The sequence below is a fragment of the Azospirillum sp. B21 genome (assembly GCF_008364825.1).
Classification (GTDB): domain Bacteria; phylum Pseudomonadota; class Alphaproteobacteria; order Azospirillales; family Azospirillaceae; genus Azospirillum.
This window is the reverse complement of sequence record NZ_VTTO01000001.1, coordinates 611,269-666,379: the sequence shown is the minus strand read 5'-3', so window position 1 is coordinate 666,379 and position 55,111 is coordinate 611,269. Positions and strand designations below refer to the sequence as shown.

The 55,111-nt window shown below is 66.3% G+C and carries 59 protein-coding genes and 3 tRNA genes (2 of these 62 running past the window's edge); 48 read left to right on the top strand and 14 right to left on the bottom strand.

Annotated elements, in window-relative coordinates:
- The 12 genes from FZ983_RS03205 to FZ983_RS03150 form a co-directional block, all read left to right on the top strand.
- Positions 1-2, top strand: partial view of a hypothetical protein gene (locus FZ983_RS03205; protein ID WP_149222140.1) — a 2-nt sliver only. 499 nt of this gene lie to the left of the window's left edge; a 2-nt sliver of its 501-nt coding sequence is all that appears in the window; the start codon falls outside the window, past its left edge; the stop codon is cut by the window's left edge — 2 of its three bases fall inside, at positions 1-2.
- Positions 3-129: 127 nt separating this feature from the next.
- Positions 130-432, top strand: coding sequence for an urease subunit gamma (locus FZ983_RS03200; RefSeq protein WP_014248459.1), 303 nt, complete (start codon positions 130-132; stop codon positions 430-432).
- 13 nt (positions 433-445) lie between these two features.
- The gene (locus FZ983_RS03195; protein WP_136704390.1) at positions 446-751 is read left to right on the top strand and encodes an urease subunit beta; all 306 of its coding nucleotides are present in this window, start codon (positions 446-448) and stop codon (positions 749-751) included.
- A 25-nt stretch (positions 752-776) separates the two neighbouring features.
- Positions 777-2,486 (top strand): urease subunit alpha, encoded by a 1,710-nt coding sequence (gene ureC, locus FZ983_RS03190; RefSeq protein WP_149222139.1) that lies wholly within the window; start codon positions 777-779, stop codon positions 2,484-2,486.
- 149 nt (positions 2,487-2,635) lie between these two features.
- A complete protein-coding gene (gene murI / locus FZ983_RS03185) occupies positions 2,636-3,478 on the top strand; it encodes a glutamate racemase (RefSeq protein WP_149222138.1) in 843 nt (280 codons plus the stop codon).
- Positions 3,478-3,960, top strand: coding sequence for an urease accessory protein UreE (locus tag FZ983_RS03180; RefSeq protein WP_149222137.1), 483 nt, complete (start codon positions 3,478-3,480; stop codon positions 3,958-3,960). Before murI ends, FZ983_RS03180 begins: the two co-directional genes overlap by 1 nt.
- Positions 3,944-4,663 carry an urease accessory UreF family protein gene (locus FZ983_RS03175; RefSeq protein WP_247883546.1) on the top strand — a complete coding sequence of 240 codons (720 nt, stop codon included), beginning with the start codon at positions 3,944-3,946 and terminating at the stop codon, positions 4,661-4,663. Before FZ983_RS03180 ends, FZ983_RS03175 begins: the two co-directional genes overlap by 17 nt.
- The gene (ureG, locus tag FZ983_RS03170; protein WP_098739331.1) at positions 4,660-5,304 is read left to right on the top strand and encodes an urease accessory protein UreG; all 645 of its coding nucleotides are present in this window, start codon (positions 4,660-4,662) and stop codon (positions 5,302-5,304) included. The genes FZ983_RS03175 and ureG overlap by 4 nt, the downstream gene beginning before the upstream one ends.
- Before the next feature lie 108 nt (positions 5,305-5,412).
- The gene (locus FZ983_RS03165; RefSeq protein WP_149222135.1) at positions 5,413-6,312 is read left to right on the top strand and encodes a PRC-barrel domain-containing protein; all 900 of its coding nucleotides are present in this window, start codon (positions 5,413-5,415) and stop codon (positions 6,310-6,312) included.
- Between the two features lie 61 nt (positions 6,313-6,373).
- Positions 6,374-6,814 (top strand): DUF2892 domain-containing protein, encoded by a 441-nt coding sequence (locus FZ983_RS03160; RefSeq protein ID WP_149222134.1) that lies wholly within the window; start codon positions 6,374-6,376, stop codon positions 6,812-6,814.
- A gap of 321 nt (positions 6,815-7,135) precedes the next feature.
- On the top strand, positions 7,136-7,921 hold the full coding sequence (gene fabI, locus FZ983_RS03155; protein WP_149222133.1) for an enoyl-ACP reductase FabI: 786 nt from the start codon (positions 7,136-7,138) through the stop codon (positions 7,919-7,921).
- A 199-nt stretch (positions 7,922-8,120) separates the two neighbouring features.
- Entirely contained in the window at positions 8,121-8,531 is a 411-nt protein-coding gene (locus tag FZ983_RS03150) for a bacteriohemerythrin (protein ID WP_111066794.1), read from the top strand.
- Positions 8,532-8,549: 18 nt separating this feature from the next.
- Here FZ983_RS03150 and serB read toward each other — a convergent pair whose 3' ends face one another.
- Positions 8,550-9,443 (bottom strand): phosphoserine phosphatase SerB, encoded by an 894-nt coding sequence (serB, locus tag FZ983_RS03145; RefSeq protein WP_149222132.1) that lies wholly within the window; start codon positions 9,441-9,443, stop codon positions 8,550-8,552.
- A gap of 133 nt (positions 9,444-9,576) precedes the next feature.
- On the opposite strand from serB, the gene miaA reads away from it, so the two are divergent.
- The 5 genes from miaA to ilvC all read left to right on the top strand — a co-directional run bounded on the left by miaA (position 9,577) and on the right by ilvC (position 15,646).
- The gene (gene miaA / locus FZ983_RS03140; protein WP_149222131.1) at positions 9,577-10,581 is read left to right on the top strand and encodes a tRNA (adenosine(37)-N6)-dimethylallyltransferase MiaA; all 1,005 of its coding nucleotides are present in this window, start codon (positions 9,577-9,579) and stop codon (positions 10,579-10,581) included.
- Positions 10,582-10,598: 17 nt separating this feature from the next.
- Positions 10,599-11,810 carry a PLP-dependent aminotransferase family protein gene (locus FZ983_RS03135; RefSeq protein ID WP_149222130.1) on the top strand — a complete coding sequence of 404 codons (1,212 nt, stop codon included), beginning with the start codon at positions 10,599-10,601 and terminating at the stop codon, positions 11,808-11,810.
- A gap of 326 nt (positions 11,811-12,136) precedes the next feature.
- Positions 12,137-13,900, top strand: a complete 1,764-nt coding sequence (locus FZ983_RS03130; protein WP_149222129.1) for an acetolactate synthase 3 large subunit — start codon at positions 12,137-12,139, stop codon at positions 13,898-13,900.
- Positions 13,901-13,936: 36 nt separating this feature from the next.
- Positions 13,937-14,443 (top strand): acetolactate synthase small subunit, encoded by a 507-nt coding sequence (gene ilvN / locus FZ983_RS03125; protein WP_149222128.1) that lies wholly within the window; start codon positions 13,937-13,939, stop codon positions 14,441-14,443.
- A gap of 183 nt (positions 14,444-14,626) precedes the next feature.
- The gene (ilvC, locus tag FZ983_RS03120) at positions 14,627-15,646 is read left to right on the top strand and encodes a ketol-acid reductoisomerase (RefSeq protein WP_014248441.1); all 1,020 of its coding nucleotides are present in this window, start codon (positions 14,627-14,629) and stop codon (positions 15,644-15,646) included.
- 94 nt (positions 15,647-15,740) lie between these two features.
- Here the strand turns inward: ilvC and mrdA are convergent, their stop codons facing one another.
- From mrdA to FZ983_RS03095, 5 genes are all read right to left on the bottom strand, one after another.
- Entirely contained in the window at positions 15,741-17,627 is a 1,887-nt protein-coding gene (gene mrdA, locus FZ983_RS03115; protein WP_149222127.1) for a penicillin-binding protein 2, read from the bottom strand.
- 17 nt (positions 17,628-17,644) lie between these two features.
- Complete coding sequence (mreD, locus tag FZ983_RS03110) at positions 17,645-18,157, bottom strand: rod shape-determining protein MreD (protein WP_149222126.1); 513 nt, start codon at positions 18,155-18,157, stop codon at positions 17,645-17,647.
- A 37-nt stretch (positions 18,158-18,194) separates the two neighbouring features.
- Entirely contained in the window at positions 18,195-19,064 is an 870-nt protein-coding gene (gene mreC / locus FZ983_RS03105; RefSeq protein ID WP_149222125.1) for a rod shape-determining protein MreC, read from the bottom strand.
- Between the two features lie 95 nt (positions 19,065-19,159).
- A complete protein-coding gene (locus tag FZ983_RS03100; protein WP_012974729.1) occupies positions 19,160-20,200 on the bottom strand; it encodes a rod shape-determining protein in 1,041 nt (346 codons plus the stop codon).
- A gap of 370 nt (positions 20,201-20,570) precedes the next feature.
- Positions 20,571-21,107, bottom strand: a complete 537-nt coding sequence (locus FZ983_RS03095; RefSeq protein WP_348771039.1) for a TIGR00645 family protein — start codon at positions 21,105-21,107, stop codon at positions 20,571-20,573.
- A gap of 207 nt (positions 21,108-21,314) precedes the next feature.
- Between FZ983_RS03095 and phoU the strand changes: the two genes are divergently transcribed.
- Both phoU and hisE read left to right on the top strand, forming a co-directional pair.
- Positions 21,315-22,022, top strand: a complete 708-nt coding sequence (gene phoU / locus FZ983_RS03090) for a phosphate signaling complex protein PhoU (RefSeq protein ID WP_149222123.1) — start codon at positions 21,315-21,317, stop codon at positions 22,020-22,022.
- A 151-nt stretch (positions 22,023-22,173) separates the two neighbouring features.
- Complete coding sequence (hisE, locus tag FZ983_RS03085) at positions 22,174-22,500, top strand: phosphoribosyl-ATP diphosphatase (protein WP_149222122.1); 327 nt, start codon at positions 22,174-22,176, stop codon at positions 22,498-22,500.
- A gap of 40 nt (positions 22,501-22,540) precedes the next feature.
- Here hisE and FZ983_RS03080 read toward each other — a convergent pair whose 3' ends face one another.
- On the bottom strand, positions 22,541-24,070 hold the full coding sequence (locus tag FZ983_RS03080) for a class I SAM-dependent methyltransferase (RefSeq protein ID WP_149222121.1): 1,530 nt from the start codon (positions 24,068-24,070) through the stop codon (positions 22,541-22,543).
- 227 nt (positions 24,071-24,297) lie between these two features.
- Here FZ983_RS03080 and FZ983_RS03075 point away from each other — a divergent pair.
- Together FZ983_RS03075 and FZ983_RS03070 are read left to right on the top strand one after the other, a co-directional pair.
- Positions 24,298-24,373 (top strand) — tRNA-Lys (locus FZ983_RS03075).
- A 23-nt stretch (positions 24,374-24,396) separates the two neighbouring features.
- A tRNA-Lys gene (locus FZ983_RS03070) sits at positions 24,397-24,472 on the top strand.
- 253 nt (positions 24,473-24,725) lie between these two features.
- On the opposite strand, the gene FZ983_RS03065 is transcribed toward FZ983_RS03070, so the two are convergent.
- The 3 genes from FZ983_RS03065 to FZ983_RS03055 form a co-directional block, all read right to left on the bottom strand.
- On the bottom strand, positions 24,726-25,136 hold the full coding sequence (locus tag FZ983_RS03065; protein ID WP_149222120.1) for a hemerythrin family protein: 411 nt from the start codon (positions 25,134-25,136) through the stop codon (positions 24,726-24,728).
- A gap of 105 nt (positions 25,137-25,241) precedes the next feature.
- A complete protein-coding gene (locus tag FZ983_RS03060; RefSeq protein WP_149222119.1) occupies positions 25,242-27,056 on the bottom strand; it encodes a M3 family oligoendopeptidase in 1,815 nt (604 codons plus the stop codon).
- Between the two features lie 60 nt (positions 27,057-27,116).
- Entirely contained in the window at positions 27,117-28,019 is a 903-nt protein-coding gene (locus FZ983_RS03055; RefSeq protein WP_149222118.1) for a LysR family transcriptional regulator ArgP, read from the bottom strand.
- A gap of 96 nt (positions 28,020-28,115) precedes the next feature.
- Between FZ983_RS03055 and FZ983_RS03050 the strand changes: the two genes are divergently transcribed.
- Positions 28,116-28,769, top strand: a complete 654-nt coding sequence (locus FZ983_RS03050; protein ID WP_149222117.1) for a LysE/ArgO family amino acid transporter — start codon at positions 28,116-28,118, stop codon at positions 28,767-28,769.
- On the opposite strand, the gene FZ983_RS03045 is transcribed toward FZ983_RS03050, so the two are convergent.
- Positions 28,766-29,122 (bottom strand): hypothetical protein, encoded by a 357-nt coding sequence (locus FZ983_RS03045; protein WP_149222116.1) that lies wholly within the window; start codon positions 29,120-29,122, stop codon positions 28,766-28,768. The two genes, FZ983_RS03050 and FZ983_RS03045, sit on opposite strands and share 4 nt — an antisense overlap.
- Before the next feature lie 105 nt (positions 29,123-29,227).
- On the opposite strand from FZ983_RS03045, the gene FZ983_RS03040 reads away from it, so the two are divergent.
- Entirely contained in the window at positions 29,228-29,695 is a 468-nt protein-coding gene (locus FZ983_RS03040) for a DUF3574 domain-containing protein (protein ID WP_149222115.1), read from the top strand.
- Positions 29,696-29,881: 186 nt separating this feature from the next.
- Positions 29,882-31,819 carry a propionyl-CoA synthetase gene (locus tag FZ983_RS03035; RefSeq protein ID WP_149222114.1) on the top strand — a complete coding sequence of 646 codons (1,938 nt, stop codon included), beginning with the start codon at positions 29,882-29,884 and terminating at the stop codon, positions 31,817-31,819.
- A 55-nt stretch (positions 31,820-31,874) separates the two neighbouring features.
- On the opposite strand, the gene FZ983_RS03030 is transcribed toward FZ983_RS03035, so the two are convergent.
- On the bottom strand, positions 31,875-32,528 hold the full coding sequence (locus FZ983_RS03030) for a DsbA family oxidoreductase (protein WP_014248426.1): 654 nt from the start codon (positions 32,526-32,528) through the stop codon (positions 31,875-31,877).
- A gap of 167 nt (positions 32,529-32,695) precedes the next feature.
- Between FZ983_RS03030 and FZ983_RS03025 the strand changes: the two genes are divergently transcribed.
- Positions 32,696-33,154, top strand: a complete 459-nt coding sequence (locus FZ983_RS03025) for a hypothetical protein (protein ID WP_149222113.1) — start codon at positions 32,696-32,698, stop codon at positions 33,152-33,154.
- Positions 33,155-33,176: 22 nt separating this feature from the next.
- Here the strand turns inward: FZ983_RS03025 and FZ983_RS03020 are convergent, their stop codons facing one another.
- A complete protein-coding gene (locus FZ983_RS03020; RefSeq protein ID WP_247883545.1) occupies positions 33,177-33,593 on the bottom strand; it encodes a hypothetical protein in 417 nt (138 codons plus the stop codon).
- A gap of 123 nt (positions 33,594-33,716) precedes the next feature.
- The gene (locus tag FZ983_RS03015; protein WP_247883544.1) at positions 33,717-34,004 is read right to left on the bottom strand and encodes a hypothetical protein; all 288 of its coding nucleotides are present in this window, start codon (positions 34,002-34,004) and stop codon (positions 33,717-33,719) included.
- 166 nt (positions 34,005-34,170) lie between these two features.
- Here FZ983_RS03015 and FZ983_RS03010 point away from each other — a divergent pair, with 166 nt between their 5' ends.
- From FZ983_RS03010 to FZ983_RS02900, 23 genes are all read left to right on the top strand, one after another.
- Complete coding sequence (locus tag FZ983_RS03010; RefSeq protein WP_149222112.1) at positions 34,171-34,398, top strand: hypothetical protein; 228 nt, start codon at positions 34,171-34,173, stop codon at positions 34,396-34,398.
- Between the two features lie 199 nt (positions 34,399-34,597).
- A tRNA-Asp gene (locus FZ983_RS03005) sits at positions 34,598-34,674 on the top strand.
- Between the two features lie 314 nt (positions 34,675-34,988).
- Complete coding sequence (locus FZ983_RS03000; protein ID WP_014248419.1) at positions 34,989-35,357, top strand: NADH-quinone oxidoreductase subunit A; 369 nt, start codon at positions 34,989-34,991, stop codon at positions 35,355-35,357.
- On the top strand, positions 35,348-35,893 hold the full coding sequence (locus tag FZ983_RS02995; RefSeq protein WP_174470176.1) for an NADH-quinone oxidoreductase subunit B: 546 nt from the start codon (positions 35,348-35,350) through the stop codon (positions 35,891-35,893). The genes FZ983_RS03000 and FZ983_RS02995 overlap by 10 nt, the downstream gene beginning before the upstream one ends.
- Before the next feature lie 94 nt (positions 35,894-35,987).
- Positions 35,988-36,617, top strand: coding sequence for an NADH-quinone oxidoreductase subunit C (locus FZ983_RS02990; RefSeq protein WP_149222111.1), 630 nt, complete (start codon positions 35,988-35,990; stop codon positions 36,615-36,617).
- A complete protein-coding gene (locus FZ983_RS02985; RefSeq protein ID WP_149222110.1) occupies positions 36,614-37,864 on the top strand; it encodes an NADH-quinone oxidoreductase subunit D in 1,251 nt (416 codons plus the stop codon). Before FZ983_RS02990 ends, FZ983_RS02985 begins: the two co-directional genes overlap by 4 nt.
- Entirely contained in the window at positions 37,861-38,508 is a 648-nt protein-coding gene (gene nuoE / locus FZ983_RS02980; RefSeq protein WP_149222109.1) for an NADH-quinone oxidoreductase subunit NuoE, read from the top strand. Before FZ983_RS02985 ends, nuoE begins: the two co-directional genes overlap by 4 nt.
- 16 nt (positions 38,509-38,524) lie before the next feature.
- Complete coding sequence (gene nuoF / locus FZ983_RS02975) at positions 38,525-39,814, top strand: NADH-quinone oxidoreductase subunit NuoF (protein WP_149222108.1); 1,290 nt, start codon at positions 38,525-38,527, stop codon at positions 39,812-39,814.
- Between the two features lie 15 nt (positions 39,815-39,829).
- Complete coding sequence (gene nuoG / locus FZ983_RS02970; protein ID WP_149222107.1) at positions 39,830-41,893, top strand: NADH-quinone oxidoreductase subunit NuoG; 2,064 nt, start codon at positions 39,830-39,832, stop codon at positions 41,891-41,893.
- On the top strand, positions 41,886-42,896 hold the full coding sequence (gene nuoH / locus FZ983_RS02965) for an NADH-quinone oxidoreductase subunit NuoH (protein WP_149222106.1): 1,011 nt from the start codon (positions 41,886-41,888) through the stop codon (positions 42,894-42,896). The genes nuoG and nuoH overlap by 8 nt, the downstream gene beginning before the upstream one ends.
- A gap of 115 nt (positions 42,897-43,011) precedes the next feature.
- Positions 43,012-43,500: an NADH-quinone oxidoreductase subunit NuoI gene (gene nuoI, locus FZ983_RS02960; protein WP_014248411.1), complete on the top strand. Its 489-nt coding sequence runs from the start codon at positions 43,012-43,014 to the stop codon at positions 43,498-43,500.
- A gap of 18 nt (positions 43,501-43,518) precedes the next feature.
- Positions 43,519-44,133 (top strand): NADH-quinone oxidoreductase subunit J, encoded by a 615-nt coding sequence (locus tag FZ983_RS02955; RefSeq protein ID WP_149222105.1) that lies wholly within the window; start codon positions 43,519-43,521, stop codon positions 44,131-44,133.
- Positions 44,134-44,135: 2 nt separating this feature from the next.
- Positions 44,136-44,444, top strand: coding sequence for an NADH-quinone oxidoreductase subunit NuoK (gene nuoK / locus FZ983_RS02950; RefSeq protein ID WP_014248409.1), 309 nt, complete (start codon positions 44,136-44,138; stop codon positions 44,442-44,444).
- 9 nt (positions 44,445-44,453) lie between these two features.
- On the top strand, positions 44,454-46,568 hold the full coding sequence (gene nuoL / locus FZ983_RS02945; protein WP_149222104.1) for an NADH-quinone oxidoreductase subunit L: 2,115 nt from the start codon (positions 44,454-44,456) through the stop codon (positions 46,566-46,568).
- A 25-nt stretch (positions 46,569-46,593) separates the two neighbouring features.
- The gene (locus FZ983_RS02940; RefSeq protein WP_149222103.1) at positions 46,594-48,120 is read left to right on the top strand and encodes an NADH-quinone oxidoreductase subunit M; all 1,527 of its coding nucleotides are present in this window, start codon (positions 46,594-46,596) and stop codon (positions 48,118-48,120) included.
- 13 nt (positions 48,121-48,133) lie between these two features.
- Complete coding sequence (gene nuoN / locus FZ983_RS02935) at positions 48,134-49,582, top strand: NADH-quinone oxidoreductase subunit NuoN (RefSeq protein ID WP_149222102.1); 1,449 nt, start codon at positions 48,134-48,136, stop codon at positions 49,580-49,582.
- 10 nt (positions 49,583-49,592) lie between these two features.
- Entirely contained in the window at positions 49,593-50,387 is a 795-nt protein-coding gene (locus tag FZ983_RS02930; protein WP_149222101.1) for a biotin--[acetyl-CoA-carboxylase] ligase, read from the top strand.
- A gap of 32 nt (positions 50,388-50,419) precedes the next feature.
- Positions 50,420-51,193 carry a type III pantothenate kinase gene (locus FZ983_RS02925; protein ID WP_149222100.1) on the top strand — a complete coding sequence of 258 codons (774 nt, stop codon included), beginning with the start codon at positions 50,420-50,422 and terminating at the stop codon, positions 51,191-51,193.
- Positions 51,190-52,905 (top strand): ribonuclease J, encoded by a 1,716-nt coding sequence (locus tag FZ983_RS02920; RefSeq protein ID WP_149222099.1) that lies wholly within the window; start codon positions 51,190-51,192, stop codon positions 52,903-52,905. The genes FZ983_RS02925 and FZ983_RS02920 overlap by 4 nt, the downstream gene beginning before the upstream one ends.
- A 72-nt stretch (positions 52,906-52,977) precedes the next feature.
- A complete protein-coding gene (gene mce, locus FZ983_RS02915; RefSeq protein ID WP_014248402.1) occupies positions 52,978-53,382 on the top strand; it encodes a methylmalonyl-CoA epimerase in 405 nt (134 codons plus the stop codon).
- A 56-nt stretch (positions 53,383-53,438) separates the two neighbouring features.
- Positions 53,439-53,693 carry a DUF1467 family protein gene (locus FZ983_RS02910; RefSeq protein ID WP_149222098.1) on the top strand — a complete coding sequence of 85 codons (255 nt, stop codon included), beginning with the start codon at positions 53,439-53,441 and terminating at the stop codon, positions 53,691-53,693.
- A gap of 22 nt (positions 53,694-53,715) precedes the next feature.
- Entirely contained in the window at positions 53,716-54,291 is a 576-nt protein-coding gene (locus FZ983_RS02905) for a DNA-3-methyladenine glycosylase I (RefSeq protein ID WP_149222097.1), read from the top strand.
- 479 nt (positions 54,292-54,770) lie between these two features.
- Positions 54,771-55,111, top strand: the 5' portion of a protein-coding gene (locus tag FZ983_RS02900; protein ID WP_149222096.1) for a hypothetical protein. 562 nt of this gene lie beyond the right edge of the window; only the first 341 of its 903 coding nucleotides appear in the window; it begins with the start codon at positions 54,771-54,773; its stop codon lies off the right edge, out of view.

The window sequence follows — 55,111 nt, the reverse complement described above, 5'->3', positions numbered from 1 at the left end:
GATACCCAGCACTTTCAACCCCCTACGTCATACGACGCACTTGGCGCACCGCATCATCGTGGCATAATCGCTCCCAACCGGCCGGCAATGATCCGGTGACGAACAGGGTGGCGAAAGGGCAATCCCCCGATGAACCTGACAGGGCGCGAGAAGGACAAGCTGCTCGTCGCGATGGCGGCGATGGTGGCGCGGCGGCGGCTGGAGCGCGGCGTCAAGCTGAACCATCCGGAGGCGGTCGCCCTCATCACCGATTACGTGGTGGAGGGCGCGCGCGACGGCCGGACGGTGGCAGAGCTGATGCGCGACGGCGCCACCGTGCTGACCCGCGATCAGGTGATGGAGGGCATCCCCGAGATGATCCACGACATCCAGGTCGAGGCGACCTTCCCCGACGGCACCAAGCTCGTCACCGTCCACCAGCCGATCCGTTGAGGGGGACTGCCCGATGAAACCCGGTGAAATCTTCCCGGCGGCCGGCGAGATCGTGCTGAACGATGGCCGTGCCACCGTCGAGCTCGACGTCGCCAATGCCGGCGACCGGCCGATCCAGGTCGGCTCGCACTTCCATTTCTACGAGACCAACAGTGCGCTGACCTTCGACCGCGAGAAGGCGCGCGGCTTCCGGCTCGACATTCCCGCCGGGACGGCGGTGCGCTTCGAACCCGGCCAGACCCGCCGCGTGACGCTGGTCGCCTATGGCGGCGACCGGGTGGTGATCGGCTTCAACCGCAAGGTCAACGGCGCCCTCTGACGGGCCGACAGGGAAGGGCGAGAACATGGCGCACCGCATCGACCGGGCCGAATACGCGGCCCTCTACGGCCCGACCACCGGCGACCGCGTCCGGCTGGCCGACACCGACCTGATCGTGGAGGTCGAACGCGACCACACCGTCTATGGCGAGGAGGTGAAGTTCGGCGGCGGCAAGGTGATCCGCGACGGCATGGGCCAGAGCCAGCGCTCGCGCCACCAGGGGGCGGTCGACACCGTCATCACCAACGCGCTGATCATCGACCACTGGGGCATCGTCAAGGCCGACATCGGCATCACCGGCGGGCGCATCGCCGCTATCGGCAAGGCCGGCAACCCCGACGTCCAGCCGGGCGTCGACATCATCGTCGGCCCGGGCACCGAGGTGATCGCGGGCGAGGGCAAGATCGTCACCGCCGGCGGCATCGACGCCCACATCCACTTCATCTGTCCGCAGCAGGTGGACGAGGCGCTGAACAGCGGCGTCACCACCATGCTGGGCGGCGGCACCGGCCCGGCCGCCGGAACCGCGGCCACCACCTGCACGCCGGGACCCTGGCACATGGAGCGGATGCTCCAGGCCGCCGAAGGGCTGCCGATCAACCTGGGCTTCTTCGGCAAAGGCAACACCAGCCGCCCCGACGCGCTGCTGGAGCAGATCGCCGCCGGCGCCTGCGGCCTGAAGCTGCACGAGGATTGGGGCACCACGCCCGACGCCATCGACACCTGCCTGACCGTCGCCGACCAGCTCGACGTGCAGGTGGCGATCCACACCGACACGCTGAACGAATCCGGCTTCGTCGAGGACACCATCGCGGCGTTCAAGGGCCGCACCATCCACACCTTCCACACCGAAGGGGCGGGCGGCGGCCATGCGCCGGACATCATCCGGGTGGCCAGCCTCGGCAACGTGCTGCCCAGTTCCACCAACCCGACGCGGCCCTTCACCATCAACACGGTGGACGAGCATCTCGACATGCTGATGGTGTGCCACCACCTCAGCGCCCGCATCCCGGAAGACGTCGCCTTCGCCGAAAGCCGCATCCGGCGCGAAACCATTGCGGCGGAGGACATCCTGCACGACCTGGGCGTCTTCTCCATGATCTCGTCGGACAGCCAGGCGATGGGCCGGCTGGGCGAGGTGATCATCCGCACTTGGCAGACCGCCCATAAGATGAAGCTGCAGCGCGGGCGGCTGCCGCAGGAGACCGGCGACAACGACAATTTCCGGGTCAAGCGCTACATCGCCAAGTACACCATCAACCCGGCGCTGTCGCACGGCATCGGCCATGTCGTCGGCTCGGTCGAGGTCGGCAAGCTGGCCGATCTGGTGGTGTGGTCGCCGGCCTTCTTCGGGGTGAAGCCGGACATGGTCATCAAGTGCGGCACCATCGCCGCGGCACTGATGGGCGACCCCAACGCCTCGATCCCGACGCCGCAGCCGGTGCATTACCGCCCGATGTTCGGCGCCTTCGGCCGGGCGATGCAGGCCAGCAGCGTGACCTTCGTCAGCGCCAAGGCGATGGAACTGGAGGTCGGCCGTCAGCTCGGCCTGCACCGCGAACTCATCGCCGTCCAGGGCACGCGCACCGTCGGCAAGAAGCACATGATCCACAACGACGCGACCCCGCACATCGAGGTGGACCCGGAAACCTACGAGGTGCGGGCGGATGGGCAACTGCTGACCTGCGAACCGGCCGAGGTCCTGCCGATGGCGCAGCGGTATTTCCTGTTCTGAGGCGCTTTTTTCAATCCCCTCTCCCCCCCCGGGGAGAGGGTTAGGGTGAGGGGGAACCGCTTCGAGGATTTCTTCGGCTTTGCCGAACCCCCTCATCCCGACCTTCTCCCCAGGGGGGAGAAGGGGCTTTTTGGTAGGGCTCTGATACGTTGATCGGTGTATTCGACTCAGGACATGGCGGATTGACGGTGCTGCGCGCCCTGGTGGACGCCGCACCCGACCGGCCCTTCGTCTATCTCGGCGACCATGCCGCCGCTCCCTACGGCCCGCGCAGCGAGGACGACATCTACCGGCTGACCATCGCCGGGATGGACCGCCTGTTCGCCCAGGGCTGCCGGCTGGTCGTCATCGCCTGCAACACCGCCGCGGCCGTTGCGCTGCGCCGGCTGCAGCAGGAATGGCTGCCGTCGGCCCATCCCGGCCGCAACGTGCTGGGCGTGCTGGTGCCGATGGTGGAGGCGATCACCCGGGTGCCCTGGATGATCGACACCGTTCCGCCGGACCATCTGGCCGAACCGCGCACCGTCGGCATCTTCGCCACCGCGGCGACCGTCAATTCCGGCTCCTTCCCGCGCGAGATCGGCAAGCGCGCCCCTTCCATCCGCGTCGTCCAGCAGGCCTGTCCCGATCTCGTGCCGCTGATCGAGCGCGGTGCTTCGGACGACGAGATCGCGCCGGCGGTTGCCGGCTATGTGCGCGTGCTGCTGGACAAGATGGGCAGCCAGCCGCTGGACACGGTGGTGCTGGGCTGCACCCATTACCCGCTGGTCCGCCACCTGTTCGCCCGTGCGCTGCCGCCGGGGGTGGAGGTGCTGTGCCAACCGACGCTGACCGCCCGCTCGCTGGAACAGTATCTCGACCGCCACCCCGAATACCGGCCCGATCAGGCCGAACGGGGCCTGCGCTTCTTCACCACCGGGGACGCGGCGCTGGTCAGCGAACTGGCCGGCCGCTTCTTCGGCCACCCGACTCCATTCGAACGGCTTAGCTGATGACCGATCCCACCCGCCGCGCCACCCGAGTCCATGCCCGCGGCCATTGGCCGGCCGAGCAGGCGGCCGGCACCGTGACGCTCGCCTTCGACGACCGCTTCCGCCGCCGCATGGCGATGACCGACGATGCCGGCGGCGCCTTCCTGCTCGACCTGCCGCGGGCGGTGGCGCTGGACGACGGCGACGGGCTCGAGTTGATCGACGGCAGCTTCCTGCGCGTGGTCGCCGCCGCGGAGGACCTGATGGAGGTTCGCGTGCCCGGCCCGGTGGAGGCCTTCGCGCGGGTGGCCTGGCATCTCGGCAACCGTCACCTGCCGGTACAGATCGTCGGCGACACCATCCGCCTGCGCCGCGACCATGTGATCGAGGATATGCTGCGCGGGCTGGGGGCCGAGGTGCGTGACGTGACCGCGCCCTTCATGCCGGAAGGCGGCGCCTATGGCGGGCATTCGCATGGCGGCGGGCATGGGCATTCGCACTGACGTGGGAGATAGCGTCTCCACCCACGCCCTCACGCGCCTGCTGGCGTGGCTGTCGCCCAGCTTTCCGGTCGGCGGCTTCTCCTACAGCCATGGCATCGAGGCGGCGGTGGAGCAGGGGCTGGTGCGGGATCGCGCGACGCTGATCGTCTGGCTCGACGGCATCCTGCGCCATGGCGCCGGGCGAACCGACGGCATGCTGTTCGCCGCCGCCCACCGCGCGGTGCGGGCCGGCGACGAGGCCGCTTTCGCCTGGGCGGTGGAGCGCGCTGACATCCTCCGCGCTTCCTCCGAAACCGCGCTCGAATCGCGGGCCCAGGGGCAGGCCTTCCTGCTGGCGATCCGCGCCGCATGGCCGCTCGACGAGTTGCCGCGCTGGGATGCGGTGATCGCCGCCACCGGCAGGCCGGTCGCCTATGCGGTGGCGGTGGCGCTGGTGTCGGCGCTGATCGGCGTGGCGGAGGGGCCGGCGCTGACCGCCTATCTGCATGCCTTCGCCGCCAACCTCGTTTCGGCCGGCGTGCGTCTGGTGCCGCTGGGCCAGACCGACGGGCAGCGGGCGCTGGCCACACTCGACCCCATCACCCACCGGGCGGCGGAGGCGGCGCTAGCGGCCCCGCTGGACGATCTCGGCGGCCGGGCGATGGCCGTCGATTGGACCTCGATGATCCACGAAACCCAATATACGAGGCTGTTCCGCTCATGAGCGCTCTCCCCGCTATCGAAAAGAGCCACGCCGGTCCGCTTCGCGTCGGCATCGGCGGCCCCGTCGGCTCCGGCAAGACCGCGCTGACCGACGCGCTGTGCAAGCGCATGCGTGAGGATTGGGAAGTCGCGGCGATCACCAACGACATCTACACCAAGGAGGATGCGGAGTTCCTCACCCGCTCCGGCGCGCTGAAGCCGGAGCGGATCATGGGGGTGGAGACCGGCGGCTGCCCGCACACGGCGATCCGCGAGGATGCCTCGATCAACCTCGCCGCCGTCGACCAGATGAACGCGAAGTTCCCCAACCTCGACCTGATCTTTATCGAATCGGGTGGCGACAACCTCGCGGCCACCTTCTCGCCGGAACTGGCGGACATCACCATCTACGTCATCGACGTGTCGGCCGGGGACAAAATCCCGCGCAAGGGCGGGCCGGGTATCACCCGGTCGGATCTGCTGGTGATCAACAAGACCGACCTCGCCCCGATGGTCGGCGCCAGCCTGGAGGTGATGGACCGCGACGCCCGTAAGATGCGCGGCGACCGGCCCTTCGTCTTCGCCAACGTCAAGGCCGGCGAGGGCGTGGACGCCATCCAGTCCTTCATCGTCCAGCGCGGGGGGCTGCCCCTGCCGGGTTGAGAGTCTTACACCCGAAGACACAACCGCAGGAAGACCGGCGCACGGGAACCTCCGGCTTGACCATGCTGTTCATGCAGCATGAGACGATTCAAGCCGGAGGATGCCCTGATGACGCGCCCGACCCCTGCAACGGCCTTGGGCACTGCGCTGCTGCTGGCCGCGCTGGGACCCATCGCAGCGCCCGCGCTTGCCGCCGACGATTGCGCGGCCGGGCTCGACCGGCTGGGACAGCAGGCGGCGGCCCTGGAGGCTGCGGCACCCAACAATCCGGCGCCCGCCACGCCGCAGGAGATCGCGCAGCTGCGAGCCCTGCAGCAGGCGGCCCAGGGTGCGGCCCAGAAGGGCAATGCGCCGGCCTGTCAGGCGATCCTGGGCGAGGCCACGGCGCTTCAGGAATCCATCGCCCATCCCCGCGCGATTGCCGCCGACGACCTTGAGGACGCCAAGCTGCGCAGCCCGGACGGCAAGGATATGGGCGAGATCTCCGAACTGGTGATCGATCCGGCGACCGGGCGCATCGCCTATGCGGTGGTCGAACTGGGCGGCTTCCTCGGCATCGGCGACAGCGACTTTCCCGTTCCGTGGGCATTGTTCGCGCCGTCCGGCGACGGCTATGTCCTGAACGTGCCGAAGGACAAGCTGACCAACGCCCCGCGCTTCGACGACAGGAACCGCCCGAACATGAACGACCGCCAATGGGCGATGGCGGTGCACACCTATTACGGCGTCGCTCCCTATTGGATGCAGCAGTCGGCGACGCTGGCCGCCATCGCCGGCTCGACGGGCGGCGGCGACGCGGTGGCGGCGCCCCTGCGCCAGGAGGTCCAGCGCCTGTCCCAGGAGGTGTCGCGGCTGAACCAGGAACTGCAGCAGGCGCGGGCGTCCGGCTCCAGCGCCGCGACGGCCGGCGGCAGCGGGCAGGGTGGCGCCTCCCAGGGAACTCCGCAGGCATCTCCGCAGGCACCGTCTGGGAACGACACCCCCCAGCCGCCGGTTTCCCAACAGTGACACGATAACGATCCGATCGCGGGAGCACCCGGCTTCGGGTCCCGCATCCAGGAGGACCGACATGGAACTCTCTTCCATCACCGATACGGCCCAGCGCAGCCTGCGCGGCTTCAACGACCGCATCCATGGTCCAGGCGGCGGCTATACCATCAATGTCGGCCACAGCGAACGGCTGGCCTCGTTGGCCGGAGGCGTGGCGCTGGCGGTGCTGGGCCTGCGCCGGCCGAACTGGACCGGCGCCGCGATGGCGCTGGCTGGCGGCGTCCTGGTGGCGCGCGGCCTGACCGGCTTCTGTCCCGGCAAGTCGATGCTGGCCGATTGGGCACAACGCGACCGCGCGGCCATTCCGTCGCAGGATGTGGAACGCGGGATCGATCCCTATTCCCGCCATCCCGGCGACATCTATCAGGAAGCCTGCGAGGAGGAGATCGTCGACGAGGCGTCTCAGGAATCCTTCCCGGCCAGCGATCCACCCTCCTTCACGCCCGGTGTTGCCCGGTAAGAGGGCAGCTGGATAAGCAGCTGTCGCTGCATAACAAAAATTTCATCAAGAAACGGCTTTCCAGACCGGCGCTGGAAGGCCGTCTTGATATGGATCAATGAAAGGGATTGCGGGCAGGGCTTCTGCCTTTACTGAACATACCGGCGTCAATGCTGCGCGATGATTGGGGGGCGGGTGCGGATTGCATCCATTGCACGTTGCGGGCCTCTCGTTATTGGTTTATGGTGCACCGCACAAGGAACGCCGCGTGTCCTGGCTCGGTATGAAGCCGCCGGGGTTGCGGTCGCTCCTCCCGTCACACCGACCGCAGGACCGTCCGCCATGACCACGATCATTCCCGCCGCCGCCACGCTCGAAGGCAAGAAGGGGCTCGTCCTTGGCATCGCCAACGACCAATCCATCGCCTGGGGCTGCGCCCGCGCCTTCCGCGCGCTGGGTGCCGACCTTGCGGTCAGCTACCTGAACGACAAGGCCAAGAAGTTCGTCGAACCGCTGGCCCAGCAGCTTGAGGCCGAGATCTTCGAACCGGTTGACGTCACCGGCGAAGGCGAGCTGAAGGCCATGTTCGACAAGATCGGCGAGAAGTGGGGCAAGCTGGACTTCGCACTGCACAGCATCGCCTTTGCGCCGAAGGAGGATCTGCACGGCCGCGTCGTCGACTGCTCGCGCGAGGGCTTCCAGCAGGCGATGGACGTCTCCTGCCACTCCTTCATCCGCATGGCCAGGTATGCGGAGCCGTTGATGAAGGACGGTGGGTCGCTGTTCACCATGTCCTATTTCGGCGCCAACCGCGTCATCGACAATTACGGCGTGATGGGTCCGGTCAAGGCCGCGCTGGAGGCCAGCGTGCGCTATCTGGCGTCGGAACTCGGCCCCAAGGGCATCCGTGTCCATGCCATCTCCCCGGGCCCGATCAAGACCCGCGCCGCTTCCGGCATCGCCCATTTCGACGAGCTGATGAACAAGGCTGCCGAGCGGGCTCCCGAGGGCCGGCTGGTGACCATCGAGGAGGTCGGCTACACCACCGCCTTCCTCGCCACCGACGGCGCCAAGGGCATCACCGGTGACACCACCTATGTCGACTGCGGCTATTCCATCATCGGCTGAGGCTGGCATCGGCTGAAGTCGGCGCATTTCCGGTTGAAGAACGGGGCGGGTGCGGCGACGCATCCGCCCCGCTCCGTTTGGAACGCCTCTCCAAGGTGCGTCAAATTGCCGTGTGACGTCCCGACTGTTTGGGTGCGGTGGTAGCACCAGCCATAATCCGCCCTAACGGGGTGCCGGTAAGGGGGGAGGCCGCAAGGTCATGGGCGCCATCACATGGCGACGGCAGTTGAGCGTCGGCCAGCCGGCCATCGACGACGATCACAAGCATCTGATCGAGTATCTGAACGAACTCGACGCAGCGCTGGCCGCCCCGCGGTTCCAGCCGGTTCGCGTTGCCAAGATTCTGGTCAAGCTGCTGGAATACACCAAGGAGCATTTCGCCCGCGAAGAACGGATCATGCAGATCGTGCGCTATCCGCAATTCGAGGAGCACGTCGCCATGCACCGCGCCGCGGTCAAGATGGTCAGCGAGCTGTCGAACCGCTTCTCTATCGAGCCCACCCACGAGAACGCCGAGAAGCTGTACAAATTCACCGCCGACTGGCTTGTCCGCCACATCATCCTGATGGACACGCAGCTGACGCCCTATGTGCGCGGCGTCTGGGCGTGATCGGATAGCGGCGGGCGCCTACCCCACGAACTCGGTGGCGCGATAGCCCTGGGCGTAGAGCAGGGCGGTCAGGTCGCCGTGGTCGACGCGGGCGCGGGCCTCGGCAGCAACCACCGCCTTGGCATGGAAGGCGACGCCGAGGCCGGCGGCCAACAGCATCGGCAGGTCGTTGGCGCCGTCGCCGACGGCCATGGTCTCCGCCATCGGCACGCGGTGCTCGCCGGCATAGGCCATCAGCGCCTGCAGCTTGCTGTCCTTGTCCAGGATCGGCTCGATCACCGCGCCGGTCATCACGCCGTCGACCACTTCCAGATCGTTGCCGCGGTCATCGTCGAAGCCGATCCAGCTGCGCACCCGGCCGGTGAAACAGCGGAAGCCGCCCGACACCAGCACGCAGACGGCGCCGTTGGCGCGCATGGTGCCGACCAGCTGGGCCGCCCCCGGCATCAGGGTGGCGCGCTGCCACACCTCGTCGATCACCGTCTCCTTCAGACCCTTCAACAGAGCGACGCGTTCGCGCACCGCGTCCTTGAAGTCGATCTCGCCGTTCATGGCGCGGGCGGTGATGGCGGCGATGTGGTCCTTCAGCCCGACATAGTCGCCGAGCTCGTCCAACATCTCCTGCTCGATGATTGTCGATTCCATGTCGGCGACCAGCAGCCGCTTGCGCCGGGTCGCCGCCGGCTGGGCAACGATGTCCAGCGTCGCGCCATTCAGCGCATGGCGGATTGCCGCCTCCGCCTGTTCCGGCGCCAGATTGCCGAAAGGCAGGTCGCAGGCGGTGCCGGGGGCCAGCCAATCCGGCGCCCCGGCATCGGCGCCCAACCCGACCAGTGCCGCCTTGGCGGTCTGGACGACGGACTCGTCGAGCGTGGCGGTGCGCGGGGCGATCAGCGTGGCGACGGCGTTCATCGGCGGGTATCCCGAGGAAAAGAGGGCCTTTGCGCGCTGCCTACCACAGGCGGGGAGCCGGGTCCAACGAAGCTTCGGCGTCGGCATGCGGTTGGGTGTTGCAAAGTGAGCGCCGGAACGCCATGGAAGGGCGATGAGCGACCTTACCACCCACCTCACCGACGTCATCGTCATCGGCGGGCCGACTGCGTCGGGCAAGTCGGGGCTGGCGCTCGCCGTTGCCGAGGCGTTCGGCGGTACGGTCATCAATGCCGACAGCATGCAGCTCTACGCCGATCTGGATGTGCTGACCGCCCGCCCGCCGGCCGAGGATCTGGCGCGGGCGCCCCACCGCCTCTACGGCGTCCTCCCGGCGGCGGAGCGCGGATCGGCGGCGCGTTGGCGTGACCTGGCGCTGGCGGAGATCGACGGCGCCAAGGCCGAGGGGCGGCTGCCCGTGGTGGTCGGTGGCACCGGTCTCTATCTGCGTGCGCTGATGCAGGGCTTGAGCGAGGTCCCCCCCATCCCCGACAAGGTGCGCGCCGCTGCCCATGCCCGGCTGGCGTCCATCGGCGGCGAGGCCTTCCGCTCCGAGCTGGTCGCCCGCGACCCGGCGTCGGCCAAGCTGAACGCAGGGGACACCACCCGCCTGACCCGTGCCTGGGAGGTGCTGGAGGCGACCGGGCATCCGCTGTCCCATTGGCAGAACCAAACCGCCCAGGGTGCGCCGGAGGATCTGCGCTTCACCGTCATCGTGCTCGATCCGCCGCGCGCCGACCTTTACGCCCAGTGCGACAGGCGTTTCGACCTGATGATGGGACAAGGTGCGCTGGAGGAGGTGCGGCGGCTGGATGCTCTGGCGCGCGAGCAGGGCCTTGCCCCCGACCTGCCGGTGCTGAAGGCGCTCGGCGTGCCGGAACTGCGTCGCCACCTGCATGGCGAAATCCCGTTGGCCGAAGCGGTCGCGCTGGCCCAGCAATCCACCCGCCGCTATGCCAAACGGCAGGTGACGTGGTTCCGGCATCAGATTGTTGGCAAAGCGGCCGAAATGCTGGTAAGTCATACAGGACAGCATAGCTGCCATACCATCGATTCGCCTTGTTCGCTTGCGGTACGAAATGCAATGCTCGACCGCCTGAGAACGATACTAAATTACTGATCCGAAGGAGAAGCACCGTGTCGGTTGATTGGGGTCATGTGTTCGCGGGCCGCGTGGGCGGCATGACGGCGTCCGAAATCCGGGAACTGCTGAAGCTGATCGATCGTCCGGAGATCATCTCCTTCGCCGGTGGCATTCCCGACCCGGACCTGTTCCCCAGCTCCGCCATTGCCCGATCCTACGAGAAGATCTTCCAGTCCAACGCCGGTGCCGGGGCTGCGCTGCAGTATTCCATCACCGAAGGCTACACGCCGCTGCGGGAATGGATCTGCGATTACATGGGTGGCAAGGGCGTCAACATCGGCCTGGACGGCGTGCTGGTCACGAACGGCTCGCAGCAGGTGCTGGAGTTCGTCGGCAAGCTGCTGATCGGCCCCGGCGACAAGATCGTCGTCACCCGCCCGACCTATCTCGGCGCGTTGCAGGCCTTCTCGCCCTACGAGCCGACCTACCTCTCCATCCCGATGGACGAGGAAGGGCCGGAGATGACCGCGCTGACCGAGGCGCTGGCCCAGAAGCCGAAGTTCTTCTACCTCGTCCCCGATTTCCAGAACCCCAACGGCACCACGGTGACGCTGGCCCGCCGCCACGCCATCCTGGACGCCTGCGATGCGGCCGGCGTGCCGGTGATCGAGGATACCGCCTATTGCGAACTGCGCTATGACGGCGAACATCTGCCGCTGATGGCGGCGCTGGATTGCGAGCGCAACGGCGGCAAGCTGACCAATGTCATCTTCGGCGGCACCTTCTCCAAGACGATGGTGCCGGCGATGCGCGTCGGCTGGGTCAATGCCGCGCCGGAGGTGGTGAATCGGCTGGTGCTGATGAAGCAGGCGGCCGACCTGCACGCCAGCACGATCAACCAGATCGTCATGCACGACGTCGTCTCGCAGATCTTCGACAGCCACATCAAGCTGCTGCGCACCCAATACAAGGAGCGTCGCGACGCCATGCTGGCGGCCCTGGACGAATTCGCACCGCCGGGCGTCACCTGGACCAAGCCGGAAGGTGGTCTGTTCGTCTGGATCGAGGCGCCGGAGGGCGTCGACGGCACCGATCTGCTGGCCCGCGCCATCAAGGAGGCCAATGTCGCCTTCGTCCCCGGATCGGCCTTCCACGCCGACCGGTCGGGCAAGAACACGCTGCGCCTCGCCTTCTCCGTCACCAAGCCGGCCCAGATCCGCGAGGGCATCCGCCGGCTGTGCGAACTGCTGAAGACGGCCGCCTGACCGCCCATCCTTCCCAGTCGTCGCCTGTTCGAAACGGCGGCCGCGCTTCGGTGCGGCCGCCGTTTCCGTTTCGGGCAAGCTGGGACCGGGCAAGACCGCCACCTCCTATGGGCGCGCAACAATTGGAAAAACTGCGGCAAAAAAACTTTGCAAACATTCGCGAATAGGGTTGACCTATGACGGATGATTTGACTAATTTGCCGGTCCCAGCACCCGCCATCAGGGCTAAGTCGTTGTTCTGAACGGCTATGCCCATCCGGCGGGGTTGGTGTTCCCAAGGAACCGGGTGCCCTAGAGGAGGCGCCCACATGAGAAGGTCGTGAGCGATGTCCGAACAGAAGCTGACCGGCGCCCAGATCGTCATCAAGGCCCTGAAGGATCAGGGCGTTGACATCATCTTCGGCTATCCCGGCGGCGCCGTACTTCCCATCTACGACGCGCTGTTCCAGCAGAACGACCTGAAACATGTCCTCGTACGCCATGAACAGGCCGCGGTTCACGCGGCGGAGGGCTATGCGCGCTCGACCGGCAAGGTCGGCTGCGTGCTGGTGACCTCCGGCCCCGGGGCCACCAACGCGGTGACCGGCCTGCTGGACGCCCTGTGCGACAGCATTCCGCTCGTCTGTCTGTCGGGGCAGGTGCCGACCCACCTGATCGGCAACGACGCCTTCCAGGAAGCCGACACCACCGGCATCACCCGTCCCTGCACCAAGCACAATTACTTGGTGAAGGACGTCGACAACCTGGCCCGCACCCTGCACGAGGCCTTCTATGTCGCGCGCAGCGGCCGTCCCGGCCCGGTGCTGGTCGACATTCCGAAGGACGTGCAGTTCGCCGACGGCACCTACGTCCCGCCGGCGGAGGTCAAGCACAAGACCTACCGTCCGCAGGTGAAGGCGGAGATCGCCCGCATCGAAGAGGCGATCGAGTTGATCGCCAACGCCAAGCGGCCCGTCTTCTACACCGGCGGCGGCGTGATCAACGCCGGCCCCTTCGCGGCCAAGCTGCTGACCCAGTTCGTCAAGACCACCGGTTTTCCGATCACCTCCACCCTGATGGGCCTCGGCGCTTTCCCGGCGTCGGACAATCAGTGGTTGGGCATGCTCGGCATGCACGGCACGTACGAGGCGAACCTCGCCATGTACGAATGCGACGTCATGATCAACATCGGCGCCCGCTTCGACGACCGCGTGACCGGCAAGCTGTCGGCCTTCTCGCCGGGCTCCAAGAAGATCCACGTCGACATCGATCCCAGCTCGATCAACAAGAACGTCGCGGTCGACATCCCGATCGTCGGCGATTGCGGCGCCGTGCTGGAAGACATGCTGCGCATCTGGAAGGCGCGCGCCAAGAGCGCCGACAAGCCGGCGCTGAAGGAGTGGTGGGGCAAGATCGAGGGCTGGCGCGCCCGCAACTGTCTGAACTACAACCGCACCGAATCGGTCATCAAGCCGCAATACGCGCTGGAGCGCCTGCGCGAGGCCCTGCGTGGCAAGGACCACTACATCACGACGGAAGTCGGCCAGCACCAGATGTGGGCCGCCCAGTTCCTGCCCTTCGACCAGCCGAACCGCTGGCTGACCTCGGGCGGGCTCGGCACCATGGGCTACGGCCTGCCGGCTGCCATCGGCGCGCAGCTCGCCCACCCCGACGCCATCGTGGTGGACGTGTCGGGCGAGGCCAGCTTCCTGATGAACATGCAGGAGATCGGCACCGCCGTGCAGTACCGCGCGCCGGTCAAGATCTTCATCCTGAACAACCAGTATATGGGCATGGTGCGCCAGTGGCAGGAACTGCTGCATGGCTCGCGCTATTCCCAGAGCTATTCGGAAGCCCTGCCGGACTTCGTGAAGCTGGCGGAATCCTGGGGCTGCGTCGGCCTGCGCGCCACCACGGTGGCCGAGGTCGATCAGGTGATCGAAAAGATGCTGGCCGTCACCGACCGCCCCTGCATCATCGACATCGCCGTCGATCCGAAGGAAAACTGCTTCCCCATGATTCCGGGCGGCAAGGCCCACAACGAAATCCTGTTCGGTCCGGACGACAGCCCGTCCGACGCCACGCCGGAAGACGGCATGGTGCTGGTCTGATCGGCTGACGACGAACGAACGGGGGGAATGGGTCTCATGGAAAACGCGATCGAAAAGCACACCATCGCCGTGCTGGTGGACAACGAGCCGGGCGTTCTCGCCCGCGTCATCGGGCTGTTCTCGGGCCGCGGCTACAACATCGAAAGCCTGACGGTGGCGGAGGTGAACAACGCCGACCACCTGTCGCGCATCACGCTGGTCACCTCCGGCACCCGGATGATCATCGAGCAGATCAAGGCGCAGCTCGGCCGGCTGGTTCCGGTCCACCGCGTCCATGACCTGACCGACGAAGGGCCGTCGGTGGAACGCGAACTGGCGCTGATCAAGGTGGCCGGCACCGGCGACCGCCGGATTGAGGCGCTTCGCCTTGCCGACATCTTCCAGGCCAAGGTGGTCGACGCGACGCTGAGCAGCTTCGTCTTCGAGCTGACCGGCACCACCGAGCAGGTCGACGACTTCGTCGGCCTGATGGGCCAGCTCGGCCTTGTGGAAGCCAGCCGCACCGGCGTGGTCGCCATGTCAAAGGGACCGGCGGCGTTCTGAGGCGCCGTCACCCGCAGAAAATATTCTGCGAAAGATTGGGGCGGCAAAAACGCAAGGAAGCTTTGCATTTTGCCGCTCCATCGAGCGATTGTTTCCCTTGACGGGCGGCTTTGCTCAATGGAGTAATCCGCCGCAGGAAACGCACTCTGTCTTCGTTCGTTGCGAATTCAAGGAACCATCTCCATGCGCGTCTATTACGATCGTGATGCCGACGTCAACCTGATCAAGGGCAAGAAGGTCGTCATCGTCGGCTACGGCAGCCAGGGCCATGCCCACGCCCACAACCTGCGTGACAGCGGCGTGAAGGATGTGCGGATCGCGCTCCGCCCGGGTTCGGCCACCATCAAGAAGGCCGAGACCGCCGGCTTCACCGTGATGACCCCGGCCGAGGCCGCCGCCTGGGCCGACGTCGTGATGGTTCTGACCCCGGACGAACTGCAGGCCGACCTGTACCGTGACGATCTGGCCCCGAACATGAAGCAGGGCGCCGCCCTGGCCTTCGCGCACGGCCTGAACGTCCACTTCAACCTGATCGAGCCGCGCGCCGACCTCGACGTGTTCATGATCGCGCCGAAGGGCCCCGGCCACACCGTGCGCAGCGAATATCAGCGTGGCGGCGGCGTGCCGTCGCTGGTCGCCGTTCACCAGAACGCCTCGGGCAACGCGCTGGACATCGCCCTGTCCTACGCCTCGGCCAATGGCGGCGGCCGCGCCGGCATCATCGAGACCACCTTCAAGGAAGAGTGCGAGACCGACCTGTTCGGCGAGCAGGCCGTGCTCTGCGGCGGCCTGACCGAGCTGATCCGGGCCGGCTACGAGACGCTGGTCGAGGCGGGCTACGCCCCCGAGATGGCCTACTTCGAGTGCCTGCACGAAGTGAAGCTGATCGTCGACCTGATGTACGAGGGCGGCATGGCCAACATGCGCTACTCGATCTCCAACACGGCCGAGTACGGCGACTACCGCACCGGCCCGCGCATCATCACGCCCGAGACCAAGGCCGAGATGAAGCGCGTTCTGACCGACATCCAGGAAGGCCGCTTCGTCCGCGACTGGATGCTGGAGTGCAAGGCCGGCCAGCCGTCCTTCAAGGCGATCCGCCGCCGCAACGCCGAGCACGAGATCGAGAAGGTCGGCGAGAAGCTGCGCGCCATGATGCCGTGGATCGCCGAGCGCCGTCTGGTCGACAAGTCGAAGAACTGATCGGGCGAAAGCCAAGTCGGTTTGCCGGAAAGCGCGTCCCTTCGGGGGCGCGCTTTTCTTATGCTCCCTCTCCCGGGGCGGGAGAGGGCAACCTTTACCCCCGCGGATCCTTGAAACTCGTCGGCGGGGTTTCGGCGACGGCGGCGCGGCCGGGGTCGCGCTTCTGGGTTTCCAGCAGGATGTCGCGGGCGATCGGCGCCGCCGCGGTGGAACCGCCGCCGCCATGCTCGACGAAGACGGCGCAGGCATAGCGCGGCGCCTGGACGGGCGCGAAGGCGACGAACAGGGCGTGGTCGCGTTCGCGCCAGGGCAGATCCTCGTTCTTCTTCACGCCGGTGGTGCGCTCCGCCATGGTGATGCGGCGGACCTGGGCGGAGCCGGTCTTGCCGGCCATCTCGTACCCGACCTCGGTGATGCGCGACTTGAAGGCGGTGCCGTTCGGCGCGTTGGTCACCTCGTTCATGCCGCGCAGCACGATGTCGAGATTCTCCTTCTTCACGCCGATGCTGGGCCAGGCGGTTTGTTCGCCGCTGACGGTCTTGATCTGCTTGGTCAAATGCGGCTTGACCGCATAGCCGCCATTCGCCAGCCGGCAGGTCATCACCGCCAGTTGCAGCGGCGTCGCCAGCACATAACCCTGGCCGATGGAGGCGACCAGAGTCTCGCCCATGTCCCAGCCCTTGCCCAGGGTCGCCTTCTTCCAGGCGATGGACGGCATCAGCCCGGCGCGCTCGTGCGGCAGGTCGATGCCGGTGCGGGCGCCCAGCCCGAAGCGGTTGGACATCTCGGAGATCCGGTCGATGCCGATGCGGCGCGACACGTCGTAGAAGAACACGTCGCAGGAATGGCGCAGCGCCCCGACGAAATCGACCGTACCGTGGCCGCCGCGCTTCCAGCAGTGAAAACGATGGTCGCCCAGTTCCATATGGCCGGGGCAGAAGACGGTGTGCCGGCTGCTGACGATTCCCGATTCGAGAGCCGCCAGAGCCGCCATCATCTTGAAGGTGGAGCCCGGCGGATACTGGCCGACCACCGCCTTGTTGTTCAGCGGCGTCGCCTGGTTGGACAGCAGCTCCTCCCACAACTCGGCGCTGATGCCCATGGTGAACTGGTTGGGATCATAGCTGGGATGGGAGCTGAGCGCATAGATTCCGCCGGTATGCACGTCCATCACCACCGCCGACGCGCTGACCTCCTTCGACAGGCGTTCCTGCACGAAGCGCTGTAGCGCCATGTCGATGGTCAGCTGAATCTCGCGGCCCGACTGCCCTTCGTCGCGCGACAGCTCGCGGATGACGCGGCCGACCGCGTTGACCTCCAGCTGGCTGGTGCCGGCGGTGCCCCGCAGAACCTTCTCGTGATGCTTCTCGATGCCGGCCTTGCCGATGCGGAAGCCGGGGAGCGACAGCACCGGATCGCTGTTGCCGCTCAACTCCGCTTCCGACACCGCGCCGACATAGCCCAGGATATGGGCGGTCGCCTCCGCCTGCGGATAATGGCGCAGTTCGCCTACCTCGATCGCCACGCCGGGCAGGTCGGGGGTGTTGGTCTCCAGCGTCGCCACCTGCTCCCAGGTCAGGTTCTCGCGCACAGTAACGGGGACGAAGCGGCGTTTGCGGTGCAGTTCGCGCATCACACGGCGGCGGTCGCCGTCGGTCAGCGGCACGATGCGGGAAATCTTGTCGAGCGTCTCCTGGATGTTGTGGGTGCGCTCAGACACCACGACGACCCGGTAGTTCTGCTGGTTCACCGCCAGCGGCACGCCGAACCGGTCAACGATGTTGCCGCGCGACGGGGCGATCAGCCGCAGGCTGATGCGGTTCTCCTCCGCCAGCATGGTGTAGCGCGCGGATTCGACCACCTGCAGGTAATAGAGCCGACCGACCAGCGCGGACAGGCCGGCCAGCTTGATGCCGCCCAGCACCAGGGCGCGGCGCGCCAGCAGGCGGGAACGGTCGGTGTCGCGATCGATCGAACTCATGAAACCGCCGGGACCCTTTACCCGTTCAAGAACGCGCGGTGGACGCGGATCAGCAGCCAGCCCACCGCAGGAAACACCGCCACCGTCAGCAGGCCCTGGAACAGCGCCGGCAGGATCGACAGCGCGGCCGCATCCAGTGCCGTGAAGGCCAGCCATTGCAGAACCACGGCCCCGGCCATCACCAGGGTGAAGCCGAACCACAGCAACGCGAAGGTGCTGGCCAGGAAAACCCGGCGCTGGTTCAGCACCGCCCACTGCGCCACGACCAGCAGGAGGGCATTGACGCCCAGCGGCCCGCCGATCAGGAAATCCTGCAGCAGCCCGATCAGAAAGGCCACCCCCGGACGCATCAGGTCAGGCCTGTGGATCGTCCAGTAATAGACCGAAACCAGCGTCAGGTTCGGCGCCACCGGGGCGTAGCCCGGCACCGGCACCGGAATCATGCCGACCAGTACCATCATGACGGTAACGGCGAAGGGCGCCAGATTGCGCCCGGCCTTATCGACCCGTTGCCAGAAAGTTGCCGTCATACCGGCGGCCTTCCCGCCGGGGCGCTGTCGGACCGGCTCACTTCCACTCCGGCGACGGGTCCAGGTCGGTGCCGGGCAACCCGAAATCCACCAGGCGCAAATGTTCGATCCGCGACAGGTCGGCGCTGGGCAACACACGCACGCCGCGCTCGCTGACCGCGGTCACCACGCCGACCGGCAGGCCGGACGGGAACAGGCCGCCGTCACCCGAGGTCACCACCTGCTCGCCCACCTGGATCGGCGATTCCGGCGGCAGATAGAGAAGCTTGGCCTGGTCGGAATTGTCCCCGGCCAGGATGGCGCGCTGGCGCGTGTTGGCCAGGACCACCGGGACACGGGCGTTGATGTCGGTCAGCAGCAGGATGCGGGACGACCATTCGCCGACTTCGATCACCCGGCCGACCAGACCGGCGCCGGCCAGCGCAGCCTGTCCCTTGCGCACCCCGTCGCGCTTGCCGGCGGTCACCACCAGCGTGCGGACGAAGGAACTGCCGGGGGTCGCGATGACGCGGGCGGCGATGTAGGTGAGAGAGGGGTCCGGACGGACGCGCAGCAGGCTGCGCAGGCTGCTGTTTTCCGCCTCCAGCCGCAAAGCCGCCTGCTTCCACTGCAGAAGCCTGGCGTTCTCGGCCTTCAGGCGCTGGTTCTCGTCGAAGGCGTTCTCAAGCTCGACCACCGACTCGACCACGCGCGCCGCGGTCGCTGCGGGGCGGGAGATGGCGTCGAGGATCGGGGCGAAGGCGTCGGTCACGCGGGCGCGGGCGCTGTCCACCGACACGGATTCGATCTTGCCGACCATCATCAACGCGATGGAGGCAAGGACAAGCAGGAGGAAGGAGAAACGCTGCGCGAGGGCCCGCAAAGGCGCGGCAAGGCGGATGACGGAGCCGGATGAGCGTGACTTCACAGGAAATTCCCGTCCAGATACGCGGTCCGTCTCCGGCCCTTACCGCCCGGGAGTTGGGCAGTGGACCGGAGGCCTTCCAATCAGGGATACACCAATCAGTAAGCGCTGACCAAGACGTTTCGCAGCGTCTTCATCTCCTCCAGCGCGCGGCCGGTGCCGAGCGCCACGCAGGAGAGGGGATCGTCGGCGATCGACACCGGCAGGCCGGTGGCGTGGCGCAGGACGAAGTCCAGGTTGCCCAGCAGGGCGCCGCCGCCGGTCAGCACGATGCCCTTGTCGACGATGTCGGCGGCCAGTTCCGGAGCGGTGTGTTCCAGCGCCACCTTCACCGCCTCGACGATGGCCGAAACGGGTTCGGCCAGCGACTCGGCGATCTGCCGTTCGGAGATGATCAGTTCCTTGGGCACGCCGTTCATCAGGTCGCGGCCCTTGATCTCGAGGATGCGGCCCTCGCCGTCCTCGGGCGGGCAGGCGGAGCCGATTTCCTTCTTGATCCGCTCGGCCGAGCCTTCGCCGACCAGCAGATTGTGGCTGCGGCGGATGTAGCCGATGATGGCCTCGTCCATCTTGTCGCCGCCGACGCGGACCGACCGCGAATAGACGATGCCGCCCAGCGACAGCACGGCCACCTCGGTGGTGCCGCCGCCGATGTCGACGACCATCGAGCCCGTCGGTTCCGTCACCGGAAGCCCGGCGCCGATCGCGGCGGCCATCGGCTCCTCGATCAGGAAGACGCGGCGGGCGCCTGCGGCCTCCGCCGATTCCTGGATCGCCCGGCGCTCCACCGCGGTCGAGCCCGACGGCACGCAGATAATGACCTGCGGGCTGGCGAAGCTGCGGCGGTTGTGAACCTTGCGGATGAAATGCTTGATCATTTCCTCCGCGACTTCGAAGTCGGCGATGACGCCGTCGCGAAGCGGCCGGATGGCCTGGATGTTGCCGGGGGTTCGGCCGAGCATCATCTTCGCCTCGTCACCGACGGCGAGGACCTGCTTCTTGCCGCGCACATTGGCGATGGCGACGACGGACGGTTCGTTCAGGACGATGCCGCGGCCCTTGACATAGACCAGGGTGTTGGCCGTCCCCAGATCGATCGCCATGTCGGCGGACAGAACGCCCAGCAGTTTGGAGAGCATGGAGCTGACGAACTCTATCAAAGCGGTTGAGACGGCCGAGCCGGCGGCGACTGGCATAGCATGCCCGCCGACGGTTCCATAGTCGAATGCGTCCGCACGCTCAAGCGGAGAGTGCGCCCGGCAGGCCTGACCCGTGTCGCGAAAGCAGGTTCCGGTTGGCCGGTGCCCGCCGCCTCTTGCGGTGTCTGGTGAAGGCAAAACTGGCGGATCAGGGTTAATTTTCCGTCAACGGCCGAACTCTTGAGGTCGGCCCTTGCGGTAAATGCCGTCCCGATCCGCCGATAGCCATTCGGCCGGTGTGGCGGTTCAGTGTCTAGTCCGAACCATGTTGTGCCGCAATGGGCAATTGCCCGCCTGTCCGGCGGGGTGGTCAGTGATGCCCGGCCTCGGGCTTGGCCGTCGGCTTTGCCGAATGGGCGTGGTGTCCCTCCAGCCGGTCCATGCAGGCCAGCAGAACGCCCGACACCACGAAGGTCATGTGGATGATCACCAGCCACATCAGTTCCTCCTGCGAGGTCTGGGACAAATTCATGAAGGCCTTCAGCAGATGAATGCCGGAAATGGCGACGATGGAGGCGATCAGCTTCAGCTTCAGCCCGCCGAAATCGACCTTGCCCATCCAATCCGGACGATCTTCGTGATTGGCCACGTCGATCTTCGAGACGAAGTTCTCATAGCCGGCGAAGATCACCATCAGCAGAAGATTTCCGGCGAAGGACAGGTCGATCAGCGTCAGCACGGCCAGCAGCACGTCCTTCTCGCTCATGTCCAGCACATGCGGAATGATGTGCAGGATTTCCTGGGTGAACTTCACCAGCAGGGCTGCCAGCGAGACCACGAGCCCGAGATAGAAGGGGGCGAGCAGCCAGCGGCTGGCGAAGATGATCTGTTCAAAGCGGCGTTCGATCATGGCGGGTTCGGCACGTCGTTGATTAGGGAAGTCGTGGAGACGGCAGAGGTGTCGCAATGCTGCGCCGCAAAATCAACCGGGCATTTCATTCGTCGTGCCGAGGGGGCGGAACCTCCGTTCGTCATAGACATTGTCATCGTACCGTAACGTCGAGGCGCTATGGTCGCGGCTTTGGATGAGACCGCCGGGAAGGGTTTGCCGACCATGAAGACCTCCGCTCCGCACATCGTGTCCGCGTTCGAGGACGCGCTGAAGCGGATGAAATCCGCCATCGTGCAGATGGCCGGCGCTGCGGAGACGCAGATCGACCAGGCATTGACCTGCCTGGCCCAGCGCAACCCCGATCTGGCGCGGGAAATCGTCGAGTCGGATGCGCGACTCGACTCGTTCGAGCATGACATCGAAGCGCACTGCATGCGCCTGCTGGCGCTGCGCCAGCCGGTGGCCGACGACCTGCGTGAGGTCGTGGCGGCGCTGAAGATCGCCGGCAACCTGGAGCGCATTGGCGACCATGCCGCCAACACCGCCAAGCGCGCGGTCGCCATCTTCAGCCTTGCGGAATCGGCCTCGCTGTCGGGCCTGCCGCAGCTCGGCCGGCTGGTGCGCGAGCGGCTCAGCGCCGTGGTCGACGCCTATGTCGACAGCGACAGCGAGGCGGCACTGCGCATCTGGCGCACCGACGATGAGGTGGACGCGCTCTACACCAGCCTCGTTGCGGAGGTGGAACGGTCCGCCCTGGCGGCACCGGACCAGTTCATGGCGCATATGCATCTGATGATGATCGCGAAGAACCTGGAGCGCATCGGCGACCACGCCACCAACATCGCCGAGGTCGTGCATTTCGTCAGCACCGGCCAGACCCTGCTGGACGAGCGTCCGAAGGCCGACCATTCCTATGATCCGGTGAGTTGAGGCCCCCGATCCGAGACAAGGGGGCGTCACCGCAAGGCATAAGGCGATCGTTCGGCCTGGAACCGGGCCGATGGGGGATAGCATTTCCGTTGCGGAGCGATCACGTTAACGGGATGCCGTTCCCACCCGCAGACGAGACAAACCCTCCCTGATGACCGACGACCTGATCCGCCTCTATGCCGCCATCCTCGACCGCCAGCAAATGGACCCGGCGCAGTCCAAGACCGCCCGTCTGATCGCCGCCGGTCCGAAGAAGATCGCCAAGAAGGTGGGCGAGGAAGCGGTCGAGGTTGCGCTGGATGCCATGAACGAGGATCGCCAGGGGGTCATCAACGAAAGTGCCGACCTGCTTTACAACCTGTCGGTCCTCTGGGCGACGCTGAACATCCACCCGGACGACGTGTTTGCCGAAATCCGCCGGCGCGAAGCGCTTTACGGCATCGCCGAGAAACTGCCGAAGGTGGTCGCCGAGCGTTGAGCGGGGCTGTCGGAGACACCGACGTCGACACCTCCTGTCCTCAAGCCGCTCCCACCCCCTCCAGCAACGGCAGCCGCCGCTGCACGAAAGCCGCATGCCGGCGCGTCAGTTCAGCCCGGCTGGCCTCATCCCCCTCGCACGGCTCGCCGTCGCGGCCAAGCGTGATTCCGTCGGCGGACAGATGGCGCCAGGCGAAGGCTGCGGGGTCCTCACCCAGCCGGGCGGCCAGCAGGAACAGCGCCTCGATCCGCGATACCGGCACCCCGGCGCCCAGCAGCGGGGAGGCGAGCTGCCCCGGCGTATCGCCAAAGCGGTGGCGCTCCAGAACCACGGCGTTGAAGCGCTCGCTCGAAGCTTTACGTTCCGCAAATCCGTCTTCGGGCATGACCGGCGCGGCCAGCGACAGGCTGGTCAGCAGGACCAGCGCGCGCAGCACGGCTTCCTCCCCTTGCGTCGCCAAAGCCGGCCGGGCGAGTAGCGCGTCGAGGCTCCGCGGCCCCTCGGCCAGCGCCTCCCCCAGCGGCTGGTAGAGCGCTTGCGGGAAGGGCAGGCGGCCGACGGGGGTGGAGGCGACTTCCGGCAAATCGTCGGCGGCCACCAACAGCGCGAACCGGGTCTCACCCAACAGCGTGCGCCGCTCGGCCGGTCCCAGCCGCTCGCCGCCCTTCACGAACAGGTCGCGGCGGAAGCTGCGGTTGGTCATCACGTCGCGCAGGGTCTCGGCCTGGGCCGGATCGCGCGCCTCATCCGCCAGCGCCTGCTGCGCGGGGGACAGGCTGAGGTCGTGCAACTGCTCCATCGGCACGGCGGCGCCGGCGAACTCCAGCTTGGCGGCCACTAACTCACGCGCCACGTCGGCGTGGTAGAAGGCCGTCCAGTCGCCGTTCAGATATTCGTGGGCGATGTAGTTCGGCGACTTGTGGCGCAGCTGTTCGATCCGCTCTACCACGCCGTCGGTGGCGCCGAACCAGCCGCCGCCCCGGGCGGCCATCCGCGAGGCGAACTCGACCGCCCGCGCGATGCGGTCGGGCAGGGGGCCATCGCCGTCGGCGCAGCGCTCCACCAGCAGGCGGCGCAACGGCATATGGGCTAACGTGCCGGGGAGGGCGTTGTAGCTGACGAACACAACGCCACCCGGTGCCAGTCGGCGGCGCAGCGTGTCGAGCAGGATCGCCCGGTTCTCGGCGCTTACCCAGGACCAGACGCCGTGCAGGGCGACCACGTCCAGCATCGGCCCCTCGCGCCGGGCATAGTCGGCGAAGCTCTCCTCCAGGAAGTCGGCATTGTCGAGCCCGGCATCGTCGGCCAGCCGACGGACGCCGGCGATGTGGGAGGGGTTGAAGTCCATCGCCTCGAACCGCGCCGCCGGGTGGGCACCGGCCAGCAGCGCGCTGGTCAGCCCATGGCCGCATCCCGGTTCCGCCATGGTGAAGCTGCCACGGCGCAGCACCTCGGGCGGACGCCAGCCGCGCAGCGTCAGGGCGAAGCTGAGCAGGGCCGGCGACCAGTCGCGATAGACGGCGCGGATATAGTCGATGCCGCCGACATAGCCTTCCGTCCAGCCGCCCATCTCCGATCTCCCGTTTCGATGCCCATTGTCGACAGCGCCGGTGTAGCTGCCGGGGGTGGAACTCGGCCACCGAAAAGCGCGCGCCAAAAAATTCACATGGGGTGCGATTTTGCTATCGACAGGCCAAAAGCCCTTCGCTATAAACCGCGCCACACCGGCCGGGACAACGGCTTGGCCGGGGCGATGAACAGTCGGCTGTTTCAGCCAAGTTCGCCGCAGCAAGAGATGGGCGCATAGCTCAGTTGGTAGAGCAGCTGACTCTTAATCAGCGGGTCCAAGGTTCGAGTCCTTGTGCGCCCACCATCTCTTGAACATTTCCTACGGATGGGCGCATAGCTCAGTTGGTAGAGCAGCTGACTCTTAATCAGCGGGTCCAAGGTTCGAGTCCTTGTGCGCCCACCATCCATAAGGGGCTGGAACCGAGCAGGTTCCGGCCCCTTTCCAGTTTCTGGGGTTTTGTTTGGGAGTGGTGTTGCGTCTCGTGTGATGCCCCCTCCCTAACCCTCCCCCACCTTCGGTGGGAGAGGGAACTCCGCCGCTTTCGCGGTTACTTTACGCCGACAAGCATCCTGCCCCCCTCTCCCGTGATCGGACCGGCCTTTGGCCGGCCGAGGGCGGGGGAGGGATGGGAAGGGGGCAACCCGGCCCCGAACCCTTACCCCTCCGCCTGAGCCAGGAAATCCGCGGTCACCCGGTCCATCGTCGCCAGATGGGTGTGGAACCAGTCGGGGAAATGCTCGGTGACGTACAGGCGGGCGCGGTCCTCCTTGCCCTCCGCCAACTCCGCTTCCATCGTTCCGACCACGTTCAGGACGCGGGCGTGCTCATCCTTGTGGCAATGCAGGGCGAAGAAGCCGTGCTGCGTCATCAGCGCGTTCTCGCGGGCGAAATGCTCGCGCAGATGCTTGGCGAAGGCGGCGAAGGGAGCCCGGAGTTCACCGGCCGGGGCATCGCAGGCGGCCTGCAGCAGGGCGACGGAATCGACATGGTCGCGGTCCATGACCGCATAGCCGAGCAAGGGGACATCGCTGGTGGCGGCGGCGGCGTGCAGGGTGGTCGCAAGCATGATGTTCGCTTCCAAAAAAGATGGCCTTCGGAGACGACGCTCCGAAGGCCACCATACCCGCACTGCCGCCATGGTCTCTTGACGGCGGTCAAGACACCCGAATCGTCAGCCCTTTGCCTCCCCGGCCTCCAACTCGTCGATGAAGCCGCGGATGACGCCGAGGCCCTTCTGCCAGAAGGCCGGGTCGGAGGCATCCAGCCCGAAGGGAGCCAGCAGTTCCTTGTGGCGCAACGTACCGCCGGCCGACAGCATCGCCAGATACTTCTCGGCGAAACCCTTCTCCGCATCCTGGTAGACCGCATAGAGCGAGTTCACCAGACAGTCGCCGAAGGCATAGGCGTAGACGTAGAAGGGCGAATGGATGAAGTGGGGGATGTAGGACCAGTAGTGCCGGTATCCCTCGTCGAAGCGCAACGCCGGGCCGAGGCTTTCGGTCTGCACCGCCATCCAGATCTCGCCGATGCGGTCGGACGTCAACTCGCCCTCGCGCCGTTCGGTGTGGACGCGGCGTTCGAAATCGAAGAAGGCGATCTGGCGCACCACCGTGTTCAGCATGTCCTCGACCTTGCCGGCCAGCATGATGCGGCGGCGCTTGGGGTCGGTCTCCGCCGCCAGCAGGGCGCGGAAGGTCAGCATCTCGCCGAACACCGACGCCGTTTCCGCCAGGGTCAGCGGGGTGTCGGACAGGAAATGCCCCTGCTTGCCGGCCAGGATCTGGTGGACGCCATGGCCCAGCTCATGGGCCAGCGTCATCACGTCGCGGGTCTTGCCCTGGTAGTTGACAAGCAGATAGGGGTGGACGCTGGGCACGGTCGGGTGGGCGAAGGCGCCCGGCGCCTTGCCGGGACGGACCGGGGCGTCGATCCAGGGATTGTCGAAGAAGCGCTTGCCCAAACCGGCGAGGTCAGGAGAGAAGCGGCCATAGGCGCCGAGCACGATGTCGCGCGCCTCTTCCCACGGGATGCTGCGGTCGGCATCCTCCGGCAGGGGGGCGTTGCGGTCCCAATAGTCCAGATGGTCCTGGCCGAACCACTTGGCCTTCATCGCGTAATAGCGGTGGGACAGGTCCGGATAGGCGCCCTTGACGGCGGAGACCAGCGCGTCGACCACCTCGTCCTCGACCCTGTTGGACAGGTTGCGGGCGGAGGTCGGCGTCGGATAATTGCGCCAGTCGTCCTCGATCTCCTTGTCCTTAGCCAGCGTGTTGGTGACCAGCGCGAACAGCCGCGCATTCTCGCCCAGCACCTTGCCGACCACTTCGCCGGCCTCGCGGCGGATGGCGGGGTTGCGGTCGGACAGACGGTTCAGCGCCTCCGCACAGGTCAGTTCCTTGCCGCCCATGGGGAAGCGCAGGCTGGCGATGGTTTCGTCAAACAGGCGGTTCCAGGCGGCGCGGCCGACGACATGCTTTTCGTGCAGCAGCCGCTCGATCTCGTCGGACAGCTGGTGGTCGCGGTAAAGGCGGACATCGCGCAGCCACGGCTCGTAATGGCGAAGCGACGACGATGCCTTCTGCTTGGCCGCCAGATCGGCCTCGTCCAGCCGGTTGATCTCCAGGGTGAAGAAGATCAGGTGGGCGGAGATGTCGTTCACCCGCTCCTGCGCCGACTGGTAGAACTTGGCGATGGTCGGGTCGATCATGTTGCCGTTGTAGACCAGCCCGGCATAGGACATGACGCGCGATAGCGTCTCGTCGATGCCCTCATAGCTGCGGATCGCGGCGGCCAGTTCGTCGCCCTTCAGCGTGGCCAGCTTGCCGGCGTAGCGTTCGCGGAAGGCCTTGCACTCCCGCTCCATCCGGTCGAGGTCGGCCTTCAGTTCCGGCGAGTCCATGCCGGGATAGAGGTCGCTCAGGTCCCAGGTGGGAAGCGCACCCAGTTCGGGGGTGTCGTTTGCGGCCGTGGCGGCGCTGCTGGTCATCGAATCCCTCCAGAGATTGGTTGGATCCATATAAGCGCGCACGCGCCGCGGGCAAAGTCCTCATGCGGGGCCATGCAACACCCGCCGGCCGGCGCGCAGCACGGCACCCGACAGCTCGGCCAGCGCCGTTCCGGCGATGCGGCTCTGCTGCCAATGGAGCGGCACATCCAGCGGCCGGCCCGGCACCAGCTCCACCAGCCGGCCGGCGGCGAGATGGTCGGCCACCAGCGGGTCGGGATTCATCCCCCATCCCAGCCCGGCCAGCGCCCCGTCGACGAAGGCGTGGGTGGAGGGAAGCCAATGGGTGGGCGGAGTCGGGACCTGCGCCGGTTCCAGGTCGCCAAGCACTGTCCGCAGCCATTGCGCCTGCAGCCGGTCCTTGCGGTTGAAGGTCAGGCAGGGCGCGCGGGACAGCGAATCGGCCGTCACGCCGTCCGGGAAGTGGCGGCGCATGCAGTCGGGGCTTGCAGTTGCGCGGTAGCGCAGCGCGCCCAGCGGATGGCTGTTGCAGCCGGGGACCGGTGCCGCGCTGGCGGTGACGGCGGCCAGCACCTCGCCCTTGCGCAGCCATTCGGCGCTGTGGTCCTGGTCGTCCAGCACCAGATCGAACAGGCAATCGGGCAGTTCGGCCATCGCCGCGACGAACCAGGTGGCGAGGCTGTCGGCGTTCACCGCGATGCGCAGGGTGGTCGGCCCCTCCGCCGGGATCAGGCCGGGCAGGGCGCCGCGCAGTTCGCTTTCCAGCAGGGCAACCTGCTCCACATGCTGGCACAGGCGCTGGCCGGCGGCCGTCCCGGTGCAGGGCTGGCCGCGCACCACCAGGACGCTGCCCAGCCTTTCCTCCAGCAGCTTGACCCGCTGCGACACCGCCGAGGGCGTGACGTGCAACTGCTGGGCGGCGCGTTCGAAGCTGCCGGTGCGGATCACGGCGGCCAGTGCCGCCAGCAGCGGATAGTCCAACATGGATTAGCTCCGCTTAATCGGGGCAAGGAGTGTTAAGTAGGGCAAAGGGCGGTCCGATGGTAGCGGATTGGCATCCACCGACTCCGGAACCGCGCCATGACCGACCCCTTTGCCGCCTCCCTGTTTTCCTCCGCTCTGCTCACCGCCTTCCTGCCGGGCCTGTTCCTGGGATTCAGCCTGATCGTCGCCATCGGGGCGCAGAATGCCTTCGTGCTGCGTCAGGGACTGCGCAACGAGCATGTGCTGGCGATCTGCGCCACCTGCGCCCTGTCCGACGCGGTGCTGATCCTGATCGGCGTCAGCGGGTTCGCCACGGCCGGCGCGCGCTGGCCGTGGCTGGAGCCGCTGATGCGTTATGCCGGCGCGGCGTTCCTGCTGGTCTATGGGCTGCGCAGCGCCCGATCCGCCCTGCGCAGCGGAACCGGGCTGACCCCGGCGGAGCGGGAGCCGGCGGGGCTGCTGCCGGCGCTGCTGACCTGTCTGGCGCTGACCTGGCTGAACCCGCATGTCTATCTAGACACGGTGGTGCTGGTCGGCTCCGTTTCCGCCCGCTTCGCCGAGGCGCGGGAGGCCTTCGCGCTGGGGGCGATGACGGCGTCCTTCCTGTTCTTCTTCGGGCTCGGCTATGGCGCCCGCCTGCTGCGCCCGCTGTTCGCCCGGCCGGCGTCCTGGCGGGTGATGGACGGCGTCATCGCCCTGGTGATGTGGGCGATTGCGGCCGGATTGCTGATGGGGGAGGCCGGAGCCTAAGCGTGCTCCCCCTCCTGCGCCCGCCGGATCGCCGCCTCGACGCATTGCAGGTGCAGCTTCTTGCGGGCGAGCTGGCGGGCGCGGCGTTCCTCCAGGTCGGTGGTCGCCATCGCTTCGATGCTGCAGCCGCGCCAGCCGTTGGCGTCCAGCGCGCGGGCGACCTCGGCATAGCCGAAATAGCCCTTCTCCGGCTGTTCCCAGGGTGCGCGGAAGTCGGCGCGGCGCAGGACGAAGCGGTTGGACTGGCTGCCGCCGCCGAGATTGGTGAGACGGGCCACGATCAGGCGCTCGCCGTTGCCGTGGACGACGGTCAGGATCGGGCGAATCCCGGTGATGGGTGGATCGGTGGCCATGATCCATGCATAACGGTCCGGGGGCGTCCTGACCAGAGCATCGCTGATCCGCACGCCACCCGCCTGACTTTACGCGCCGTCTGGCGCCCGAACGGAGAATCGCCGATGCGTCCCGTCCCGACTCTGCCGTCCGTTCTTCTTCCGCTCCTGTTGCTGAGCGCGCCGGCCGCGGCACAGCTGGCGCCCCCCTCCGCTCAACCCGCCTTCGCTCCGGCCGCGCCGCTGCTGGCGTGCGAGGCCTATTCCGCCGCCCCGATGATCGAGGCGCATCTGTTCTTCGGCCGCAACATCGGGGCGGACGTGGGCGTCAGCGACCGCGACTGGGCCGATTTCCTGGATGGAGAGGTTACGCCGCGCTTTCCCAACGGCCTGACCGTCATCGACGCCTCCGGCCATTGGCGGGACAGCGAGACCGGCCGGCTGATCCGGGAGCCGAGCAAGGTGTTGACCCTGCTGGCCGAAGGTGGACCGGCGACGCTGTCGCTCATCCGCGAAATCGTCGAATCGTACAAGGAGCGATTCCACCAGCAGTCGGTCGGACTCGCCATAAGGCCGGTTTGCGTTTCCTTTTGAATTCCAAGTTTCGGAACGGCGTTTCACGAACGGGGAATGCGACAGCTCGCCGCACCCCCGACCTTCTGACATTTGCCAGCACTTATGCTTTTGTCGCAGATTGTGGAGGCGGCGGAACTGATCGTTTCGCGGCCGAGAGGAAATGCGCACCGAATAGTACCAAAATAGAACGAGGGACGCCCTGCCATGAGCCCGACCGCCAGCACCACGACTGCAGAGCTTTTCGACCAGATGCATGCCCGTTCCCTGTCGGACCCCACCGGGTTCTGGGGCGAGGCGGCGAAGGACATTTCCTGGTTCAAGCCGTGGGACAAGGTGCTGGACGACAGCAACGCGCCCTTCTACCGCTGGTTCACCGGTGGGGAGCTGAACACCTGCTACAACGCGGTCGATCGCCATGTGGAGGCGGGTCGCGGCGCGCAGGCGGCGATCATCTATGACAGCCCGGTCACCCAGACCGTCCAGACCATCACCTATGCCGAGCTGCAGGATCAGGTCGCCCGCTTCGCCGGCGCGCTGCGCGCCCAGGGCGTGGAGAAGGGCGACCGCGTCCTCCTCTACATGCCGATGATCCCGCAGTCGGTCGTCGCCATGCTGGCCTGCGCCCGTCTGGGCGCCGTGCATTCGGTGGTGTTCGGCGGCTTCGCCCCGCACGAACTGGCGACCCGCATCGACGACGCCAAGCCGAAGGCAATCGTCTCGGCCTCCTGCGGCATCGAGCCGAACCGCATCGTCAAGTACAAGCCGATGCTGGACTCCGCCATCGAACAGTCGGCCCACAAGCCCAGCAGCGTCATCGTCTATCAGCGCCCGCAGGAGACCGCGGCCCTCGTCGCCGGCCGCGACGTCGACTGGATGGAGGCCGTGGCGAAGGCCGAGCCGGCGGAATGCGTGCCCGTCAAGGCCACCGACCCGCTCTATATTCTCTACACCTCCGGCACGACCGGGCAGCCCAAGGGCGTGGTGCGCGACAATGGCGGCCATGCGGTGGCGCTGCGCTGGACCATGACCAACATCTACAACGTCAAGCCCGGCGAGGTTTATTGGGCGGCGTCGGATGTGGGCTGGGTCGTCGGCCACTCCTACATAGTCTATGCGCCGCTGCTGACCGGCTGCACCACCGTTGTGTTCGAAGGCAAGCCGGTCGGCACCCCCGATCCGGGCACCTTCTGGCGCGTGATCGAGCAGCACAAGGTTGGCACGCTGTTCACCGCGCCCACCGCCTTCCGCGCCATCAAGCGCGAGGATCCGGACGCCAATTACCTGAAGAAGTACGACCTGTCGCACTTCCGCGCCCTGTTCCTGGCCGGCGAGCGGTCGGACCCCGACACGCTGCACTGGGCCGAGGACAATCTGAACGTTCCGGTCATCGACCACTGGTGGCAGACCGAGACCGGCTGGGCGATTTCGGGCAATCCGCTGGGCGTCCACCTGTTCCCGATCAAGTACGGCTCCGCCACCCGCCCGATGCCGGGCTGGGACGTGCGGGTGCTGAACGCCGAGCTGAAGGAGGTTCCGCGCGGCGATATCGGCGCCATCTGCGTCAAGCTGCCGCTGCCTCCGGGCACGCTGCCGACGCTGTGGAACGCCGACGAGCGCTTCAAGAAGTCCTACCTCGCTGATTACCCGGGCTATTATCAGACCGGCGACGCCGGCTTCATCGACGATGACGGCTATGTCTACGTCATGGCCCGCACCGACGACATCATCAACGTCGCCGGCCACCGCCTGTCCACCGGCGCCATGGAGGAGGTGCTGTCGAGCCACAAGGACGTCGCCGAATGCGCGGTGATCGGTGTGGCCGACGACCTGAAGGGCCAAGTGCCGTTGGGCTTCGTCTGCCTGAAGGCAGGCGTCACCCGTCCGCACGAGGAGATCGTCAAGGAGGTCGTTCAGCTGGTGCGCGAGCAGATCGGCCCGGTCGCCGACTTCAAGCGCGCCCTGGTGGTCGACCGCCTGCCGAAGACGCGGTCCGGCAAGATCCTGCGCGGCACCATGCAGAAGATCGCCGACAGCCAGGACTACAAGATGCCGGCGACCATCGACGATCCGGGCATTCTGCCGGAGATCGCCGATGCGCTGAAGACGCTGGGCTATGCCAAGACCAGCAGCACGCCGGCCTGATCGGGCGGACAGGGAAAAGGGCGGCTCTCGGGCCGCCCTTTCTCATTAGGCTGTGTCAGCCGGACACGACCGACAAATTCTCCGGCTCTTCGCTGCCGAGGTCTAGCAGCGGCAGAAAACTTGCCGGCTCCTGCGCGCCGGACAGAGCGTAGCGGCGGTTGAAGATGTAGCAGGGCACCGCCTGCAGTCCCATCTGGCGGGCCAGCGCGTCGGCGGCATGCACGGAAGCCGATTCGGCGTCGGTGGACAACTGGCGCCGCGTCTCGGCGAAATCCATGCCCAACCCGGCGGCGACGCTGGCCAGCGCGTCCCGGTCGCCGATGTCCACGCCCTCGACGAAATAGGCGGCGAACAGCGCATCGGCCATCGCGTTGCCCAGCCCGTGGCGCCCGGCGATTCGGACCAGCCGGTGCGCGTCGAAGCTGTTGGGCGTGCGCTGAATGCGGTCGAGCGCCAGCGGCAGCCCGTCCCGTGCCGCCGTGTCCTCGACCACCCGGTGAATCTGCCGGGCGCGCTCCCCGCCGCCGAACTTCGCGGCCAGATAATCGTCGCGCGACATCCCGCCCCGCGGCATATCCGGGTTCAGCTGGAACGGCTGCCAGCGGAGTTCCGGGCGCAGGCCGGGCCGCTGCATCAGCGCCCGGTCGAGCCGGCGCTTGCCGATGTAGCACCAGGGGCAGATCAGGTCGGCGAAGGTTTCGATCAGCATCCCGCCACTATCCGCGCCTCCCGGTTCCGCGGCAACCGCTTCTTCCATTCCTTCCGGAATGTGCAAAGGGCTCTGCAACCGTTTGTTAACCGAGTTGGACCGACAGTCCTCCGTGGTTCTCGCGGTCCCAAAGCGGCTGGCGGACATATCCCGGTGGACGATTCCCGATGAGCAATTCCTACGTCGACGGCAAGGTCCGCGAAGCGATCCTGGCGGCCAAGGGCAGCCGGATGAACGCGCAGAAGATTCTGATGGCCTGGGCCGTCGAGGACCCCGACCTGCTGCGAGGGATCGCCCAGCCCTTCCTGAAGGCCATCGCCGCGGCCGCCATCGAGCGTGCCGGCCGTCCGCCCAGCCGGAGCGCAGCCGCGCGTCCGGCGGCGGGCGGCGGGGCAGGGGGAGGGCGGCCGTCCGCTTCCGGCCTCAGCCGCGATGCGCTTGAAAACCTGTTGAACCAGTTGGGCCGCGATTCGGGAGATCCGGTTCCCCAGCGCGGCGCCCCCGCCGGCAAGGCTGCGGCGGCTGCCAAGGGGGCTGTCGTTCACGATGCACCGGCCGGCGGACCGACGCACGAGAAGGCGATGATGGCGATCGCCAAGGCCTTCGTCGCCAAGAAGGTGCGCTGAACGGCGCGGAAAAACCGAACGTTCAGGTCCCGTTGTTCGCCGTATAGGGCGTGGCGTCGTCGAACCAGCTCTTCCTGCGCGGCACCGTCCGGATCTCAGGCGGCGGGCTGGCGAGCGCCGTGTTGCCGTTGCGGTAGGGATCGGGAATGTGGTGGCACTCGACATCGGCCAGCGTGCGGTAGCAATAGACCCGCGAGCGGTCGATCTCCACCTTGTCCGGGCAATAGTCGCCGCTCTGCTCGAAGCTGATGATCGAACAGTCGCGGCCGGTCGCGGCCGACACCAGATGATCGCCGATGGTCTTCTTGGTGGCGTTCAGCGTCACCACATCAGCGCCGGCCGCCGCCAGCCCGAGCGGGGAGGTGCAGCCGGCCAACGCCATCACCGGCCCTGCCACGGCAATGGCCAGCCAACCCCGCACCGACACAGTCCGTCCCATGCCCATCGTCATCCGGCCCCTGCTGCCATGCGCGCACCGCTTATGGTCCGCCGTATTCCGCAATTGCGCGCGACCGCGGTTAACAAGCGGTGAATTCACTCATGCGGCTCGTCCTTGCGGCTCTCAGCGCGCCAGCGCACAGATGCGCGACCGGCACTGCACGACGACGAAGGCATCCTTGTCCTCGCTGCAGCCGATCTTGAAGGTCGTCGATCCCTCGCGTCCGACGGTATAGCGCAGCACCTCGACCTTGGCCGGGGTGCAGTTGCCCATGGACTTGGCGATCTCCTTGGCCTCCGCCTGCGCGGCGGAGACATTGGAGGCGGCCGGCGCCGGTTCCGCCGCCATGACGAGGCCGGCGGTCAGCAGAAGGGCGACGAGACTGCGGCAGGATGAAGCATGGAACGGCATGGCCGCACTATCGCATGGCGAGCGACCGAATCGGAAGAGGTGCCACCGAAATGTCGCAGCGTGCGATTCCCACCGCTCCGCCGCGGCGAAACTGCTATCCTGCAATGGCAACCGAAACAAGGCCGGCCGATGGCCGGCCGCAGAAATCCACGGGCTGGGGAAACGCATGACTTCGAACGATCGGCGGCTCGGCGACCGCATCCTCGCCGCTCTCGAACTGGCGCTGGAACAAAAGCACCTGGACGTCGCCGAACATCTCGCCCGGGCCCTGGAAGAAACACTGACCCGTTTCGGCGGACCCGATGCCGTCGACCACCGGGAACTGTCGGCCGGCATGATCCAGGCCTTCGACCGCCTGGAGGCTCTGCGCCGGGAAGCGCATCAACTGCCTTGAACAGGGTGGGGCGACGGCCAGGACCCGAGCGACCGGCCCGACATTAATTTTTTGCAATTTGGTGATTGACAGGCGGCCTCCCGGGCGACTACAAACCGCCCACCGAACGACGGGGGGCCTCAACGGTCCCGGTGAAAACAGCAGTCAGTTCAAAGCTTTGGCTTTGCAATTGGATGGTGTTCGAACCAAGTCGCTCAGCGCGGGTGTAGCTCAGTTGGTTAGAGCGCCGGCCTGTCACGCCGGAGGCCGCGGGTTCAAGTCCCGTCACTCGCGCCACTTTCCTTTTGAAAAATCTCTGACGTTCGCCAGTATGGCCCAAGGACTCGCAGATCGCGGGTCCTTTTTCGCATGCGAATAGTCTTTCCTTTGCCCGTTTTTAAAAACGTGGTATTACCAGGATCTACCGCAGGGACCGGCTTGTCCTTCCGCGTAGTGAAAAGCGATTCAAAGCGCTTTCCTTGCCCACGGTCTCGGCATATATTCCGGCCCGTCTGATGGGCTAATCCAAGGCATGGCTGCCACGGCTTTGCGCTTCCGCCGATTTCCGGCTGGAACGGCGCCCGTGGTCGTGGGCTTATGGGAGGAACGCGGTGTCGACTCCGCTGATCATTGAGTATCTTCCGATCCTGGTGTTTCTGCTGATCGGCATCGCGCTGGCCGCGGTGATGGTTGGTGCATCCTACGTCATCAGCCCGAAGAACCCGGACGCCGAGAAGGTCTCCCCCTACGAATGCGGCTTCGAGCCGTTCGAGGACGCGCGCACCAAGTTCGACGTGCGGTTCTACCTGGTCTCGATCCTGTTCATCATCTTCGACCTGGAAGTCGCCTTCCTGTTCCCGTGGGCGATCGCCCTCGGCGATATCGGGCTGTTCGGCTTCTGGTCGATGATGCTGTTCCTGGGCATCCTGACCATCGGCTTCATTTATGAGTGGAAGAAAGGAGCTCTGGAATGGGAGTAGAGGTCGCCAAGCCGCTGGCGCCGATTCCGCCCGGACCGGAACAGGACGCCTACATCCGCGCGGTCTCCGACGAGATCCAGGACAAGGGCTTCGTGCTGGCGAAGTACGAGGACCTGCTGGCCTGGGCCCGGACCGGCTCGCTGTGGCCGATGACCTTCGGTCTGGCCTGCTGCGCGGTGGAGATGATCCACGCCTATATGAGCCGGTATGACCTGGACCGCTTCGGCGTGATCCCGCGTCCCAGCCCGCGCCAGTCCGACTGCATGATCGTCGCCGGCACCCTGACCAATAAGATGGCCCCCGCGCTCCGCAAGGTCTACGACCAGATGCCGGAGCCGCGCTGGGTGATCTCCATGGGGTCCTGCGCCAACGGCGGCGGTTATTATCACTATTCCTACGCCGTGGTTCGTGGCTGCGACCGGATCGTTCCGGTCGACATCTATGTGCCCGGCTGCCCGCCGACGGCGGAGGCGCTGATCTACGGCATCCTCCAGCTCCAGAAGAAGATCAAGCGCGGCAACCGCATCGCCCGCTGACCACGGCGTACCGTTCCCGCCCGCAGCCATGCCGCTGCCGGGCGGGACGAACGACAAGCGCGCTGAAGACAAGTAGGAAGGCAGGGTCCCACCCATGTCCGAACAGGCGTTGAAGGAACTCGGGGACGTCATCGCGGCCAAACTCGGCGGCGACGTCCTGAAGGTCGAGGTGAGGCTCGGCGAGCTGATGGTGACGGTCAAGCGGCCGGCCATCCTGACGGTGCTGACCGCGCTGCGCGACGATCCGGCCATCCGGTTCGAGCAGCTGACCGACATCACCGCGGTCGATTACCCGGATCGCGTCGAGCGGTTCGAGGTGGTCTATCAGCTGCTCAGCTACACCCACAACCGGCGCATGCGCGTGAAGCTGGCCACCGACGAGGACACGCCCGTTCCGTCGGCCGTTTCCGTCTTCAGCGCGGCCAACTGGTTCGAGCGCGAGGTGTGGGACCTGTTCGGCATCTTCTTCGAAAATCACCCGGACCTGCGCCGCATCCTCACCGACTACGGGTTCGAGGGGCACCCCTTCCGCAAGGACTTCCCGCTGACCGGCTATGTCGAGGCCCGGTACGACGAGGACCAGAAGCGCGTGATCTACGAGCCGGTCCGTCTGACCCAGGATTTCCGCGCCTTCGACTTCCTCAGCCCGTGGGAAGGCATGACCAACGTCATGCTGCCCGGCGATGAGAAGGCGGCCCTCCAGGACGGGAGCAAGAAGCCGTGAGCATGACCGTTTCGACCGAATCGGCGACCGGCGTCGTCACGACTGGTCCGATCAGCGCGTCGGGTCCCGAGACCAAGACGCAGATCAAGCCCTATACGATGAATTTCGGGCCGCAGCACCCGGCCGCCCACGGCGTGCTCCGTCTGGTGATGGAGCTGAACGGCGAGGTGGTGGAGCGTTGCGATCCGCACATCGGCCTGCTGCACCGCGGCACCGAAAAGCTGATCGAGTACAAGACCTACGTCCAGGCCGTGCCGTATTTCGACCGCCTGGACTATGTCAGCCCGATGTGCATGGAGCACGCCTATGTGCTCGGTATCGAGAACCTGCTGCAGATCAAGGCGCCGCTGCGCGCCCAGTACATCCGCGTGCTGTTCTCTGAGATCACGCGCATCCTGAACCACATCCTGTCGATCACGACGGGCGCGCTGGACGTCGGTGCCATCACGCCGGCTCTGTGGGGCTTCGAGGAACGCGAAATCCTCATGGAGTTCTACGAGCGCGTGTCGGGTGCCCGCCTGCACGCCAACTATTTCCGGCCCGGCGGCGTCGCCTGGGACCTGCCGGACGGGCTGCTGGACGACATCTGGGCCTTCACCGAGCGTTATCCGAAGTTCATGGATGACCTCGAAAGCCTGCTGACCGAGAACCGCATCTTCAAGCAGCGCACGGTCGACATCGGCATCGTCACCAAGGAGGAGGCGCTCGACTGGGCCTTCACCGGCCCGATGCTGCGCGGCTCCGGCGTCGCCTGGGACCTGCGCAAGTCGCAGCCCTACGAAGTCTACGACCGCATGGAGTTCGACGTCCCGGTCGGCCTGACCGGCGATTGCTGGGCGCGCTATCTCGTGCGCATGGAAGAAATGCGGCAGTCGCTGCGCATCATCCGCCAGTGCTGCAAGGAGATGCCGGCCGGCCCTTACAAGATCGAGGACCGGAAGGTGTCCCCGCCGCCGCGCGGCGAGATGAAGCGCTCGATGGAAGCGCTGATCCACCATTTCAAGCTCTTCACCGAGGGCTTCCACGTCCCCGCCGGCGAGACCTACACCGCCATCGAAGCGCCCAAGGGCGAATTCGGCGTGTATCTGGTCTCCGACGGCACCAACAAGCCCTACCGCTGCAAGATCCGCGCGCCGGGCTTCGCCCATCTTCAGGGCCTGGACTTCATGTCGAAGGGTCACATGCTGGCCGACGCCGTCGCCAACATCGCCTCGATGGACATCGTTTTCGGAGAAATCGATCGATGAGCGCGCCCGCTTCCGATCACGGCCACGCCGAGCCGACCAGCTTCACCTTCACTCCGGAAAATCTGGAGCTGGCGAAGCGCATCATCGCCAAGTACCCGCAGGGCAAGCAGGCCAGCGCCTGCATGCCTCTGCTGGACGTGGCCCAGCGCCAGAACGGCGGCTGGCTGCCGCGCGTCGCCATGGACGCCGTGGCCGACCTGCTCGGCATGCCGCGCATCCGCGTGTACGAGGTCGCGACCTTCTACACGATGTACAACAAGAACCCGGTCGGCAGGCACCACATCCAGGTCTGCACCACCACGCCCTGCTGGCTGCGCGGGTCGGACGACATCGTCCACACCTGCAAGAAGAAGCTCGGCATCGAGGTGGGCGAGACCACGGCCGACGGCCAGTTCACGCTGGGCGAGGTCGAGTGCTCGGGCGCCTGCGTCAACGCGCCGGTTGTGCAGATCGGTGACGATTACTACGAAGACGTAGCCCCGGAGCACATGGAGCGCATCCTCGACGCGCTGGCGCGCGGCGAGACGCCGAAGCCCGGTTCGCAGATCGGCCGTCAGTCCTCGGAGCCGGTCGGCGGCCCGACGACGCTGAAGGCCTTTACCGCCGCGCAAGCGGACGCCACCACCGCGCAAGCGGACGATTGAGGGGGAGGGGACAGCGATGCTTCGCGATGAGGACCGCATCTTCACCAACCTCTACGGCTACCAGGACTTCGGTCTCGAGGCGGCCCGCAAGCGCGGTGATTGGGACAACACGGCGTCCTTCCTGGCCAATGGCCGGGATTGGATCATCGAGCAGGTGAAGGAATCGGGGCTGCGCGGCCGCGGCGGCGCCGGCTTCTCGACCGGCATGAAGTGGTCCTTCATGCCGAAGAACGTGACCGACAAGCCCGTCTACCTCGTCATTAACGCCGACGAGGGCGAGCCCGGCACCTGCAAGGACCGCGACATCCTGCGCCATGATCCGCACAAGCTGATCGAAGGCTGCCTGATCGCCGGTTTCGCCATCGGCGCCAGGGCCTGCTACATCTACATCCGCGGCGAGTTCTACAACGAGGGCTCCAACGTCCAGCGCGCCATCGACGAGGCGTATGCGGCGGGGCTGATCGGCAAGAACGCCTGCGGCACCGGCTACACTTACGACGTCTACATCCACCGGGGTGCGGGCGCGTATATTTGTGGCGAGGAAACCGCGCTCATCGAGTCGATCGAGGGCAAGAAGGGTCAGCCGCGCAACAAGCCGCCGTTCCCCGCCCAGGCCGGTCTCTATTCCTGCCCGACCACGGTGAACAACGTCGAATCCATCGCGGTTGTTCCCACCATCCTGCGTCGCGGCGCCTCCTGGTTCGCCGGCCTCGGCCGTCCGAAGAACTCGGGCACCAAGCTCTTCTGCATCTCTGGGCACGTCAACAACCCGTGCAACGTGGAAGAGGAGATGGGCATCCCGCTGAAGGAGCTGATCGAAAAGCATGCCGGCGGTGTGCGCGGCGGCTGGGACAACCTGCTGGGCATCATCCCCGGCGGCTCGTCGGTTCCGGTCCTGCCGAAGTCGATCTGCGACACCGTCCTGATGGATTTCGACAGCCTGCGCGAAGTGCAGTCCGGCCTCGGCACCGCCGCGGTGATCGTGATGGACAAGTCCACCGACATCGTGAAGGCCATCGCCCGTCTGTCGCAGTTCTACGCGCATGAGTCCTGCGGCCAGTGCACGCCGTGCCGCGAGGGCACCGGCTGGATGAGCCGCGTCATGCAGCGCATGGTCACCGGCAACGCGCGCATGGAAGAGATCGACATGCTGCTGCAGGTCACCAAGCAGGTCGAAGGCCACACCATCTGCGCGCTCGGCGACGCCGCCGCCTGGCCGATCCAGGGCCTGTTCCGCCACTTCCGCCCGGAAGTCGAGCGGCGCATCCAGACCTACCGCAACAGCGCCCCGCTGGCGGCCGAGTAAGGAGTTCCCGTTCCCATGCCGAAACTGACCATCGACGGGATCGAGATCGAGGTCGAACCGGGCACCTCGATCCTCCAGGCTTGCGAGCAGCTGGGGATCGAGATTCCGCGCTTCTGCTACCACGAGCGCCTCAGCGTGCCGGCCAACTGCCGCATGTGCCTGGTGGAGATGGAGCGCGCGCCCAAGCCGGTCGCGTCCTGCGCCATGCCCTGCGGCGACGGAATGGTCGTCCGCACAAACAGCGAAACCGTCCTGAAGGCCCGCAAGGGCGTCATGGAATTCCTGCTGATCAACCACCCGCTGGATTGCCCGATCTGCGATCAGGGCGGCGAGTGCGATCTGCAGGACCAGGCCATGGCCTATGGCTTCGACCGCGGCCGCTACGGCGAGAACAAGCGGGCGGTCAACGACAAGTATATGGGTCCGGTCATCAAGACCATCATGACCCGTTGCATCCACTGCACCCGCTGCATCCGCTTCATCAACGAAGTGGCCGGTGTTCCCGATGTCGGCGCCGTCTATCGCGGCGAGCATATGGAGATCACCACCTTCGTCGAGAAGGCGATCGGGTCCGAGCTGTCAGGTAACCTCGCCGACGTCTGCCCGGTCGGTGCGCTGACCCACAAGCCCTACGCCTTCACGGCGCGCCCGTGGGAACTGCGCAAGACCGAGACCATCGACGTCCTGGACGCCGTCGGCTCGAACATCCGCGTCGACGCCCGTGGGCCTGAGGTGATGCGTGTCCTGCCGCGCGTCAACGACGACATCAACGAGGAGTGGCTGAACGACAAGAGCCGCTACTCCTATGACGGTCTGAAGCGCCAGCGCCTGGACCGCCCCTATATCCGCCAGAACGGCAAGCTGGTTCCGGCCAGCTGGGCCGAGGCCTTCACCGCCATCGCGGCGCGCCTGAAGGGCCTGCCCGGCAACCGCATCGCCGCCATTTCCGGCGATCTGGCCGATGTCGAGGCCCAGTTCGCGTTGAAGGAGCTGCTGTCCCGCCTTGGTTCGGCCAACCTCGACTGCCGCCAGGACGGCGCGCGGTTCGATACTTCGGTGCGCGCCGGCTACCTCTTCAACTCAGGCATCGCCGGCATCGAGAAGGCCGACGTGATCCTGCTGGTCGGCACCAACCCGCGCTGGGAAGGCACGCTGGTCAACGCCCGCATCCGCAAGCGCTATCTGGCCGGCGGCGTCACCATCGCCTCCATCGGCGAGCAGCGTGACCTGACCTATCCCTACAGCGTGATCGGCACCGGTCCGGAGACGTTGCAGCAGCTGGTCGACGGCAGCCATCCGTTCGCCGAGACCCTGCGCGCCGCCAAGAACCCGATGATCATCGTCGGCATGGGCGCCTTCCAGCGCGCCGACGGTCTCGCGGTGCAGGCTGCCGCCCGTCTGGTCGGCGAGGCCTACGGCATGTTCCGCGACGACTGGAACGGCTTCAACGTGCTGCACACCGCCGCGGCGCGGGTCGGCGGCATCGAGGCCGGCTTCCTGCCGGGCGAGGGCGGCCGCGACGTCCACGGCATCCTCGACGGTGCGTCGAAGGGCGAGATCGACGTCGTCTACCTGCTGGGCGCCGACGAGATCGATACGGCGAAGCTGGGCAATGCCTTCGTCGTCTATCAGGGCCACCATGGCGATGCCGGCGCCCACCGCGCCGACGTCATCCTGCCGGGTGCCGCCTACACCGAGAAGAACGCGGTCTACGTCAACACCGAAGGCCGTCCGCAGCTCGCCCGCCTCGCGGTCTTCCCGCCCGGCGAAGCGCGCGAGGACTGGAAGATCGTCCGCGCCCTGTCGGAAGTGCTGGGCACCACGCTGCCCTTCGACACCCATGGCCAGCTGCGCCAGCGGCTGATGGCGGCTAACCCGATCTTCGGTGCGATCGGCGAGATGACGCCTGCCGCCTGGGCGCCCTTCGGCGCACAGGGGCCGCTCGACGCCGCTCCCTTCGTGACGCCGATCACCAACTTCTACATGACCGACCCGATCAGCCGGGCATCGGTGACGATGGCCAACTGCACGGAAGCGCTGGTGGGCCCTGCTCAGGAGAGGACTGGCACCCATGGCTGAGTTCTGGAGCGGCTTCCTCCTGCCGCTGATCATTATGGTCCTGCAAATCCTGGCGATCGTCGTGCCGCTGCTGGTCGCCGTGGCCTTCATGACCTACGCCGAGCGCAAGATCATGGGCTCGATGCAACTGCGCCAGGGTCCGGCCATCGTCGGTCCCTTCGGCCTGATGCAGCCCTTCGCCGACGGCCTGAAGCTGTTCGCGAAGGAGCAGATCCTGCCGGAAGGCGCCAACCGCATCGTCTTCTACATCGCGCCGATGCTGACCTTCTTCCTGGCGCTGATCGCCTGGGCGGTCATCCCGTTCGACTACGGGGTGGTGCTGTCCAACATCAACGTCGGCGTGCTGTACCTCTTCGCGATCTCGTCGCTCGGCGTGTACGGCATCGTAATGGCCGGCTGGGCGTCGAACTCGCGCTATGCCTTCCTGGGCGCGCTCCGCTCCGCGGCGCAGATGGTGTCGTATGAGGTCTCGATGGGCCTCATCATCATCACCGTGCTGCTCTGCGTCGGGTCGCTGAACCTGACCGACATCGTGCGCGCCCAGGAAACGGTGTGGTTCGCCATCCCGCTGCTGCCGATGTTCGTGATGTTCTTCATCTCGGCGCTCGCGGAAACCAACCGCGCCCCCTTCGACTTGCCGGAAGGTGAGTCGGAGCTGGTCGCCGGCTTCATGGTGGAATACAGCTCCGCCCCCTTCGCGCTCTTCTTCCTTGGCGAATACGCCAACATGATCCTGATGAGCGCGATGACGAGCATCCTGTTCCTCGGTGGCTGGCTGCCCCCGCTGCCCATCGCGCCCTTCACCTGGGTGCCCGGCATCGTGTGGTTCGCGCTGAAGATCGCGCTGTGCCTGTTCACCTTTGTCTGGGTTCGCGCCACCGTGCCGCGCTACCGCTATGACCAGCTGATGCGGCTGGGTTGGAAGGTTTTCCTGCCCTTCTCGCTGTTCTGGGTCGTGCTGACCGCCGGTGTCCTGGTGACCTTCGGCTGGCTGCCCAAGTAAGCGGGCCCCGAATCAAGCCAGCCTGCACCGAACCCATCACTGATGTGTCGATTTGAGTGCCGGCGAGCCGTCCAGAAAACGGGCGACCGCCGGCGAGGAAGGAGACGAAGAGGCCATGGCGTTCCTCGACCGCGCGGCGCGCAGCCTGTTCCTGACCGAGCTGCTGGGCGGCATGGCGCTGACCTTGCGCTACATGTTCAAGCCCAAGGTCACGATCAACTACCCCTATGAGAAGGGCCCCATCAGCTCGCGCTTCCGCGGCGAGCATGTGCTCCGCCGCTATGCGAATGGCGAGGAGCGCTGCATCGCGTGCAAGCTTTGCGAAGCGGTGTGCCCGGCTCTCGCCATCACCATCGAAGCCGAACCGCGTGACGACGGCAGCCGCCGCACCACGCGCTACGACATCGACATGACCAAGTGCATCTACTGCGGTTTGTGCCAGGAGGCCTGCCCGGTCGACGCGGTGGTCATGGGGCCGAACTTCGAGTTCTCCACCGAATCCCGTGAAGAGCTCTTCTACAACAAGCAGAAGCTGCTGGCGAACGGCGACCGCTGGGAGGCGGAAATCGCCCAGAACCTCGCGGCCGAGGCTCCTTACCGGTAAGCGGAAGCGAGAAAAACGATGATACTCCAAGGCATCGCCTTCTACGTGTTCGCCGCGCTGCTGGTGGCCTCCGGTGTGATGGTCATCTCGGCGCGGAACCCCGTTCATTCGGTCCTTTTCCTGATCCTCGCCTTTTTCCAGGCAGCCGGTCTCTGCGTCCTGATGGGCGCCGAGTTCATCGCGATGATCCTCGTCATCGTCTATGTCGGCGCCGTGGCCGTGCTGTTCCTGTTCGTGGTGATGATGCTCGACATCAACTTCCGCGAACTGCGCAAGGGTGCGATGGAAGCGCTGCCGCTGGGCGCGCTCGTCGGGCTGATCCTGCTGGCGGAACTGGCGGCCGTGCTGGGCGGCTGGATCGTCGCCCCGAACGTGGCGACGGTCGCCGGCGCGCCGACGCCTGCGCTCGACCAGGTGACGAACACCCATGCGCTGGGCCGGCTGATGTACACGCAGTACGTCTACCTGTTCCAGGCATCCGGCATCGTCCTGCTGATCGCCATGATCGGCGCGATCGTGCTGACGCTGCGGCACCGTCCGGGCGTGCGCAAACAGAATGTCGGCGCCCAGATCTCCCGTCGCCGGGAAGACGTGGTCGTCATTCGCAAGGTACCGACCGGGGAGGGCGTGTGATCATGGAGATCGGTCTCGGACATTACCTGACGGTCTCGGCCATCATCTTCACGCTGGGTGTGCTGGGAATCTTCCTGAACCGGAAGAACGTCATCATCATCCTGATGTCGATCGAGATGATGCTGCTGGCGGTGAACCTGAACCTCGTCGCCTTCTCGACCTTCCTGCACGATCTGGTCGGCCAGATCTTCGCCATGATCATCCTGACCGTCGCCGCCGCCGAGGCGGCCATCGGCCTTGCCATCCTGGTGGTCTACTTCCGCAACCGCGGCTCGATCCGAGTCGAAGACATCAACATGATGAAGGGCTGAGGCGGCGCCATGGAAGTGCTAGTCGTATTCCTTCCGCTCCTGGCGTTCCTCGTCGCCGGATCGATCGCGCTGTTCGGCGGGCCGAAGGCCGAGCCGGCGGCTGCGGGTCACGGAAGCCACGGTCATGGCCATGACGATCACGGGCACGCCCAGATCGCCCACGCCCATGACGATCATGCCCACCACATCTCGCACGACGAGCTGGACCACGCGCACGACGACGCCCACGACGACCACCATGTCGTCGCCGGCCCGCCGACCGTCGGCGACCGCGTCTCGCAGTTCGTGACCGCGGGCGCCGTGCTGGTCTCGGCGATCCTGTCCTGGGTCCTGTTCTTCGACGTCGCCGTGGGCGGTCATCCGCGCACCATCGAGCTGATGACCTGGATCCAGAGCGGCACGCTGGACGTGAAGTGGGCGCTGCGGGTCGACCAGCTCACCGCGGTGATGCTGATCGTCGTCAACACCGTCTCGGCCTGCGTGCACGTCTACTCCATCGGCTACATGGCCGAGGATCCGCAGAAGCCGCGCTTCATGGGCTACCTGTCGCTGTTCACCTTCGCCATGCTGATGCTGGTGACGGCGGACAACCTGGTCCAGATGTTCTTCGGCTGGGAAGGCGTCGGTCTCGCCTCCTACCTGCTGATCAACTTCTGGTACGAGAAGCCGTCGGCCAACGCCGCCGCCATGAAGGCCTTCCTGGTCAACCGCGTTGGCGACTTCGGCTTCGTGCTCGGCATCTTCTCGATCTTCGTGCTGACCGGTTCGGTCCAGTTCGACGCGATCTTCGCCAAGGCCCCGACGCTGACCGGCGAGACGCTGCATTTCCTCAGCTGGGACTTCAACGGCCTGACCATCGCCTGTCTGCTGCTGTTCATCGGCGCGATGGGCAAGTCTGCTCAGCTCGGCCTGCACACTTGGCTGCCGGACGCGATGGAAGGCCCGACCCCGGTGTCGGCGCTCATCCACGCCGCCACCATGGTCACCGCCGGCGTCTTCATGCTCTGCCGCCTGTCCCCGGTATTCGAGTACGCGCCGACGGCACTGGAAGTGGTCGCGGTGGTCGGCGGCCTGACGGCCTTCGTCGCGGCGACCATTGGCTTCACCCAGTTCGACATCAAGCGGGTCATCGCCTATTCGACGATGTCCCAGCTCGGCTACATGTTCTTCGCCATCGGCGTGTCGGCCTACGGCGCGGCAATGTTCCACCTGTTCACGCACGCCTTCTTCAAGGCCCTGCTGTTCCTCGGCGCCGGCTCTGTCATTCATGCCCTGCACCATGAGCAGGACATGCGCAAGATGGGCGGCGTGTGGCGCAAGATCCCCTTCACCTACGCGGTGATGTGGATCGGCAACCTCGCGCTGGCCGGTCTGCCCTTCTTCGCCGGCTTCTATTCCAAGGACATGATCCTGGAGGCGGCCTTCGCCTCGGGCAGCGGGGTTGGGCGCTTCGCCTTCGCGCTCGGTATCGCCGCCGCACTGATGACCGCCTTCTACTCCTGGCGCCTGCTGTTCATGACCTTCCACGGCACGCCGCGGATGGACAAGGAAGTCTACGACCATGCCCATGAGTCGCCGCTCGTCATGCTGGTGCCGCTGGCGGTGCTGACGCTTGGTGCGCTGTTCGCCGGCGTCGGCTTCCACGAGTGGTTCATCGGCCACGACCGTGCCGAGTTCTGGGGCAAGGCCCTGATGGTTCTGCACGACCACGACACCATTGAGGCCGCGCACCATCACACCCCGGGCTGGGTCAAGCTGGCTCCGCTGGTGGTCGGCCTGCTCGGCATCGCCATGGCTTATGTCGGCTACATCATGATGCCGGGCCTGCCGGGCAAGATCGCCGGCACCTTCCGCGGCATTCACCAGTTCCTCTACAACAAGTGGTACTTCGACGAGCTGTATGATGCGCTGTTCACCCGTCCGGCCAAGGCCCTGGGCTATGGGCTGTGGAAGGCGGGCGACGGTGCGGTGATCGACGGCGTGGGGCCGGATGGCATTGCCGCCGCCACCCGCGACATCGCGGCCCGCACCAGCCGGCTGCAGTCCGGTTACGTCTATCACTACGCCTTTGCCATGGTGATCGGGGTCGTCCTGTTCGTCGCCTGGCTGTCGGTTTTCGGCTGAGCGGTATCGAAGGAGAACAACAACAATGGCTAGCTGGCCGATCCTGTCGTTCGCGACCTTCCTGCCGCTCGTGGGCGTCGCGCTGATCCTGCTGTTCTGCCGGGGCAATTCCCCGGACGTGCTGCGGAACGTGCGGTACATCTCTCTGTGGACGACGCTCGTCACCTTCGTGCTGACGCTGCTCGTCTGGGCCAACTTCGATCCGCGCAATCCCGGCTACCAGATGGTCGAGAAGGCGGGCTGGATCCCGGAATTCGGCATCAACTACCACATGGGCGTCGACGGCATCTCGGTGCTGTTCGTCGTCCTGTCCGGCTTCCTGATGCCGCTGTGCATCCTGGCGAGCTGGGAGTCGGTGCAGGTCCGGGTGAAGGAATACATGATGGCCTTCCTCGCGCTGGAAACCCTGATGATCGGGATGTTCTGCGCGCTGGACTTCGTGCTGTTCTACATGTTCTTCGAAGGCGTCCTGATCCCGATGTTCCTGATCATCGGTGTCTGGGGCGGTCCGCGCCGCGTCTATGCCGCCTTCAAGTTCTTTCTCTACACGCTGCTCGGCTCGGTGCTGATGCTGCTGGCGATCCTGGCCATGTATTTTGTGGCCGGCACCACCGACATCCCGACCATCACCGCCACCCAGTTCCCGCGCAACATGCAGCTGTGGCTGTGGCTCGCCTTCTTCGCCTCCTTCGCGGTGAAGGTGCCGATGTGGCCGGTCCACACCTGGCTGCCGGATGCCCACGTCGAGGCGCCGACCGCCGGTTCGGTCATCCTGGCCGGCGTGCTGCTGAAGATGGGCGGCTACGGTTTCCTGCGCTTCAACATTCCGATCCTGCCGGAGGCCACCGAGTATTTCGCGCCGCTGATCTACACCCTGTCGGTCGTCGCCGTGATCTACACCTCGCTGGTCGCTCTCGCCCAGGAGGACATGAAGAAGCTGATCGCCTACTCGTCGGTCGCCCATATGGGCTTCGTCACCATCGGCATGTTCGCGCTGAACCAGCAGGGCATCGAAGGCTCGATCTTCCAGATGCTGTCGCACGGCATCGTGTCGGGCGCCTTGTTCCTGTGCGTCGGCGTCGTCTATGACCGGCTGCACACCCGCGAGATCGCCCGCTATGGCGGTCTGGTGAAGAACATGCCGAAATACGCGGTGATCTTCCTGTTCATGACCATGGCCTCCGTCGGCCTGCCGGGCACCGCCGGTTTCGTCGGCGAGTTCCTGGTGCTGCTCGGCGTCTTCCGCGACAACACCTGGGTCGCCGCCCTGGCCGCCACCGGCATGGTTCTGGGCGCCGCCTACGCGTTGTGGCTGTACCGCCGCATCGTCTACGGCAAGCTGGTGAAGCCGGACGTCAAGGCGATGTTCGACATCACCCCGCGCGAGATCGCGGTGTTCCTGCCGCTGGTCGCCGTCGTCCTTTGGATGGGCGTCTATCCCAGCAGCTTCCTGAACGTCACCTCGGCATCGGTCGAGCAGCTGATCCAGACCTACCAGACCAAGCTGGCCGCGTCGCACGCCGCGTCCGGCGTCTCGGTCGCCGCTCGGTAAGGGGTTCTTCGACATGACCGCAGTGTTTCCCGACATCTGGCCGGCCCTGCCGGAGATCTTCCTGGCACTCTCGGGCGTCGCCCTGCTGATGCTGGGCGTGTTCCGCGGCGACGGTTTCACCCGTCCCGTCTCCTATCTGGCGATCGTCTGTATGCTGCTCGCCGCCGTCCTGGCGATGGGCTATGGCAGCGGCCGCATCGTCACCTTCAACGGCATGTTCGTGATGGACGCCTTCGGCGTCTTCATGAAGGTGCTGGTGCTGGTCTCGGCGGCTTTCGCGGTCATCCTCTCGCTCGGGTTCAACGAGCGGGAGCAGATGGCCCGCTTCGAGTTCCCGGTGCTGATGGTCTTCGCGACTCTCGGCATGCTGATGATGATCTCGGCGAACGATTTCATCTCGCTGTATGTCGGCCTGGAGACGCAGAGCCTCGCGCTCTACGTCATCGCAGCCTTCCGCCGCGACAGCGCCAAGTCGTCCGAAGCCGGCCTAAAGTATTTTGTCCTCGGCTCGCTCTCCTCGGGCATGCTGCTGTACGGTGCGTCGCTGGTCTACGGCTTCGCCGGCACGACCTCCTTCGACAAGGTCGCTGCCCTGTTCGCGGGTGGCGCCCACGTGTCGCCGGGCCTGGTGATCGGTCTGGTTTTCGTGATGGCCGGTCTGGCCTTCAAGGTCTCGGCCGCGCCGTTCCACATGTGGACCCCGGACGTGTATGAGGGCGCGCCGACCCCGGTGACCGCCTTCTTCGCGGCGGCGCCGAAGGTGGCGGCCATCGCCCTGCTGACCCGCGTGGTGATCGAGCCGTTCGGCCATCTCGCCGACCAGTGGCATCAGGTGCTGGTGGCCGCGGCCGTTCTGTCGATGGTGATCGGGTCCTTCGTCGCCATCATGCAGACCAACATCAAGCGCCTGATGGCCTACAGCTCCATCGGCCATGTCGGTTACGCCCTGGTCGGCCTGACCACCGGCACCCAGGACGGCGTGCGCGGCGTGCTGATCTACATGGCGCTCTACATCGCCATGAACATCGGCGCCTTTGCGGTCATCCTCAGCATGAAGGCCAAGGGCCAGATGCTGGAGGAGATCAAGGACTTCGCGGGCCTGTCGAAAACCAACCCGATGCTGGCCGCAACCATGGCGATCTTCATGTTCTCCATGGCCGGCATTCCGCCGATGGCCGGTTTCTTCGGCAAGCTGTACGTCTTCCTGGCCGCCGTCGCGGCGCAGGAATACACGCTGGCCGTGATCGGCGTGCTGACCAGCGTCGTGGGCGCCTTCTACTACCTGCGCATCATCAAGATCATGTATTTCGATGAGCCCGCGGTGGTGGTCGACAAGGTGGACGACGACGGCATGACCGGCGTCCTGGTGGTCACCAGCCTGTTCACCCTGCTGTTCTTCGTCGCTCCGGCGCCGATCCTGAACGGTGCGGCGGCTGCCGCGGCGGCCCTGTTCGCCGGCTGACGGCGGACCGATGTCGTTATCTCTCGAAGCGGAGGCGGCGCGTCTGCGCCTGCCTCCGGGCTTCCGGGTCAAGGCCTTCGACTCCGTCGGCAGCACGAACGACGAAGCGAAGGCCTTGTCGCGTTCCGGGGCACCCGAAGGCACAATCGTCTGGGCCCGCCGGCAGGAAAGCGGGCGCGGCCGGCGCGGCCGGGCCTGGACCTCGCCCGAAGGCAACCTCTACAGCACGACCATCCTGCGGCCCGGCCTGCCGCCGGCCGAAGCCGCCCAGGTCTCCTTCGTCGCCGCACTCGCCATCGCCGAGACCGCCGAATCGGTGCTGCCCGATCCCGGCGGCGTGCGCTGCAAATGGCCGAACGACGTGCTGGTGCATGACCGCAAGCTGTCCGGTATCCTCCTCGAGTCGGAGCCGGCGGCGGACGGCACCGTGGCCTGGGTGGTGCTTGGCGTCGGCATCAACCTGCGGCATTTTCCCGCGACCGCCGATTACGGCGCGACCTCGCTGATCGCCGAAGGGGCGCCGCCGATGGGGGCGGGCGCGCTGCTGGAGGTCTTTGCCGGCCATGTGGCGAGTTGGTACGGCCGCTGGCGCGCCCATGGCTTCGCCCCTGTGCGGGAGGCGTGGCTGTCGCGCGCCCGCGGGCTCGGCGGGCCGATCGTGGTCAGGCTGGCCGATCGGACGATCCCCGGCACCTTCGCCGATCTGGACAGCGACGGCGTTCTGTTGCTTGATCCAACGGACGGCGGACCGCGCCAGCGGATCGCCGCCGGGGACGTGTTCTTCACGCCGCCGACCGAAAGCTGATTCCAAGCGACCAGAGCCTTCAGGACCACGCCATGCTGCTTGCCATCGACGCCGGAAACACGAATGTGGTGTTCGCCATCTATGACGGCGACCGCCAGCGCGGCATCTGGCGCACGGCGACCGATCCCAAACGCACCTCCGACGAGTACATGGTGTGGCTGACCCACCTGATGGCGTTGAAGGGGCTGAAGCCGGTCGACATCCATGGCGCCATCATCGCCAGCGTCGTGCCCGGCGCCACCTTCAACCTGAAGCGGCTGTGCAAGGATCATTTCGGCTGCGAGCCGGTGATCGTCGGCCAGCCCGGCGTCGATCTGGGGGCCAAGGCGCTGGTTGACCGGCCGGAGGAGGTCGGTGCCGACCGGCTGGTCAACACGGTGGCAGCCGCTGCCACCTACAAGACCCCGCTGATCGTCATCGACTTCGGCACGGCAACCACCTTCGACGTGGTGGACGCAGACGGCAATTATTGCGGCGGCGTGATCGCACCGGGGCTGAACCTGTCGCTGGAGGCGCTGCAGATGGCCGCCTCCAAGCTGCCGCGGGTGGAGATCCAGCCGCCGGACCACGTGATCGGCAGGAACACCATCGCCTGCATGCAATCGGGCATCTTCTGGGGGTACGTCGGCCTGATCGAAGGGCTGGTGGCCCGCATCCGGGCGGAGTACGGCGAACCGATGCGGGTTGTCGCCACTGGCGGATTGGCTGTTCTTTTCGCCAAGGCTACCCATGTGATCGAACACACCGACAACGAGCTGACGCTCCGCGGTCTCCTCCTGATCCACAAGCGCAACACGGTCCAATGACACAATCCTCCAAGACAGCCGCCGGAATCCCTGCAGCCCCGGCGGACACCTTCGTTCCGGAGGATGGCGGCCTGTATTTCCTCCCGCTCGGCGGTTCCGGCGAGATCGGGATGAACCTCAACCTCTACGGCCATCAGGGCAAATGGCTGATGGTGGATCTCGGCATCTCCTTCGCCGATGACACCATGCCGGGCCTCGACGTGATCATGCCCGATCCGGCCTTCATCGCCGAGCGGCGGCAGGATCTGGTCGGGTTGGTGCTGACCCATGCGCATGAGGACCATCTCGGCGCCGTACAGTATCTGTGGCCGGAACTGCGCTGCCCGGTCTATTGCACGCCCTTCACCGCGGCCTTCCTGCGCGCCAAGCTGCACGAGAAGGGCCTGAGCGCGACGGTTCCGATCCATGAGATCCCGCTGGGCGGCACGGTGGAGATCGGTCCCTTCTCCGTCGAATACGTCACCATGACGCACTCGATTCCGGAGCCGAACGCGCTCGCCATCCGCACCTCCGCCGGCACCGTCCTGCACACCGGCGACTGGAAGCTGGACCCCGATCCGCTGGTCGGCGACACCGCCGACGAGGCGCGGCTGCGCGCCATTGGCGACGAGGGGGTGCTGGCGCTGGTCGGCGACAGCACCAACGCGCTGGTCCCGGGTTCCGCCGGGTCGGAGGCGACGGTGCGCGCCTCGCTGATGGAGCTGTTCGGGCGTTACCGCGGCTCGCGAATCGCCGTCAGCTGCTTCGCCACCAACGTGGCGCGGCTGGAGAGCATCGCCGCCGCCGCCGCCGCGCATGACCGTCATGTGGCACTGGTCGGCCGGTCGCTGTGGCGGATCAACGAGGCCGCGCGGGCCAGCGGCTATCTGGCTGACGTGCCGAAATTCCTGTCGGAGCATGACGCCAGCTATCTGCCGCGGGAAAAGCTGGTGCTGATCTGTACCGGCAGCCAGGGAGAGCCGCGATCCGCCCTTGCCCGCATCGCCGCCAACGATCATCCGCAGGTCACGCTGTCGCGCGGCGACGTGGTGATCTTCTCCTCCCGCGAGATCCCCGGCAACGAGCGGGCCATCGGGCGCATGCAGAACCAGCTGGTCGCGCAGGGCGTGGAACTGGTCACGGCGGACGAGGCTGCGGTCCACGTCTCCGGCCATCCGGCGCGGGACGAGCTGGTGCGCATGTACCAATGGGTGCGGCCGCGCATCGCGGTGCCGGTCCACGGCGAGCAGCGCCACCAGCAGGCCCACGCCGCCCTGGCGGAAGATTGTCAGGTCGCCCACAGCATCGTGCCGGCCAATGGCGAACTGATCCGCCTCGACGGGGCGGAGGGCGCGCAGGTGGTCGCCCATGTGCGGTCCGGCCGCATGGCGGTGGACGGCAAGCGGCTGGTGCCGCTCGACACCGGCATGATGCGGGCACGCAACCGCATGGTGAACAACGGCGCCGCCGTGGTGACGCTGGTCATGACCGGAACGGGCGAGCTTCTGACCGCGCCGCAGGTGGCGGTGATGGGGTTGATCGACGAAGCGACCGACCGCGACATGCTGCTGGACGTCATCGACGCGGTGCGGGAATCGGTGGCGATGCTGCCCAGATCAACGCGCGCCGACGATGCCCAAGTGAAGGAGGCGGCACGGATTGCCGTCCGCCGCTGCTTCAATGCGTCCCATGGCAAGAAGCCGGTGACGGAGGTCCATCTGGTCCGCGTCTGACGGAAATTTGTGTATAACAGGCTTATCAGAGCCCGCTAACGGGCCAGACGGACAGCCAGCGAGAGGACACGCATGATCGGGAAGCTCAACCACGTCGCCATTGTCGTTCCGGACCTGCCGGCGGCGACGGCGCTTTACCGCGACACGCTGGGGGCCGCGGTGTCTCAGCCGGTGGATCTGCCGCCGCATGGCGTGACCGTGGTATTCGTCACCCTGCCGAATACCAAGATCGAGCTGCTGCATCCGTTCGGCGAGAAGTCGCCGATCGCCGGCTTCCTGGAAAAGAACCCGTCCGGCGGCATCCACCACATCTGCTACGAGGTGGACGACATCCTGGCCGCCCGCGACCGGATGAAGGAGCAGGGCGCCCGTGTGCTGGGCGATGGCGAGCCCAAGATCGGCGCCCACGACAAGCCGGTCCTGTTCCTGCACCCCAAGGACTTCTGCGGGACGCTGGTGGAACTGGAGCAGGCCTGATCCCTCCGCCGGGCTGCACGGAGAGGGTGGGGAGACGAGAGGCGACGGAGAGGGCGATGGACAACTGGGTGACGGCGGTCTTCGTCTATATCGTCGTGTGGTGGGTGGTGTTGTTCGGGGTGCTGCCCTGGGGTGTCCGGACGCCGGACGAACCGGAACCCGGCATGGCCTCCTCCGCCCCCGTCGAACCGCGCATTCTGCGCAAGTTCATGATCACTTCGGTGGTCGCCCTGCTGGTGTGGCTGGTGATCTTCGGCGTGGAGCGCTCCGGGATCATCTCCTTCCGCGAGATGGCGCGGCATATGTACTGACCGACCGGAGAGGAGAGGGCGGGTGAGCCTGACCTATTGCGCGGCCGCACCCGGCCATCCCCACCACGGCCCCTACCATGACGGCGAATACGGCTTCCCGAGCGGCGACGACCGGGTGCTGTTCGAACGGCTGGTGCTGGAGATCAACCAGGCCGGTCTGTCCTGGCTGACCATCCTGAAGAAGCGTGAGGCGTTCCGCGCCGCCTTCGACGATTTCGACATCGACCGGGTCGCCGCCTATGGCGAGGCGGAGCGGGCGCGGCTTCTGGCCGACGCCGGTATCATCCGCAACCGTCTGAAGGTCGATGCGGTGATCGAGAATGCCCGCCGGATCATCGCCCTGCGCGAGACCCACGGCTCCTTCCACGGTTGGCTGCGCGCGCACCACCCCTTGACCAAGGCGGAATGGGTGAAGCTGTTCGGCCGAACCTTCCGCTTCACAGGCGGCGAGATCGTCGGCGAGTTTCTGATGAGCCTGGGTTACCTGCCGGGTGCGCACCAGCCCGATTGCCCGGTCCACGCCGTCGTCCTGGCCCAGAGTCCGCCCTGGAAAACCGCTGTGGACGGCGGCTATCGCGGGTATGAGCCCACGAAGTAGGCAAAGGTCCGGTCAGAACGGCGGCAATCGCTGAAAGGCTGGGCAAAAATGCAAATACTTTGAGCATGGCAGGGTATTGCCTTTGTTTTGGGCTTGCCATGGCTGCGGCACGGGTTCACTCTTTTCATGTGACGAGGGAGGACCATTCCTCCCTTTCCGACGCCTGGTGGCGATTCCTCCCTAAACTCGACAGGCCGCGCCGCATTCGCCGCGCGGCCTTTCTTTATCCACAATGCCGATTGTTGGCTGGTGGACAGGAAATTTCCTCTGCAGGTCCAGAAAACGTTAACGGTTTGCTTGGTAGCGTTGCTCGGGCCGACTCTGCCTTGGGGTTTCCCCCTATCCGGCGAGAATGGCTGCAAAGAACGCCGTCCGGAGGCACGCGCCGCCCGGATGGCCGTCCGCATTGGCCCATCGGACCAACCGGTCATTCGCCCGTTCAGGCGGGCGTCAGAAGAAGGACGACAGTCGAGGCGCCGATGGCCGCGAACGAAAACGAACGATTCGATCAGTTCGCCGCGGTTCTGACGACCGAACTGTTGGAGCGGACCAGAAAAAGCATGGAGTTGCTGGCGCCGGACCAGCAGCCCTGCTCCATGCTGCCTTTCATCCAGACGCCATCCTTCGTCGAGTTCTATCAGGACCTCGTGCGCGTCGGCATCCTGCCGGTGGTGCTCAGCCGCCGACCGGTCCGCGCCATCGTCGGCGATGTCGATTGGGCGCGGGAAGGCCGCGAATATCTGCTGACCGTGCTGGATGACCGCTCCAACGCCATCTTCACCGCCTGGGAATATGCCTGGGACTCGCTGTGGGACGAGCG

Coding starts and splice junctions, on each gene's coding strand:
- FZ983_RS03200 (WP_014248459.1), top strand. CDS start 130: ATGAACCTGACAGGGCGCGAGAAGGACAAGCTGCTCGTCGCGATGGCG.
- FZ983_RS03195 (WP_136704390.1), top strand. CDS start 446: ATGAAACCCGGTGAAATCTTCCCGGCGGCCGGCGAGATCGTGCTGAAC.
- ureC (WP_149222139.1), top strand. CDS start 777: ATGGCGCACCGCATCGACCGGGCCGAATACGCGGCCCTCTACGGCCCG.
- FZ983_RS03180 (WP_149222137.1), top strand. CDS start 3,478: ATGACCGATCCCACCCGCCGCGCCACCCGAGTCCATGCCCGCGGCCAT.
- FZ983_RS03175 (WP_247883546.1), top strand. CDS start 3,944: ATGGGCATTCGCACTGACGTGGGAGATAGCGTCTCCACCCACGCCCTC.
- ureG (WP_098739331.1), top strand. CDS start 4,660: ATGAGCGCTCTCCCCGCTATCGAAAAGAGCCACGCCGGTCCGCTTCGC.
- FZ983_RS03165 (WP_149222135.1), top strand. CDS start 5,413: ATGACGCGCCCGACCCCTGCAACGGCCTTGGGCACTGCGCTGCTGCTG.
- FZ983_RS03160 (WP_149222134.1), top strand. CDS start 6,374: ATGGAACTCTCTTCCATCACCGATACGGCCCAGCGCAGCCTGCGCGGC.
- fabI (WP_149222133.1), top strand. CDS start 7,136: ATGACCACGATCATTCCCGCCGCCGCCACGCTCGAAGGCAAGAAGGGG.
- FZ983_RS03150 (WP_111066794.1), top strand. CDS start 8,121: ATGGGCGCCATCACATGGCGACGGCAGTTGAGCGTCGGCCAGCCGGCC.
- serB (WP_149222132.1), bottom strand. CDS start 9,443: ATGAACGCCGTCGCCACGCTGATCGCCCCGCGCACCGCCACGCTCGAC.
- miaA (WP_149222131.1), top strand. CDS start 9,577: ATGAGCGACCTTACCACCCACCTCACCGACGTCATCGTCATCGGCGGG.
- FZ983_RS03130 (WP_149222129.1), top strand. CDS start 12,137: ATGTCCGAACAGAAGCTGACCGGCGCCCAGATCGTCATCAAGGCCCTG.
- ilvN (WP_149222128.1), top strand. CDS start 13,937: ATGGAAAACGCGATCGAAAAGCACACCATCGCCGTGCTGGTGGACAAC.
- ilvC (WP_014248441.1), top strand. CDS start 14,627: ATGCGCGTCTATTACGATCGTGATGCCGACGTCAACCTGATCAAGGGC.
- mrdA (WP_149222127.1), bottom strand. CDS start 17,627: ATGAGTTCGATCGATCGCGACACCGACCGTTCCCGCCTGCTGGCGCGC.
- mreD (WP_149222126.1), bottom strand. CDS start 18,157: ATGACGGCAACTTTCTGGCAACGGGTCGATAAGGCCGGGCGCAATCTG.
- FZ983_RS03100 (WP_012974729.1), bottom strand. CDS start 20,200: ATGCTCTCCAAACTGCTGGGCGTTCTGTCCGCCGACATGGCGATCGAT.
- phoU (WP_149222123.1), top strand. CDS start 21,315: ATGAAGACCTCCGCTCCGCACATCGTGTCCGCGTTCGAGGACGCGCTG.
- hisE (WP_149222122.1), top strand. CDS start 22,174: ATGACCGACGACCTGATCCGCCTCTATGCCGCCATCCTCGACCGCCAG.
- FZ983_RS03080 (WP_149222121.1), bottom strand. CDS start 24,070: ATGGGCGGCTGGACGGAAGGCTATGTCGGCGGCATCGACTATATCCGC.
- FZ983_RS03065 (WP_149222120.1), bottom strand. CDS start 25,136: ATGCTTGCGACCACCCTGCACGCCGCCGCCGCCACCAGCGATGTCCCC.
- FZ983_RS03060 (WP_149222119.1), bottom strand. CDS start 27,056: ATGACCAGCAGCGCCGCCACGGCCGCAAACGACACCCCCGAACTGGGT.
- FZ983_RS03055 (WP_149222118.1), bottom strand. CDS start 28,019: ATGTTGGACTATCCGCTGCTGGCGGCACTGGCCGCCGTGATCCGCACC.
- FZ983_RS03050 (WP_149222117.1), top strand. CDS start 28,116: ATGACCGACCCCTTTGCCGCCTCCCTGTTTTCCTCCGCTCTGCTCACC.
- FZ983_RS03045 (WP_149222116.1), bottom strand. CDS start 29,122: ATGGCCACCGATCCACCCATCACCGGGATTCGCCCGATCCTGACCGTC.
- FZ983_RS03040 (WP_149222115.1), top strand. CDS start 29,228: ATGCGTCCCGTCCCGACTCTGCCGTCCGTTCTTCTTCCGCTCCTGTTG.
- FZ983_RS03035 (WP_149222114.1), top strand. CDS start 29,882: ATGAGCCCGACCGCCAGCACCACGACTGCAGAGCTTTTCGACCAGATG.
- FZ983_RS03030 (WP_014248426.1), bottom strand. CDS start 32,528: ATGCTGATCGAAACCTTCGCCGACCTGATCTGCCCCTGGTGCTACATC.
- FZ983_RS03025 (WP_149222113.1), top strand. CDS start 32,696: ATGAGCAATTCCTACGTCGACGGCAAGGTCCGCGAAGCGATCCTGGCG.
- FZ983_RS03020 (WP_247883545.1), bottom strand. CDS start 33,593: ATGGGACGGACTGTGTCGGTGCGGGGTTGGCTGGCCATTGCCGTGGCA.
- FZ983_RS03015 (WP_247883544.1), bottom strand. CDS start 34,004: ATGCCGTTCCATGCTTCATCCTGCCGCAGTCTCGTCGCCCTTCTGCTG.
- FZ983_RS03010 (WP_149222112.1), top strand. CDS start 34,171: ATGACTTCGAACGATCGGCGGCTCGGCGACCGCATCCTCGCCGCTCTC.
- FZ983_RS02995 (WP_174470176.1), top strand. CDS start 35,348: ATGGGAGTAGAGGTCGCCAAGCCGCTGGCGCCGATTCCGCCCGGACCG.
- FZ983_RS02990 (WP_149222111.1), top strand. CDS start 35,988: ATGTCCGAACAGGCGTTGAAGGAACTCGGGGACGTCATCGCGGCCAAA.
- nuoE (WP_149222109.1), top strand. CDS start 37,861: ATGAGCGCGCCCGCTTCCGATCACGGCCACGCCGAGCCGACCAGCTTC.
- nuoF (WP_149222108.1), top strand. CDS start 38,525: ATGCTTCGCGATGAGGACCGCATCTTCACCAACCTCTACGGCTACCAG.
- nuoG (WP_149222107.1), top strand. CDS start 39,830: ATGCCGAAACTGACCATCGACGGGATCGAGATCGAGGTCGAACCGGGC.
- nuoH (WP_149222106.1), top strand. CDS start 41,886: ATGGCTGAGTTCTGGAGCGGCTTCCTCCTGCCGCTGATCATTATGGTC.
- nuoI (WP_014248411.1), top strand. CDS start 43,012: ATGGCGTTCCTCGACCGCGCGGCGCGCAGCCTGTTCCTGACCGAGCTG.
- FZ983_RS02955 (WP_149222105.1), top strand. CDS start 43,519: ATGATACTCCAAGGCATCGCCTTCTACGTGTTCGCCGCGCTGCTGGTG.
- nuoK (WP_014248409.1), top strand. CDS start 44,136: ATGGAGATCGGTCTCGGACATTACCTGACGGTCTCGGCCATCATCTTC.
- nuoL (WP_149222104.1), top strand. CDS start 44,454: ATGGAAGTGCTAGTCGTATTCCTTCCGCTCCTGGCGTTCCTCGTCGCC.
- FZ983_RS02940 (WP_149222103.1), top strand. CDS start 46,594: ATGGCTAGCTGGCCGATCCTGTCGTTCGCGACCTTCCTGCCGCTCGTG.
- nuoN (WP_149222102.1), top strand. CDS start 48,134: ATGACCGCAGTGTTTCCCGACATCTGGCCGGCCCTGCCGGAGATCTTC.
- FZ983_RS02930 (WP_149222101.1), top strand. CDS start 49,593: ATGTCGTTATCTCTCGAAGCGGAGGCGGCGCGTCTGCGCCTGCCTCCG.
- FZ983_RS02925 (WP_149222100.1), top strand. CDS start 50,420: ATGCTGCTTGCCATCGACGCCGGAAACACGAATGTGGTGTTCGCCATC.
- FZ983_RS02920 (WP_149222099.1), top strand. CDS start 51,190: ATGACACAATCCTCCAAGACAGCCGCCGGAATCCCTGCAGCCCCGGCG.
- mce (WP_014248402.1), top strand. CDS start 52,978: ATGATCGGGAAGCTCAACCACGTCGCCATTGTCGTTCCGGACCTGCCG.
- FZ983_RS02910 (WP_149222098.1), top strand. CDS start 53,439: ATGGACAACTGGGTGACGGCGGTCTTCGTCTATATCGTCGTGTGGTGG.